The sequence below is a fragment of the Phycicoccus sp. genome, from assembly GCF_035325325.1.
Lineage (GTDB): Bacteria > Actinomycetota > Actinomycetes > Actinomycetales > Dermatophilaceae > Phycicoccus.
This window is the reverse complement of the sequence record NZ_DAOLAC010000016.1, coordinates 18,636-76,306: the sequence shown is the minus strand read 5'-3', so window position 1 is coordinate 76,306 and position 57,671 is coordinate 18,636. Positions and strand designations below refer to the sequence as shown.

Here is a 57,671-nt window from a genome sequence, read left to right as displayed (position 1 = left end):
CCTTCGGGGTCTCGAACCAGTTCGCGAGCGCCGACGCGAGCCCGAGGTCGCCACGCGCCTTGACCTTGCCCATCATGAACATCATCGCCGGGTTGCCGGTGCCCGTGACGAGCTTGAGGAACTCGGCGGGGCCGGACATGAGGGACAGCTGCGGCTCGGCGGTCGGCGCCTTCTCGACCGTGCACGTGCCGCGGTCGACGACGACGGCGTAGGTGTCGCTGGAGTCCGCCGGCCCCCCGGTGACCCGGAAGTCGATGCGGGCGCTGCGGTCGCCGGCCTTGTCGGCGCGGAACTGCTCCGGGAACCGGGCGAAGACCGCGTCGAGCAGGGCGCCGCGGTGCTCGCCCGCGAAGGCGTCGCGGATGTCGGCGTCGGACGCACCCTTGACGGCGGCGACGAACTCGCTGGGCGAGGCGGTGGTCAGGGACTGCGGGTCGAGAGCCATGCCGACGAACCTACTCGCCGGTAACCACCCACGCAACGGCGCCCGCCGCCGGGTCAGGCCTTCTTGGCGGCCTTCTTCGCGGTCGTCTTCTTCGCGGTCGTCCTCTTCGCGGTCGTCTTCTTCGTCGTCCGCTTGCGCGCGGTCTTCTTGGCCGGCCCCTTGGCCCGCTTCTCGGCGAGCAGCTCGTACCCCCGCTCGGGCGAGAGCTGCTCGGGGTCGTCGTCCTTGCGCAGCGTCGCGTTCGTCTCGCCGTCGGTGACGTACGGCCCGAACCGCCCGTCCTTGACGACGACCGGCTTGCCGGAGACCGGGTCCGTGCCGAGCTCGGCGAGCGGCGGCTTGGCGGCGGCCCGGCCGCGCTGCTTCGGCTGCGCGTAGATGGCCAGCGCCTCCTCGAGCGTGATGTCGAAGAGCTGCTGCTCGGAGGTCAGCGAGCGCGAGTCGGACCCCTTCTTGAGGTAGGGCCCGTAGCGACCGTTCTGCGCCGTGATCTCGTCGCCGGACTCGGGGTCGGAGCCGACGACACGCGGCAGCGAGAGCAGCCGCAGCGCCGTGTCGAGCTCGATGGTCCCGAGGTCCATGTCCTTGAAGAGCGAGGCGGTGCGCGGCTTGACCTTGTTCTTGCCCTTGCCCTGCTCCTCCTCGGGGACGACCTCGGTGACGTAGGGCCCGTAGCGCCCGGACTTCGCGACGATGTCGCGGCCGGTGCGGGGGTCCTGACCGAGGACGCGCCCGTCGTCGGCCGCGCGGTCGAGCAGCTCGCGGGCGATGGCGGGGGTCATCTCGTCCGGGGCGATCTCGTCGGTGATGGTGGCCCGGCGCGGCTGGGCCGCGGCGGAGTCCGCGGCGGCGGCGTCGGTGACCTCACCGGTCGAGGCGTCGACGCCGGCCGGCACGACCTCCTCGACGTACGGCCCGTAGCGCCCGACGCGCACGACGATGCCGTCGCCGATGTCGATGGTCGAGATGGCCCGCGCGTCGATGTCGCCGAGGTCCTCGACGAGGTCGCGCAGCCCGTCGGCCGAGCTCGCCTCGTCGCCGAAGTAGAAGCGCCGCAGCCACGCCGCGCGCTGCTCGTCACCGCGCGCGATGGCGTCGAGGTCCTCCTCCATCGAGGCGGTGAAGTCGTAGTCGACGAGCCGGCCGAAGTGCTCCTCCATGAGGCGCGTCACCGCGAAGGCCAGCCACGACGGCACGAGGGCCGAGCCGCGGTTGCTCACGTAGCCGCGGTCCTGGATGGTGCCGATCGTCGAGGCGTAGGTCGAGGGCCGGCCGATGCCGCGCTCCTCCATCGCCTTGACCAGGGTCGCCTCGGTGTAGCGCGCGGGCGGCGAGGTCTCGTGCCCGTTCGCCTCGGACCGGCGCACCTCGAGCCGGCGACCGGCGCCGAGCTTCGGCAGGCGACGCTCGTCGTCGTCGCGGGCGCGGGTGTCGTCGCGGCCCTCCTCGTAGGCGGCGAGGAAGCCGCGGAAGGTGATGACGGTGCCGCTCGCGGAGAGCTCGACCTCGCGGGCCGGCGCACCGTCGCGCAGCGTCGCGGCCAGCCGCACGGACGCGGTCGAGCCGCGGGCATCGGCCATCTGGGAGGCGACGGTGCGCATCCAGATCAGCTCGTAGAGGCGGTACTCGTCGCCGCGCAGCTCACCGGAGACCTGCTTCGGGGTGCGGAAGCGGTCCCCGGCCGGGCGGATCGCCTCGTGCGCCTCCTGGGCGTTCTTCACCTTGCGCTCGTAGCGGCGGGGGGCATCCGGCACCGAGTCGCCGCCGTAGAGCTCACGGGCCTGCTGCCGCGCGGCGGAGGTCGCCGCGTCCGACAGCGTCGTGCTGTCGGTCCGCATGTAGGTGATGTAGCCGTTCTCGTAGAGGCGCTGGGCGACCCGCATCGCGTTGCGGGAGTTGAGCCGCAGCTTGCGCGACGCCTCCTGCTGGAGCGTGCTCGTCGTGAACGGCGCGCTCGGCCGGCGGGTGTACGGCTTCTCGGAGACCTCGGCGACGGTGACCTCGGCGCTGCGCAGCGCCTCGGCGATGCCGGTCGCGCGCTCCTCGTCGAGCTGGACCGCCTTGTCGCCCTTGAGCGTGCCGTCGTCGGCGAAGTCGCGGCCGGTGGCGACGCGCTTGCCGTCGACCCCGGTGAGCCGGGCCGTGAAGAGGTCCTCCTGGGCACCGGGCGTGACGTCGGCGTCGACGTCCCAGTACGAGGCGCGCACGAACGCCATCCGCTCGCGCTCGCGCTCGACGACGAGCCGGGTGGCGACCGACTGCACGCGGCCGGCGGACAGGCCCGCCTTGACCTTGCGCCACAGCACCGGGCTCACCTCGTAGCCGTAGAGGCGGTCGAGGATGCGCCGGGTCTCCTGCGCGTCGACGAGGGAGGTGTTGATGTCGCGGGTCTGGTTGGCCGCGCGCTGGATGGCCTCGCGGGTGATCTCGTGGAAGACCATCCGCTTGACCGGGACCTTCGGCTGGAGGGTCTCGTAGAGGTGCCACGCGATGGCCTCGCCCTCGCGGTCCTCATCAGTGGCGAGGTAGAGCTCGTCGGCGTTCTTCAGGAGGGCCTTGAGCTCGCGGACCTTCTTCTTCTTGTCCGCGTCGACGACGTAGTAGGGGTCGAAGTCGTCGTCGATGTTGACGCCGAACTTGCCGAACGGCCCCTTCTTGACCTCGGCCGGCATCTCGCTCGGCGTCGGGATGTCACGGATGTGCCCGACGGACGCCTCGACGTCCCAGTCGCTCCCGAGGTAGCCCGCGATGGTCTTCGCCTTCGCGGGGGACTCGACGATGACGAGCTTGCGTCCGGATGCCATGCCAACCTGCCTGTTCCGTCCCCCACGTGCAGCGGATTCGTCGCTGCTCGGACGTGGTGACGGGGCCGACGGTAGCGCCCGGAGGCCGTCCGGCGCACACCCGGGTCGCCGGACGACCCCGGGCGCGTCGTGCGGTCAGCGCTCGCCGCGGACCAGCCGGACGATGACGCCGACGGTCCCGAGCGCCGCGAGGACGAAGTACATCGCGAGGTCGCCGCCGTAGCTGCGGAGCACCTCGCCGTCGGTGACGTTCTCCCAGACGAAGGACGAGCGCGAGACGCCGGCGGCGGCCGCCTCGGCGGCGTGCGCGGAGTAGTACTGCGAGGCGTCCCAGCCGACGAGGGCCAGCGCGGTGCCGACGACCCCGAGGACGATGAGCCCGAGGAGGGGCAGCATCCCGCGGCGCGGCGGCGACCCGGCCGCCTTCGCGTAGCCGAGCACGGCGCCCGCCGCCAGCACGACCGAGGTGATCGACGCGACGTAGCCGAGGTTCCACACGACGACCGCGAGGACCCCGGAGCCGAGGACGGCGAGCAGCGCGACGGCCAGCCCGCGACCCACCCGCTCGACCGGCTCGGGTGCGGCCGGCACGGGAGGCGTCAGGGGGAGGGTGGCGTCCGAGAGGCGGCGGGCGGGCTCGGTGGGCGGCCCTGGCGGCGCGGCGGCCGGCGTCGCGGGCTCGGCGACGGCGGCGGTCGGGTCGGAGTACTCGGTCGCTGGCTGGCTCCTCGGTGCAGGTGGGAGCCCCCTCGGCCCCCCCGGCTCGGGCACCCTGGCCGTGAGGAGCGTCCGCCACCGGGCGTTCGGCGAGAACCCGAGGAACATCCGGTCGCCAGATGTGGTTGAATCATCAACTAAGTTCCCGAGGAGTTCCGATGACCAGGACCGCACCCGAGCGGATGCCCGTCCTGTACCTCAGCCACGGCGCCCCGCCGCTGGCCGACGACGCGCGCTGGACCGCCGAGCTCGCCGGATGGTCCGCCGAGCTCCCCCGGCCCACCTCGGTGCTCATGGTGTCGGCGCACTGGGAGCAGGCGCCCGTCGCGGTGTCGGCGACCTCCGGCGACGTGCCGCTGACCTACGACTTCTGGGGCTTCCCGCAGCGCTACTACGACGTGACCTACGACGCGCCCGGGGCACCCGAGCTCGCGCGGTCCGTGGCCGGGCTCCTCGGCGGCGCCGGCGAGCAGCTGCACCAGGACCCGACCCGCGGCCTCGACCACGGCGCCTACGTTCCGCTGGTCGAGATGTTCCCCGAGGCCGACGTCCCGGTGCTCCAGCTCTCGATGCCGACCCTCGACCCGCAGCGGCTCTTCGAGCTCGGCCGCCGGCTGGCCCCGCTGCGTGACGAGGGCGTCCTCGTCGTCGGGTCCGGGTTCACGACCCACAACCTGCGCTGGTTCCAGCCGGCCGACGGCCCGGACGGCACGCCCCCGGCCCCGTCCTCGGAGTTCGACCACTGGGCCGCGGAGGCGGTCGGGCGCGGCGACGTCGACGCCGTGCTCGACTTCCTCGCCAAGGCCCCGGCGGCCCGCGAGGCCCACCCCCGCACCGAGCACTGGGCGCCGCTCTACGTCGCGCTCGGCGCGGCGTCGGTGGGCGGCGACGTCGCCGGCCGCAGCGTCATCGACGGCTTCTGGTACGGCCTGAGCAAGCGCTCCTGGCAGTTCTCCTGACCCCGGCGGGCGGCATGATCGCCCCATGAGCGACGTGCACCTCGACGTGGAGCAGCACCTGGCCGGCCTCGAGGCCGCGGCCGACCGGCTCGCCGGCTGGGCGACCGAGGCGGGACCCGACGCCGCCGTGCCGACCTGCCCCGGCTGGTCGGTCGCCGACCTCGTGGCGCACCAGGGCCGGGTGCACCGCTGGGCCCTCGCCGCGCTGTCCGGCGCCGACCTGCGCACCGTCGGCATCGACGACCAGGAGGGTCCGGACGGCGACGCCGTCGAGTGGCTGCGCGCCGGCGCCACCGAGCTGCTCGACGTCCTACGCACGGCACCCGACGACCTCGTGGCGCCGACGTTCCTCCGGGAGGCACCGCCGGCCCGGCTCTTCTGGGCGCGGCGCCAGCACCACGAGACCGCCGTCCACGCGCTGGACGCCCTCGCCGCCCGGGAGGGACGGATGCCCTCGGCCGCCGACGCCTGGTTCGGCGCCGATGTGGCCCGCGACGGCATCGACGAGCTGCTCGTCGGGTTCTGGCCGCGCCGGGGCCGGGGGCCGCGGTCCGAGGACGGTGCCTACCCGGCCGTCGTCGCCACCGCCGAGGGCGACCGGTGGTGGCTCGAGGTCGGCCCGGACTCCGTGCGCACCCGGCTCCTCGGCCGGCACGAGCCGGACCCCGCGCCGGACGCGGTGCGCCTGTCCGGCCCGGCGCTCGAGGTGCACCTGGCCCTGTGGAACCGCGGCGGCGCCCCGGCCGACCCCGACGGCCTCCTGGACCGCTGGCGCACCGGAGGCGCCGTCGGCTGACCCGCCGCCGAGCGGCCGGTCAGTGGCCGCCGCGCTGCTTCTTGCGGGGCGCCGGCCGGGTGGGGTCGTCCTCGACCGGCGGGACGTCCTCGGGGACGACGACCGGCCGCAGCCGCGACCAGGCGATGAACCCGAGGCCCACGACGAGCAGGACGAGTCCGGCCCACAGGTTGGCGTTGACGCCACCCGTCTTCGCGGTCTCGGCGTCGGCGAAGAACCCCATGAGGGTGAGGATCACACCGTAGATCGTCAGGAGCAGGCCGATGATGTTGCGGATGTCGAACGCGCCCGCGGTGTGCTTCTCTGCCATGACGACTCCCGGTCAGAAGAGGATGTTGAGGACGACGACCATGACGAGCGCGACGCCCGCGAGCGGCACGGTCCGGCGGTACCAGGGGTAGGACGCCTCGTTCGGGTCGGTGCGCGTCTCGATGGGTGTCTCGGAGTACACGAGGCCGACGAGCTCCTCGACGGGTTTGGGCTGGGTGCCCATCGTCACCGCGACCGACACCGCGATGTCGACGACGAAGGCCGTCGAGGCGGCCACGAAGGCCGCCCCCTGGCCGCCGAGGGGGATGACGCCGAGGCTCGCCGAGCCGAAGGCGTCCTCGCTGAGGAACGCGACGAGGACGGCCGACAGGGTGCCCGAGACCAGGCCCGACCACCCGGCGGCAGGGGTCATCCGCTTCCAGAACATCCCGAGGATGAAGGTGGCGAACAGCGGCGCGTTGAAGAACCCGAAGAGGGTCTGCAGGTAGTTCATGATGTTCGAGAACGAGCTCGCGATGATCGCGGTGAAGATCGCGATGACCGTCGCCCCCACGGTCGCCAGCCGGCCGATCCGCAGGTAGTAGTCGTCGGAGCGGTCCTTGCGGATGTAGCGCTCCCACAGGTCGTAGCTGAACACCGTGTTGAAGGCGGAGATGTTGGCCGCCATGCCGGCCATGAACGCGGCGAGCAGGCCGGTGAGCGCCAGCCCGAGCAGGCCGTTGGGCAGCACGTCGCGCATGAGGTAGAGGAGCGAGTCGTTGAACGCGACCCCCTTGCCCGAGGCGCCGCCCGGCGGGCTGCCCCCGTTCTTCAGGTCGACGATCTCGGGGACAAGGACCGCGGCGATCATGCCGGGGACGATCGTGATGAAGGGGACGAACATCTTCGGGAAGGCGCCGATGACCGGCGTCTTGCGGGCGGCGGAGATGGAGTCGGAGGCCATCGCGCGCTGCACCTCGACGAAGTTCGTCGTCCAGTAGCCGAAGGAGAGGACGAAGCCGAGGCCGAAGACGATGCCGACGACCGACCAGAAGCCGCTGTCGAAGCCGGTGAGGGCCTGCCCGGGCCACGAGTTCAGCTGCTGCTCGGCCGGTGGCACCCCGGCCTTGGCCGGTGCCGAGCTCGCCGCCGCGGTGATCTTCTCGGTGAGCCCGCCCCAGCCGCCGACCCGGTTGAGGCCGAGGATGACCAGCGGCAGGAGCGAGGCGACGATGACGAAGAACTGGAGGACCTCGTTGTAGATCGCCGCCGACAGGCCGCCGAGCGTGATGTACGAGAGGACGATGAGGGCGGCGACGATGAGCGCGATCCACAGCGGCCAGCCGAGCAGGGCGTGGACGATCGAGCCGAGCAGGTAGAGGTTGACGCCGGCGATGAGCAGCTGCGCGACGGCGAAGGAGATCGCGTTGACGAGGTGGGCGCGCCGGTCGAAGCGGCGGAGCATGAACTCCGGCACCGAGCGGACCTTGGAACCGTAGTAGAAGGGCATCATGACGATGCCGAGGAAGAGCATCGCCGGGATGGCACCGACCCAGAAGTAGTGGACGGTCGAGATGCCGAACTGGGCCCCGTTGGCACTCATCCCCATGATCTCGACGGCGCCGAGGTTGGCCGAGATGAACGCCAGCCCGGTGACCCAGGCGGGCAGCGAGCGTCCGGAGAGGAAGAAGTCGATGGACTCCGACACCGAGCGCCGGGCCAGCAGGCCGATGCCGAGGACGAAGCCGAAGTAGACGACGAGGATGAGGTAGTCGACCGGGCCCGCGTCGATCAGCGTGTCGGCCGCGGGCACCGCCCCGGCCAGCCCCTGGACCACCGCGTGTGCTCCTGCCGCGACCACGACCACCACCAGCTCCCCGTCGAGACGTCGGCACCGGACCCGGCACCGCTCGCCACGCTAACGCCTCGCGTCGTGCGGGTGCGCTCTCGTGCCGACCGGATTGGGACCCGGTGTCGAGTCCTCGGGGAGAGCCTGCTCAGCGGGGCGGTCCGGCCATCGCCGGGGCCCCGGCCGCGGGCCCGGCGGCCGCCGCCTCCTCGTCCGGGTCGGCGACGGCGCCCTCGAACTGCGCGGCGTGCAGGCGCGCGAACGCGCCTCCGGCAGCGAGCAGCTCGGCGTGCGTGCCACTCTCGACGATGCGCCCGTCCTCCATCACGAGGATGAGGTCCGCGTCCCGGATCGTCGAGAGCCGGTGCGCGATGACGAAGCTCGTCCGGTCGCTGCGCAGGGCGGCCATGGCGTGCTGCACGAGCAGCTCGGTGCGGGTGTCGACCGAGCTCGTGGCCTCGTCGAGGATGAGCAGCGCGGGGTTCGCGAGGAACGCGCGGGCGATCGTGATGAGCTGTCGCTCACCGGCGCTGATGTTGTCCGCCTCCGCGTTGAGCTCGGTGTCGTAGCCGGCCGGCAGCGAGTGGACGAACCGGTCGACGTACGTCGCGCGGGCGGCCTCGAGGATCTCGTCCTCGGTGGCGCCCGGCCTCCCGTACGCGATGTTGTCGCGGATCGTCCCGGCGAACAGCCACGTGTCCTGGAGCACCATGCCCGTGCGCGAGCGCAGGTCGTGCCTCGTCATGTCGCGGATGTCGTTGCCGTCCAGCGTGATCCGTCCACCGTCGAGCTCGTAGAAGCGCATCACGAGGTTGACCAGCGTCGTCTTGCCGGCGCCGGTCGGGCCGACGATGGCCACCGTCTGTCCCGGCTCCACGACGAGGTCGAGGTGCTCGATGAGCGGCTTCTCGCTCGAGTAGGAGAACGAGACGTCCTCGAACGCGACGCGCCCGCGCGTGGCCGCGACCGCCGCCGGCGTGGCCGTGTCGGGCTCCTGCTCGGGGGCGTCGAGGACCTCGAACACCCGCTCGGCGGAGGCGACCCCGCTCTGCATGAGGTTGGCCATCGAGGCCACCTGGGTCAGCGGCTGGGTGAACTGTCGCGAGTACTGGATGAACGCCTGGACGTCGCCGAGGCTCATCGTCCCGGAGGCCACCCGCAGCCCGCCGACGACGGCGACCGCGACGTAGTTGAGGTTCCCGATGAACATGAGCGTCGGCATGATGACGCCGCTGATGAACTGGGCCCGGAAGCTCGCGTGGTGGAGGGCGTCGTTGCTCCGCGCGAACTCGCGGGCGGCCTCCTGGCGGCGGCCGAACACCTTGACCAGCTCGTGGCCGGTGAAGGTCTCCTCGACGACGGCGTTGACCTCGCCGGTGCTCTTCCACTGCTGGACGAAGTGTCCCTGCGAGCGCTTGCCGATGGCCGCGGTGACGACCATCGTCACCGGGATCGTCACGAGGGCGATGACGGCCAGCAGCGGCGAGATGTAGACCATCATGGCGATCATCGCGACGACCGTGAGCAGCGAGGTGACGAGCTGGCTCAGGGTCTGCTGCAGGCTCTGCGCGACGTTGTCGATGTCGTTGGTCACCCGGCTGAGCAGCTCGCCGCGCGGCTGGGCGTCGAAGTACGGCAGCGGGAGCCGGTTGAGCTTCTCCTCGACGTCGCGGCGCAGCCGGTAGACCGTGCGGTTGACGGCGGCGACGAGCAGGCGGCCCTGGACCAGCTGCAGCCCGGCGGCGACGACGTAGATGCCGAGGACGATCATCAGGACCCGCCCGACGGCGGAGAAGTCGATGCCCTGCCCGGGGACGACGTGGTCCATCGCGGCGAGCAGGTCGGCGACCCGGCCCTCGCCGCGGGCGCGCAGGGCGTCGACCGCCTGCTGCTGGGTCACCCCGGCCGGGATCTGCCGGCTGAAGACGCCGGCGAAGATCAGGTCGGTCGCCCGGCCGAGCACCTTGGGGCCGATCGCGTTGAGCACGACCGAGGCGAGCGCCAGGACGAGCGCGCCGACGACGACCGGGCGCTCCGGGCGGAGCAGCCCGAGCACGCGCTTGGCCGACGGGACGAAGTTCTGCGACTTCTCGGTCGGCATGCCCAGCTGCGCGTGCGGCGGACCACCCCGGCGCGCGCCGGCCGGGCCGCGACGGGCCTCGGCTGCCTTCTCCTCGGCGGACCTCAGCTCGCTCATGCGACCTCCTCCATCGCCTGCTGGCTCTCGACGATCTCGACGTACGTGGGGCACGACGAGAGCAGCTCGTCGTGGGTGCCGATGCCGACGACGGCGCCGTCCTCGAGGACGACCACCTGGTCGGCGTGGCGGATGCTGCTGACCCGCTGGGCGACGACGACCACCGTGGCGTCGCGGGTGACCGGGCGCAGGGCCGCCCGCAGCCGGGCGTCGGTCGCGACGTCGAGCGCGGAGAACGCGTCGTCGAAGAGGTAGACGGCCGGCCGGCGCACGAGTGCGCGGGCGATGGCGAGCCGCTGGCGCTGCCCGCCGCTGACGTTCGTGCCGCCCTGCGCGATGGGGGCGTCGAGGCCGCCGGGCATGGCCCGGACGAAGTCCTCGGCCTGGGCGATCCGCAGCGCCTCCCACAGCTCCTCGTCGGTGGCGTCGGCGTCACCGTGGCGCAGGTTGCTCGCGACGGTGCCGCTGAAGAGGTAGGGACGCTGCGGCACGAGGCCGATGTGCGCCCACAGGTCCTCGGCGTCGGCGTCGCGGACGTCGACCCCACCGAGGAGGACCGCTCCTCCGGTGACGTCGTGGAGGCGCGGCACCAGGCCGACGAGGGTCGTCTTGCCGGCGCCGGTGGACCCGACGACCGCGGTCGTCGTGCCGGGCACGGCGGTGAACGAGACCTCGCGCAGCACGGGCTCGTCGGCCCCCGGGTAGGCGAAGGTCGCTCCCCGCAGCTCGACCCCGACCGGGCCCGCCGGGATGGCCACCGGGTGCTCGGGCGGGTGCACCGAGGAGCGGGTGTCGAGGACCTCCTGGATGCGGCCGGCGGACACCGTCGCGCGCGGGACCATCATCGACATGAAGGTCGCCATCATGACGGACATGAGGATCTGGATGAGGTAGCTCATGAAGGCGGTCAGGGCGCCGATCTGCATGTCGCCGGAGTCGATGCGCATCGCGCCGAACCACAGCACCGCGACGGTCGAGGCGTTGAAGATGACCATGACGATCGGGAAGGCGAGAGCCATCAGCCGGCCGACCGCGACGGCGGTCCCGGTGTAGGTGTCGTTGGCCTCGCCGAACCGGGCGCGTTCGACGTCCTCGCGGACGAACGCCCGGACCACCCGGATGCCGGTGATCTGCTCGCGCAGGATCCGGTTGACGGTGTCGACGGCCTTCTGCATCGCCCGGAAGTGCGGGATCATCCGGCTGATGACGAGGCCGACCGACGCGGCGAGGAGCGGCACGGCGACGACGACCAGCCAGGAGAGGCCGACGTCCTCGCGCAGCGCCATGATGACGCCGCCGACCATCATGATCGGGGCCGACACCATGAGCGCGAGCGCCATGTAGACGACCTGCTGGACCTGCGTCACGTCGTTGGTCGAGCGGCTGATCAGCGTCGGCGCGCCGAACCGCGAGACCTCCTGCGCCGAGAAGGAGCCGACCCGGTCGAAGACCGAGGCCCGCACGTCGCGACCGAGGGAGGCGGCGGTCAGCGCGGCGATCCGGGTGGCCGAGACGGTGGCGAGGATCTGGAGCAGCGAGACCCCGAGCATCCACATCCCGGCGGTGAGGATGAACCCGGTGTCGCCCTTGGCCACTCCCTCGTCGATGATCCGGCCGTTGAGGCTCGGCAGGTAGAGCGAGGCGAGGGTGCCGACGAGCTGGAGGGCGAGGAGGAACAGGAGGGGCCCGGAGTACGGGCGCAGGTGGGTGCGGACGAGGCGGACGAGCATCAGCGGATCCCTCGGTCGGTGTGGTGGCGGGTGCCGTCGAGGACGACGGAGACGATCTCGGCCGGGTCGAGGTGGCCGGTGGACATGAGCGGGTGGACGCTCGAGAGCGTGAGCAGCTGGAGGAGGGCGATGACCTCGGGGACCGGCTTGCGCAGCGTGTCGGCGTCCGGGCCGATGAGGTCGGTGAGGGCGGCGTCGACCGCGGGGTCGCTCGAGCCCCGCCGGCGCTTGGCGTCGACCGGGGCGGGCGCCCCGGCGTGGTGGAGCACGGAGATGAGGCCGACGATGCGCTCGACGTGGCGCTGCATCACCGCGACGCCCGCGGTGAGGCGCTCGTCGAGGGTCAGCGAGGTGTCGATCCCCCGGAGCTCGGCGACCGCCGGGGTGGAGTCGAAGACCGCCGAGACGCAGGCCTGGACGAGCTCGTCCTTGGTGCCGAAGGCCTTGAAGAGGGTGCCCTCGGCGATGCCCGAGGCCTCGGCGGCCTGGCGCGTCGTCAGCCCGACGCCGTGCTCCCGCAGCAGCGGGATCGTCGCGTCGACGATCGCCGAACGACGGTCCTCGGGGCTCATGGCGGGGGCACGGGGGGTCACGAGGGACCAGCCTAAGTGAGTGAGCACTCACTCACAACTCATTTCCGGACAAGGGGCGGCCCCGCCCTCCGGTGCAGGGGGTGGAGGGCGGGGCCGACGCTGCAGGGCGGCCGGGACCGAGGCCCGAGCAGGGACTTCCGACCCGCAGGGCAGTCATCCTGTCCCCACCGAGATACCCCGCGGTGCATCTCAAACGGAGATTCGATGTGACGCGCGTCACACTCCGGGGCGCCGGTCGGGCCCGAACACTCACTCGCGGACGAGCAGTCCGTCCTTGACGGCGTCGCGCAGGAGGGCCACGACCTCGGCGCGGACGGCGGCGTCGTCGAGGTCGAGGAGCCCGGCGATGGCGGCCGCCGCGGCCCGGGCGGTCAGCTCGCCGTCGCAGACCGAGACGAGGGCCGCGGTGACGGTGCTGAGCGGGAGGCCGCGGCGCAGCCCGCCGCCCTGGCGCAGGACGATGACCCGGGGGTCGGGCTCGCCGGGGACCCCGAACCGCTCCTCGGTGACGTCGTCGGCGCAGCGCCACGCGACGTCGAGGAGCGCGTCGTCGTCGTGCTCGGCGAGCCAGGCGCGCGCCCGCAGGCCGGCGAGGACCGCGGGGCCCATCGGCTGCTCGACCGGGCCGGGCACGTCGACGAGGTCGAGGAACGGCGGGCGGTCGGTGGCCGGCCGCTGGAGGGTGACCACGCCGAAGCCGATCGCCTCGACGTCGCGCGCCGCGAAGTCGTCGAGCCACGCGGAGTACATCGCGTTGAAGTCGGCCGTCCCCGGGTGGTGTCCGCCGTCGCGCGCCCACGTCTCCGCGTACGCGGCGGGGTCCTGCACCTCGCGCTGGACCACCCAGGCGTCGAGCCCGGTGCCCTCGAGCCACGCCGCGACCCGCTCGGTCCAGGACGCCCCCCGGGGCACCTCCCAGTTGCCGAGCAGCTGGGCGATGCCGCCGGGCTCGAGGTGGGCCCCGACGCGCGCGACGAGGTCGCGGACCACGTCGTCACCGGACGCGCCGCCGTCGCGGTACTCGAAGAGGGGCACCGCCCCGCCGCGCGGGGTGATGACGAACGGCGGGTTGGAGACGACGAGGTCGAACCGCTCCCCCGCCACCGGGTCGAGCATCGAGCCGGCCCGCACGTCCCAGCCGACCCCGTTGAGGGCGGCGTTGAAGCGGGCGTACCCGAGGGCCCGCTCGGACAGGTCGGTGACGACGACCTCCCCGGCGTGCGCGCCGAGGTGGAGGGCCTGGACGCCGCACCCGGTACCGAGGTCGAGGGCGCGGCCGACCGCCGGGCGGGGCGTCCAGGACGCGAGGGTGGTCGAGGCGCCGCCGACGCCGAGCACGTGGTCGGGGCGCAGCGGCCGACCGGTCGCGAGCTCGCCGAGGTCGGAGGCCACCCACCAGTCGGTGCCGTCCGCGGCGTACGGCCGCAGGTCGCAGCGGGCGACGACGGCGTCCCCCTCCGGCGCGACGAGCCCGAGCTCGACCGCCCCGGCGACGCCGAGGCCGGGGAGCGCCGCCTCGACCTCGGTGGCGTCGACCGGGTCGCCGAGCGTGAAGAGCCGGACGAGCGCGGCCCGCGGGTCGGTGGCCCGGGCCGTGACGCGCTGGGCCGGCAGGGCCTGGTCGCGCTCGAGCGCGGCGGACGCCATCGGGCCGAGCAGCGCGGTGACCCCGGCGACGGTGAAGCCGGACGCGACGAGGTCGGCGCGCAGCCGGGCGAGCAGCGCGTCGTCGACGCGGGGCGGGGCGGTGGTCATCGGGGACGAGCCTAGGGCGTGGCGGTCGAGGGAACAGAACACGCCGTGTGCGACGGACGCGACACGGCGTGTTCTGTTCACTCGACGGCCGGAACCGCCGAGGTGGGGCGCTCAGACCTGCGCGGGCTGCGGCTCCTCGGCCGACGCGGCGTCCGGCTCGTCGTCGCCGCCGAAGGCCAGGTCGCGGCTCTTGGAGACCGCGACCGCCGCCACGACGACGACGAACGCGACCGCGGCGATGCCGTAGCGGATCGGCGCCGAGGCGTCGCCACCGATCGACAGGGTGACGATCGCCGGCGCGATGAGCACCGAGACGAGGTTCATCACCTTGATCAGCGGGTTGATCGCCGGGCCGGCGGTGTCCTTGAACGGGTCGCCGACCGTGTCGCCGATGACGGTGGCCGCGTGGGCCTCGGTGCCCTTGCCGCCGTGGTGACCGTCCTCGACGATCTTCTTCGCGTTGTCCCAGGCACCGCCGGAGTTCGCGAGGAAGACCGCCATCAGCGCACCCGCGCCGATGGCCCCGGCGAGGAAGCCGGCGAGCGCCCCGATGCCGAGGCCGAACCCGACCGCCACCGGCATGAGGGCGGCGAGCAGGCCGGGCGTCGCGAGCTCGCGCAGCGAGTCCTTGGTGCAGATGTCGACGACCCGCCCGTACTCCGGCTTCTCGGTGCCGTCCATGATCCCCGGGTGGTCCCGGAACTGCCGGCGCACCTCGAAGACGATGGCTCCCGCGGCCCGGGTCACCGCGTTGATCGCGAGGCCGGAGAAGAGGAAGACGACGGCCGCTCCGAGGATGAGCCCGACGAGGGTGTTCGGCGCGGTGACGAGGCCTGCCGCGTTGTTGAGGAAGTCGGCGCCCTCCTGCTGGGTCAGCCCGGAGACGTCGACCGTGCGGATCGCGTCCTGCCAGGCGTTCGTGTACGAGCCGAACAGGGCGGTCGCCGCGAGCACGGCCGTGGCGATGGCGATGCCCTTGGTGATCGCCTTCGTCGTGTTCCCGACCGCGTCGAGCTCGGTGAGGATCTGCGCGCCCTCGCTCTGGACGTCCCCGGACATCTCGGCGATGCCCTGGGCGTTGTCGGAGACCGGCCCGAAGGTGTCCATGGCGACGATGACGCCGACCGTCGTCAGCAGGCCGCAGCCGGCCAGCGCGATGAGGAAGAGCGACAGGGCCGTCACGCCGCCGCCGAGGAGGAAGGCGAGGTAGACCGCGCCACCGATGATCGCCGCGGTGTACACGGCGGACTCCAGGCCCACGCCGATGCCCGACAGGACGACGGTGGCGGCCCCGGTGAGCGAGGTCCTCGCGACGTCCTTGGTCGGCCGCTTGTCGGTGCCGGTGAAGTGGCCGGTGAGCCAGAGGATGATGCCGGCGAGCACGATGCCGATGACCACCGCGAGCAGTGCGGCGAGGCGCGGGTTGCCGGTGAGGGCGGCGATCTGGGACTCGGTCGTGCCCTCGGCGGCGTTCCCCTCGAACAGCTCGCCGTACGTGCCCGGCAGGTAGGTGAAGGCGGCGACCGCCGAGAGGACCGCGCTGATCGCGGCGGCGATGTAGAAGCCGCGGTTGATCGCGTTGAGCGGGTTCTCGCCCGGGCGCGCCTTGGTGATGTAGACCCCGAGCAGCGCGGTGAGGGCGCCGATCGCCGGGATGATCAGCGGGAAGACGAGGCCGTACGCGCCGAACGCGACCGAGCCGAGGATGAGCGCCGCGACGAGCGTCACCGCGTAGGACTCGAAGAGGTCGGCGGCCATGCCCGCGCAGTCGCCGACGTTGTCGCCGACGTTGTCCGCGATGGTCGCGGCGTTGCGCGGGTCGTCCTCCGGGATGCCGGCCTCGACCTTGCCGACGAGGTCGGCGCCGACGTCGGCGGCCTTGGTGAAGATGCCGCCGCCGACCCGCATGAACATCGCGAGGAGCGCGGCACCGAAGCCGAAGCCCTCGAGCACCTTGGGGGCGTCGCCCTTGTAGGCGAGGACGACGATCGAGGCACCGAGCAGGCCGAGCCCGACCGTGGCCATGCCGACGACGCCGCCGGTGCGGAAGGCGATCCTCATACCGAGGTCGCGGCCGCCCTCGTGGCGGGCGGCCGAGGCGACCCGGACGTTGGCCTTGACCGCGAGGCTCATCCCCAGGTAGCCGATGGCCGCGGAGAAGAGTGCGCCGAGGACGAAGAAGCCGGACCGGCCCCATCGCACGCCGGCCGTGTCGGCGGGCAGGAGCAGCAGGAGGAAGAAGACGAGCACGACGAAGATGCCGAGCGTGCGGAACTGCCGGTTGAGGTAGGCCGAGGCGCCTTCCTCGACCGCCGAGCCGATCTCCTGCATCTTCTCGGTGCCGGGATCGGCCGCGAGCACCTGGCGCCGGAACACGAAGCCCATGACGAGCGCGACGGCGGCGATGACCGCGACGACGACGACGAGCGTCTGGTTCATTCCGGTCAGCTGCAGGGCGCCCGACTCGGCCTGTGCGAGTGCGAGGGGTGCCATTCCATCCTCCTTGACGGCGTGTGTCGTCCCCGGGCGCAGGTCAGCGCCATCGACAGGGACGGTCGGCGGGGACTCTACCGGGGAGGGCGGACGCCCCGCCCACCCGGGCGGGGGTGACGCGGTTCACACTGCCTAACGTGGGACGGAGGTTTGCCGCAGGTCGCTCACCCGGGTCCGGTGTCCCCGTCTCGGGCGGGCCTGCGGAGGGTCAGGCCGCGAGCGCGTCGTCGAGGCTGTCGTGGATGCCGAAGACCTTGTCGAGCCCGGTGATCCGGAAGACCCGGAGGATGCGCTCGCTCGAGCAGACGATGCGCAGCCAGCCGCCGTCGTTGCGGACCAGCTTGAGCCGGCCGACGAGGACGCCGAGGCCGGTGGAGTCGAGGAAGGTGACCTTGTCGAGGTCGACGACGACCTTGGTGCGCCCGTCGGCGATCTCCTGGTCGAGCGTCTGGCGCAGCTGCGCCGCGGTGTAGACGTCGACCTCCCCCTCGGCCGTGACGACGCTGACGTCGTCTTGGTGGGACGTCGTGACGGAGAGCTCCACGCGTCAGGCTCCTCGGGTGGCTCAGGCTCGGGTCGTGCTGGTCACGACCGGGGGTGGTCGGGACCAAGGATTACCGTAACGGCCGTGTCCAGCCCAGCCCAGCACCTCGCCCGACTCGCCCGGGCCGGACCCGAGGGCCGGCTGGTCCACGTCGAGTCGATCCCGGCCCGGTCGGCGCGCCTCGCGCAGTGGCCGGACGACCTCGCGCCGGCCCTCCTCTCGGCCCTGCTCGCCGGGGGGATCTCGCGCCCGTGGAGCCACCAGCGCGAGGCGATCGACCTCGCGACGGCCGGCGAGCACGTCGTGCTGGCCACCGGGACCGCGTCCGGGAAGAGCCTCGGCTACCTCGTGCCGGTGCTCGGGTCGGTGGTCGAGGGCGCCGAGCGGGGTGGGGTGCGCGGCCCGACGGCGCTCTACCTCGCGCCGACCAAGGCGCTGGCCGCCGACCAGCTGGCCCGCGTCGAGGCGCTCGCCGTGCCGGGGGTGCGCGCGGCGACCTACGACGGCGACACCCCGCCGGACGAGCGGCGGTGGGTGCGCGAGCACGCGAACCTCGTCCTCACCAACCCCGACCTCCTCCACCACTCGCTGCTGCCCGGCCACGAGCGGTGGTCACGGTTCCTGCGCGACCTGCGCTACGTCGTCGTCGACGAGTGCCATGTGTACCGGGGGGTCTTCGGCGCGCACGTGGCGGCGGTGCTGCGCCGACTGCGCCGGGTTGCGGGGCGCTACGGCGCGACGCCCACGTTCGTCCTCGCCTCGGCGACGGTCAGCGACCCCGCGGGACACGCGTCCCGCCTCACCGGGCTGCCCGTGCGGGCGGTGACGAGCGACGGCTCGCCCCGGGGGGCCATGACGTTCGCGCTGTGGGAGCCGGTCACCGGAGCGGACGGCGAGCGTCGCTCGGCGACGACCGAGGCCGCGGAGCTGCTCGCCGACCTCGTCGGGCACGGCGTGCAGACCGTGGCCTTCGCCCGCAGCCGGGCGGGCGCGGAGGCCCTGGCGACGGGGGCGCGGCGGCGGCTCGAGGCCCTCGACCCGACCTCGATCGAGGCGGTGGCCGCCTACCGCGGGGGCTACCTCCCGCAGGACCGCCGCACGCTGGAGCGCGGCCTGCGGCAGGGGTCGCTGCGTGGGCTCGCGGCGACCACCGCGCTGGAGCTCGGCATCGACGTCAGCGGCCTCGACGCGGTGCTCGTCGCGGGGTGGCCCGGACGGCGGGCCAGCCTGTGGCAGCAGGCCGGCCGGGCCGGGCGCTCCGGTGGCGAGTCCCTCGCCGTCCTCGTCGCGGCCGACGACCCGCTCGACACCTACCTCGTGCGCCACCCCGAGGCGATCTTCGGCACGCCGGTCGAGACGACGGTCGTCGACCCGGAGAACCCGCACGTCCTCGCACCGCACCTCGCGGCGGCCGCGGCCGAGCTGCCGCTGGGTGAGGCCGACCTCGAGCTGTTCGGGCCGGGAGCGCGCGGGCTGCTCTCGGTGCTCGTCGCGAACGGCATCCTGCGCCGGCGGCCGACCGGGTGGTTCTGGGCCCGCGAGGACCGGCCGGCCGAGCACATCTCGCTCCGCGGGGCGAGCGACGTCGTCGCCGTCGTCGAGACCCGGACCGGGCGGGTCATCGGCACCGTCGACGAGGCCGCGGCCCACGCGCAGGTGCACACCGGAGCCGTGCACCTCCACCAGGGCGAGACGTGGGTCGTCACCGAGCTCGACCTCGAGGCGCGGGCGGCACACGTGGTCCGGGGCGACCCCGGCTGGTCGACCCAGGCGGAGTCGGTGAGCCGCTTCGACATCCTCGGCACCGACCGGGTGGCCGAGCGGGCCCGGGTGCGGGCGTCCTTCGGGTCGGTGCGCGTCACGGGCCGGGTCACCGGCTTCTCCAGGCGGCTGCCGAGCGGCGAGGTGATCGGCAGGCACCCCCTCGACCTGCCGGAGCGGTCGCTGACGACGAAGGCGGTGTGGTGGACCGTGGACCCGGACGTCCTCCACGCGGCGGGGGTCGCGGAGGCGGCGGTGCCGGGGGCCCTCCACGCCGCCGAGCACGCGGCCATCGGGATGCTGCCGCTCGTCGCCACCTCGGACCGGTGGGACGTCGGCGGGGTCTCGACGGCGCTGCACCCCGACACCGGCCTGCCGACGGTCATGGTCTTCGACGGGTACCCCGGCGGCGCGGGCTTCGCCGAGCGGGCGTTCGTCGCGTTCGAGGCGTGGGTGCGGGCCACCCGTGACGCCGTGCTCGGGTGTCCGTGCCCGAGCGGCTGCCCGGCGTGCGTGCAGTCGCCGAAGTGCGGCAACGGCAACGAGCCGCTCGACAAGGCGGGCGCGGTCGTCGTCCTCGAGCTGGCCCTCGCCGCGGCGGGCTGACCACCGCAGCGCTCACCGGACGAGTGGCGCCACGCACGGCACGGACCGGTACCGGCGACCCTCGCCCCGGCCGGTTCGGACGGCCGGACCCGGACGTCCCGAACGCGCTCCGCCGCTGGTCACCGGGGTAGCCTGCGAGCCATGGTCCTCCTCGGTGTCATCCTCGTCGTCGTCGCCCTCGGGGCCGGAGCACTGCTCGTCGTCGGCGCGGTGCGCCTCGAGGACCCCGTGGCGATCAACGTCCTCGGCGGCACCGTCAACCTCCCGCCGGTCGTGTTCCTCGTCTCCGGCATGGTCGTCATCACCCTGTTCTGGCTCGGCTGGGCCGTGCTGCGCGGCGGCCTGCGTCGGGGTCACCGCCGCCGCGTCCAGGCCCGCGAGGCGGACCGTCTCGCCGAGGAGCAGCGCCTCGCCGAGCAGCAGCGGATGAAGGAGGAGGTCGAGGCCCGCGAGCGCCAGCTCGCCGAGGAGCGCGCCCGCCACGAGCAGGAGACCGCGGCACTGCGTCAGCAGGCCGACGAGCGCGTCGCCGAGCAGCACGTCGCGACCGAGACCGCTCGGCGCCGGGCCGAGGTCGCCGAAGGGCGCACCGAGCCCCAGACCCGGGTCGAGCCCGACACCCGGGTCGAGCCGCCGCGCGCCTGAGCGACCCCTGACGCGGCGGGTCACGGCCCCGGGCCCACGGCCTCGAGCCCGGCCCGGGCACGGGAGACCGCGTCGTCGGGGACCCCGGGCCACCTGACCGCTCCCGAGCGGCGCACCACCACCTCGACGACGACGCTCCCGTCGGCCAGGACGGAGCATCGTTCCAACACCGCCCCGTTGGCGCCGGCCACCTCCGCCGCCACGCCGCAGTCGGGAGCGCCGCCGACGACGAGCGGGCGGGCCGCGGCGAGCGCCGCGAGGTCGGCGGCCCCTCGCGCGCGATGGACGTCGCGCACGGCTCCGGCGAGGACCAGCGCCCCGGCGAGGACGGCGACCAGGGCGCCGAGCGCGCCCACGACGAGGACCGAGCCGCTCCCCTCCTCGGGCCTCACGGGTCGGCCTCGGACCGCGCCACCGACCGGGCCGAGGCGGCGAGCCGGCCCCCGAGGGGACCGAGCAGGGCCGGAGCCGGCGCCCGCACCTCGACCGCCACCGACCTGCCGACCGCCGAGACCGCGACGGCGGAGCCGTCGGGGGCCACCCGGGCCGCCGCGGACCGGACGACCTCGAGCGGTTCCCCGCGGGCCCCGAGGCGGGCGGCCGCGTGGGCGGCGTCGACGCAGCGGACGTGGTCGATGCCGAGCTGGACGGCGGCGAGGCACAGCCCGAGGACGAGGAGGAGCCCGGGGAGGGCCACGGCCAGCTCGGCCGTGACCATCCCCTGCTCACCGCCCCGCCGGGTCACGTGCCGAGTGCGCCGACGATGATGCCGGTCAGCGCGCTCTTGACCGGCCCGGACTTGACGACCGCGAGCAGCAGCGCGGCGAAGGCCACGGCGGCGACGGTCCCGACGGCGTACTCGGCCGTGGTCATCCCGGCCTCACCCCGCCGGGACAGCCGGGACAGCCGGCGGGCGCCGGCGCGCAGCCGTGTGATGAGTCGTGTGGTCATGGGTACCTCCCGGAGGTCGTGGGCGCGGCGGTCGCGCCCCTCGGCTCCACCGTCGCCGGGGCGCCCGGGCCGGTCGAGGGGTGACGGCGGATCTGTGGACGGCGGCCTCGGCGCGACCGGGCTGTGGACGGCCTCGGCGCTCATCCCAGCCCGCCGAGGAGGAGGAGCACGACGGGGACCACCGTCGTGGCGACGAACGCCGGCAGGAAGCAGAGCCCCAGCGGGAGGACGAGCAGGACGCCGGCGCGGTGCACGGCCGCCTCGACCCGGCGCGACTCGGCGACCCGCATCCGGTCGGCCGCGGCGGCCACGAGCGAGGCCGGGGGCGCACCGGCCGTGACGGCCGCGTGCCAGGCCGCGGCGGCCGGTGCCCACCCCGGGCCGACCCTCGCCCAGGCCCGGTCGTGCGGCTCGCCCCACCGCTGCGCCGCCGCCACGACGGCGAGCTCGCGCCCGGCGCGCCCGGGGTCGACGGCCGCGACCGCCTCGAGCCCCTCGACCGCACCCCCGCCCCCGCGGAGGACGGCGGCAAGGAGGGTGAGCGCCGCCGCGGCGTCCTCGACCGTCGCCGGGCCCCCGGGCGGCGCGGGCGCCTCCGGGCGCGCCGGCCGGCGGGCTCGCGGCGGCGGCAGGAGGAGGAGCCCGGCCGCGAGCAGGAGCATCGCGACGGTCGTCATGGTCCCCTCCGGCTCGTCATGACGGGCCCCCGCTCGTGCGGGCCGGCCGGGCCGCGCGGCCGACGAGCCGGCGGGCCCACAGCCAGCCGGCGAGGGCGAGCAGGACCCCGACGAGCGCCGAGGCCCTGGCCGCCGCCGAGCCGTAGAGGGAGGTGGGGGACAGTCCGAGGGCGAGCCCGGCGACGGGTCCGGCGAGTGGGAGCGCGGTGAGGACGCGCATCGACGCCCGGGGACCCGCCAGCGCGGCCCGGGCCCGTGCCTGGGCCGCGGTCCGCGCCCGCAACGCGGCCGCAGCGCCCTCGGTGGTGCGCGATGCCGCGGCCCCGACGCCCTCCGACAGGCGCCAGGCCCGGGCCAGCAGGGCCAGGTCGGCGGCCACCGGCCGGAGGACGGGCGGGCCGGCGAGCGCCTCCGCCGTGGAGGAGCAACGGCGGCCCGCGTCGGCGAGCCGGTCGAGGAGCCATGGCGCCGCCTGCGCGACACCGGGACTGCGCGCCGCCACCTCGGCGGCCGAGCGGAGGTCGAGACCGGCCCGCAACCCGACCGCCGCGAGCTCGGCGAGGTCGGCGACCCAGTCGGTGCCGGAGGGCCGGTCCCGACCCGTGATCCGGCCGTACAGACGCCGGCCCCACCGCGCCGCACCGGCCGGGGGGCGGTCGTCCTCCCCGTGCGGCCACACGAGGACGGCCGAGACGGCGAGCAGGACCGCGAGGGCGGTCACGAGGGCACCCTGCCGGCCGGCGGGCCGGCCCCGGGCAGCAGCGTGCCGAGCGCTGCCCACGCCTCACCGGGCACCGTGCCGGCCGGCGCTCCGGCCCCGGGCAGCAGCGTGCCGAGCGCGGCCCACGCCTCGCCGGGCACCGGTCCGTCCGGACGGTCGGTGAGGGCGACGGGTACCTCGACGAGCCCGTCGGGGCCGACGCGGAGCACGCCGACGCGGTCGACGTGGCGGCCCCGCCCGTCCCGGACCACGTGGACCACCGCCTGCAGGGCGCCCTTCAGCTGGGCGTGCACGGCGGCACGTGGCATCCCGACGAGCGAGCCGAGGGCTTCGAGCCGGGCCGGAACCTCACCGGGCCCGTTGGCGTGCAGGGTGCCGGCGCCGCCCTCGTGACCGGTGTTGAGGGCCGCGAGGAGGTCGCGGACCTCGCCGCCACGCACCTCGCCGACGACGAGGCGGTCCGGGCGCATCCGCAGGGCCTGCCGGACCAGGACGGACAGCGGGACCTCCCCGACGCCCTCGACGTTGGCGGCCCTCCCCTGGAGCCGGACGACGTGCGGATGGTCGGGGTCGAGCTCGCGGACGTCCTCGACGACGACGAGCCGCTCCTCCGGCGGGCACTCGGCGAGCAGGGCACCGAGGAGGGTGGTCTTGCCGGCGCCCGTCCCGCCGGTGACGAGGAGGCTCCGCCGGGCGGCCACGAGGCCACGCAGGACGGTTGCCGTCCCCGGGCTGCACATCCCGTGCTCGACGAGGGCGGCACACCCGGCCAGCCGCCGCCGCGGGACCCGGAGGCTGAGGTGCGGGCCGTGCTCGACGAGCGGGGGCAGGACGGCGTGCAGCCGCACCCCACTGGGCAGCAGGCCGTCGACCCAGGGCTGCGCGTCGTCGAGCCGCCGGCCCGCGAGCCCGGCCAGCCGGACGGCCAGCGGGCGCAGCGCAGAGGGATCGAGGGCGGGACCCGCCGGTTCGACTCCTGCGCCGCGCTCGACCCAGACCGACCCGTCGCCGTTGACGAGGACATCGGTGACCTCGGGGTCCTCGACGAGCCCGGCGAGCGGGCCGAGGCCGACGAGGCCGGTGGTCAGGTCGTGCGCGGCCCGGTCGCCCGCGGTGGGGCCGAGGTACAGCGTCGACTCGCGGGCGACCCGGGCGATGCGGGCGGGGCTGGGCCCTTCCCCGGCCCGGATCGCCCGCTCGACGCCCGCCGGGCGTGGCGAGGTCGGGACGCGGCTCACGAGGCTCTCCCGACCGGCCCGGCCCGGGCCCCGGTGAGCGCCGCGGCGACGGTGTCGGCACAGCGCCGGACCGCCGTGCGCGCGGTGCCGGGCCACAGCCCGCGCTCGGCCTCCTTGGCGACGAGGGGGTCGTCGGGCAGGTGCTGGAGGTGCGCGACACCGAGGTGCGCCTCGACGTCGTCGAGGACACCCGCGCTCGGCCGGGCACCGCGGGTGACGAGACGGAGATCGGCTGGCGCCGTGACGGACTCGGTCAGGTCGACCAGGCGGTCGACGAGCGCGTCGGCGTCGGCGAGCTGCCGCGTGCGCAGGCCCGCCACGACGACGACGAGGGGTCCGCCGGCGAGGAGGAGGGAGAGGTGCCCCGAGGTGGCCGGTGCGTCGACGACGAGGGGTGCGGCGTGGCCGACGAGCGCGGCGAGCGTCTCGGCGACAGCCTCGTCGGTGAGCGTGCGCGGTGCCGGCCCGCCGGCCGAGAGGACCCGGCAGCCGTCCTCGGCGGGGAGGGCCGCGAGCAGGCTGTCGACGGCGGGGACGCCACCACCGGCGAGGGCCGACCAGCGCGGCCCGGCGAGGTGCTCGACGCCGGCCGTGACGTCGAGGCCGCCGCCGGTCGTCGCGAGGTCGACGACCGTGGCGGGTGGGCCGACGGCCGCGAGGCGCCGACCGACGGCGAGGGCCAGGGTGCTCGCGCCGAGGCCGCCGGAGGAGCCGACGACGACGCAGGACGGTGGAGAGGTCATGGCCCGACGCTGCCGCCGCGCCGGCCCGCCGCGCGAGGGGGTCACGCCGATCTGTGGACGACGAGCGGCCGTCCCGGACCCTGTGGACGGCGCGACACGGGGCGTCCGCGGTCCGGACATGGGACGGCCCCGGTCGGGGGGACAACCGGGGCCGTCGGCGAGCCGAGCTCCGGGGGGGAGAAGCCGGTTCGCCGGTCGCTCTACCCCAAGGGGGAGCGAGTGAGTACATCGTGTCTCATCGATGGCCCCCCGCGCAAGCCCGATGCCAACACTGCTGAAATCGTCCTGAGAGTCCGCTCAGGAGCACTGGATCCGTAGGTTGGGCCGAAAAGGTTGAATGCTTGACCACCCGGTCCCCGCGCCCCGGGGGCGGCCCCTCACCTGCGGGAACACCGGGCCCCAGCCACCACCGAGGCCACCGACAGGTCCGGGGGCGTGACGGCGCCCCCGTCAGGACCGGCGGGGGCGTCGTCCTGCCGCGGGCTGCGGGCGACCAGGCGTGCTGTCGTGCCGTGGCCGTGGGACGAGCCCACGACGACCGGTCCATCAGTGGACTGCCCGCGCGTGGGTACCCGTCGTCCGCGGTAGGTGTGCGGGGGAGCGGGTGCTCCTCCACCTCCAGTTCTACTCCTCGCGCCCCCCGGCGACAACCGGGGAGGGGCACCTAGTCGAGGCGTCCGGCGAGCACGGCGTCCGCGACCGCCTCACCCTCGCGGGCGGCGGCCTGCACGGCCGAGCAGCAGTGCGAGACCCACAGCCCGACGCCGACGGCGTCCCCGCGCCCGTAGGCGGCGAGCGCCCCGAGGTAGGCCGCCCCACCCTCCGCCGCGTGCCCGGCCTCGGTGACCGCGACCCCCGTCGGGTCGAGGCCGCCGGCGCCGACGAGCACGCGGTCGAGGGCCCGGGCGACGACCGCGTTGCCGCGGAGGAACGGCCGGACGCTCGCGAGCTCCGCGTGGACCACCGCCGCCGCGACGACGACGGGCAGCCGCGGCGTCGCGAGGACCACGTCCGCCAGCCCGCGCAGCCGCACCGCCGCCTCCGCGGCCGACGGCGCCGGGCCGAGGTCGGTCAGCTCGGCGCACTCCTCGTCACCGACCCGAGGCCTCCCGAGCGCGGCGTCGGGGACCAGCCCCGCGGCCGCCACCGTGTGCAGCCGGGCCAGCGCCTGGAGCGGCGCACGCAGCACGAGGCCGGCGACGTGCTCGGTCTCGGCCGTCGCGCCGACGACCCCACGCACGACCCGCTCGACGGGGTCCGGGTCGGACGACCAGGTGGCCGCCCCGCGCACCACGTCACGCACCGCGTCGACGGGCATCGTGGCGCCCTCGAGCTCGGCGCTGGCCACCGCACCGCGCACGCGTGACTCCGCGGCGGCCTCGGCCGTTCGCCGCCGGAGGGCGTTGTGCCAGCGCAGCCGCGTGCACGCCGCACGGGCGGCCTCGACCTGCTCGGGCAGCCCCGGCAGCTCGGAGAGCCGGACCACGGCGTCGACGGCCGGTGACCCACCGGGCGCGGGGGCGGGAGGCATCCGGGCAGCCTAGCCAGCGCGCGGTACGAGTCCCTCCGGTGGCACCCGGATGCCCGCCAGCTGGCGGGCGCGCGCGACGAGCCGGCCGGTGGAGTCCCAGACGTCGGCGTCCTCGACGTAGACCGAGCCGGCGACGGCGTCGGCGTGCAGCGCCACCTGCAGCCAGCCGGGCGCCGGCCGGCCGAGGACCTGCCCGCTCAGCTCGTAGGTGGGCGCCCAGCCGGCGACGCCGAGGTCGAAGGCGACCGGCATGAGGCAGTCGACGACGAACGGGAGCATCGCGACGTCGGGCTCGCGGCCGTCGGCCATCCGCACCCACGCGCGCAGCACACCGCGGCCCGTCGGCCGGCCGACCGCGAAGCCGGCCGTCGCGGGGTCGACGCGCACGTCGAGCCGGTCGAGGAGGCGGATGGCCTCGCCGGGCCCGCCGACCTCGCGGCGCGCCGGCACGCACTCCTCGGGCGGCGGCATCCGCGGCGGCTCGGGCCCGCGGTGGGCGGGCTCGCCGGTCACGGCGAGGTCGCCGAGGGTCGCCGTGACCCGGGCCCGCTCGACCGGACCTCCGCCGGATGCCTGGAGCAGCCGCGCCTGCCCGGTGGAGACCGACCGGCCGACGCGCAGGACCTCGGAGCGGACCTCGACCGGGCCCGGCTGGGCGGCCGAGAGGAAGAAGGTGCTCCACGCGAGGACGTCGGGGTGCCCGGCCCCGACGACGCCGTCGGCGACCGCCCGGACCCCGAGCGCCATGAGCAGCCCCCCGTTGACCGCGGCGCCGACCACCCACCCGTCACCGAGCACCCCCGCGCCGACCGCCTCCGGTCCCGGCGCCGCGGCCGGGCCGTCCGGCCAGTCCAGCCGCAGTGCCTCGTCGAGCTCGCCCATCCGCACGCCTTCCGTCCTCTGCCGCACCGGTCCCCGTGAGCCTAGGGTGTGCCCATGACGGGCAGCATCCACTGGCCGACGGCGGTGCTCGTCGCCGGTACGATGCTGCTCCTCTGGCTCGGGGTCGCCCTGCTGCGGCGCAGCCGCCGCCGAGGGTTCATCTCCGAGACCGACCGGGCCACGTACGCCACCCTGCACACCGCCTCGCTGGCGTCCCGGCACCTCGCGGACGGGCTGACGCCGGAGTCGGCCGAGCGCGCCGGCCGCCACCTGCTCTCCATCCTCGGCGCCCACGCCGTGTCCCTGGCCACCCCCGGCAGCGTCCTGTCGTGGACCGGTACCGGCGAGCACCACCGCGACCTCGCGGTCACCCTCGGCGAGCAGACCCTCGAGACCGGGCGCACGGTGGCCCACGGCCCCGACGACGTCGGCTGCTCCGACCCCGACTGCCCCATCCGGATGGCCGTCACCGCACCACTGGTCTCCGACGACCTCGTCGTCGGCACGCTCACCGCGTGGACCGCCTACTCCTCCCCCGGCCTCACCCGTGCGACCGAGGAGGTCGCGGCCTGGGTCTCCAGCCAGCTCGCGCTCGCCGAGCTCGCCCGCACCCGCGGCCAGGTCGTCGAGGCCGAGCTGCGGGCGCTGCGGGCGCAGATCAGCCCGCACTTCATCTACAACAGCCTCGCGGCGATCGCGTCCTTCGTCCGCACCGACCCGGACCGCGCCCGGGAGCTGCTCCTCGACTTCGCCGACTTCACCCGCTACGCGCTGCGCACCGGCGGCACGTTCACGACCCTCGCCGAGGAGCTGCGCAACGTCGAGCGCTACCTCGTCCTCGAGCAGGCCCGCTTCGGCGACCGGCTGCGGGTCTCGCTGCTCGTCGCCCCCGAGGTGCTGCCGGTGACGCTGCCCTACCTCGCCGTCCAGCCGCTCGTCGAGAACGCGGTCCGGCACGGCCTGGCGACGAAGGAGGGCCCGGGCCACGTCTCGATCACCGCCACCGACCTCGGCGCCGAGGCCGAGATCGCCATCGAGGACGACGGCGTCGGCACCGACCCCGAGCGCGTCCGGACCATCCTCGACGGCGCGCGGGCCACCGACTCGGTCGGCCTCGGGAACGTCGACGCGCGCCTGCGCCAGGTGTACGGCGACGAGTGCGGGCTCGTCGTCGAGACCGCGCCCGGCGCCGGGACGCGAGTCAGCTTCCGTGTGCCGAAGTTCGCACCCGGAGTCCACGCACAGGACTGACCCGGGGTCGTAGGCTGCCGCGCATGTCCTCGGAACAGGGACTGGTGGTGCTCGTCGTCGACGACGAGCTCCCGGCGCTGTCCGAGCTCGGCTACCTCCTCGGTCGCGACGAGCGGGTCGCCGAGGTGATCACCGCGAGCAGCGGCACCGAGGCGCTCCAGGTCCTCGACGCCCGCGACGTCGACGTCGTCTTCAGCGACATCTCGATGCCCGGCCTCGACGGGATGGCCCTCGCCCGGGTCATCTCCCGGTTCACGGTGCGCCCCCAGGTCGTCTTCGTCACCGCCCACGAACGGCACGCCGTCGACGCGTTCGCCCTCGACGTCACCGACTACGTCATGAAGCCGTGCCGCGACGACCGGATCGCCGAGGCCGTGCGCCGGGTCGTCGAGCAGCGCGAGCGGGGCTCGGCCCGGGCAGCCGCCCCCGACGCCTCGTCCGCCCCGGCGCCGGTCGTCGAGGACGAGACCATCCCCGTCGAGCTCGGCGGCGTGACCCGTTTCATCACCCGCAGCCAGATCCGGTACGCGCAGGCCCACGGCGACTACGCCCGCCTGCACACCGACACCGGCAGCCACCTCGTCCGGGTGCCGCTCAGCGTCCTCGAGGAGAAGTGGGGCGACTTCGGGTTCGTCCGCATCCACCGGAGCACCCTCGTCGCGCTCCCCCACGTCAGCGAGGTGCGGATGGACCACGGCCGCTGCTCGGTCCTCGTCGGGCAGGTCGAGCTCCAGGTGAGCCGCCGGCACACCAAGGAGCTGCGCGACACCCTCCTGCGGCGCCCCCTCGCCGAGCGCCGGCCCGGCGGCTGAGCCGGTGAGCACGCCGCCGGAGCGGGTCCGGGTCACCAGCTCGCGCCGCGGCGCCGCCCCACTGCGCGCCCGCCCGGCCGCACGCGACATCGACGAGCAGACCGAGCTCGGCGACGTCTACCTCGACGGCCTGATGCGCGCCCAGCTGCGGCTGTCGGTCGCCATCCTCGCCCTCACCGTGGCCGGGCTCGCGGCCCTGCCGGCCGTCCTCCTGCTCGTGCCGGCGACCCGCGGCGTCACCGTGGCCGGCATCCCGTTCGCCTGGCTCGTCCTCGGCGTCGCCGTCTACCCGGCGGCGTGGGTCCTCGCCCGCTGGTACACCCGGCAGAGCGAGCGGATCGAGGCCGACTTCACCGAGGTCGTCGAGGAGCCGTGAACCACCCGCTCTCGCTCGTCGCGGTCGTGCTCGTCTGCCTGACGACGCTCGCCGTCGGCGGCCTCGGGCTGCGCCTCTCGCGCCGGACGAGCGACTTCTACGTCGCCGGGCGCACGGTCTCCCCGCGCCTCAACGCCTCGGCCATCGGCGGCGAGTACCTCTCCGCGGCGAGCTTCCTCGGCGTCGCGGGGCTCGTCTACGGCGGCGGCGTCGACCTGCTCTGGCTGCCGGTGGGCTACACGCTCGGCTACCTCGTCCTGCTCGTCATGGTCGCCGCCCCGATGCGCCGCTCGGGCGCGTACACGCTGCCCGACTTCGCCGAGGCCCGGCTCGGGTCCAAGGCCATCCGCCGGGTGTCGTCGGTCCTCGTCGTGGCCATCGGCTGGCTGTACCTGCTCCCGCAGTTCCAGGGCGCCAGCCTCACCCTGACCCTCGTCACCGGCGCCGACTCGTGGGTCGGCGGCCTCGTCGTCATGGTCGTCATCGCCGCGGCCGTCGGCGCCGGCGGAATGCGTTCGATCACCTTCGTCCAGGCCGTGCAGTACTGGGTCAAGCTGACCGCCCTCGCGGTGCCCGCGTTCGTCCTGCTCCTCCTGTGGTTCCGCGACGGCCACCCGGCGCCGGTCGTCCCCCCGGAGTGGAGCATCCCGCTCACGCCGACCGGCCCGGACGACCACCCCGTCTACCGCACGGCCTCGACCGTGCTCGCCCTGTGCCTCGGCACGATGGGCCTGCCGCACGTCCTCGTCCGCTACTACACGAACCCGGACGGCACCGGCGCCCGGCGCACCACCGTCACGGTCATCGCCCTCCTCGGGACCTTCTACCTCCTGCCGCCGGTCTACGGCGCCCTCGGCCGGGTCGCCTTCCCCGAGCTGCCGGCCGGGGTGCGCCCGGACTCCGTCGTGCTGCGGCTGCCCGGCGAGCTGGTCGGCGGGCTCGGTGGGGACGTCCTCACCGCGATGCTCGCCGGCGGCGCGTTCGCGGCGTTCCTCTCGACCGCGTCCGGCCTCGCGATGTCGGTGACCGGGGTCCTCGACCAGGAGCTGCTGCGCCCCCGGCTCGCCCGCTTCACCGGCGGGGACGCGCCCGGCGTGCGCGGCTTCCGGTTCGCCGCCGTCGCGGCCGTCGTCATCCCGTACGTGCTGAGCCGCGTCACCCAGCCGCTCGGGGTCGCGACGACGGTCGGGCTCGCGTTCGCGGTCGCCGCCGCCACCTTCGCCCCGCTCATCATGCTCGGGGTGTGGTGGCGGCGGCTCTCGACGACCGGAGCGATGGCCGGCCTCCTCGTCGGCGGCGCCTCGACGCTGTTCGCCCTCGGGACCACCATCTCGAGCCGCACCTACGACGGCTGGCCCGCGGCCCTGCTCGCCAACCCGGCGCTGTGGGCCGTGCCGCTCGCCGGCGCCACCGCGGTGGTCGTCTCGCTGGCGACGCCCGGGCGGGTGCCCGCCTCGACGACGCGCGTCCTCGTCCGGCTGCACACCCCGGAGCGGGTCCGGTTGGCGCGCAGCCGGGTCCGCGACTGACAAGGCCGGCTCCCCGCTGGTGAGCACTGCGAGCCGCTGGGTGGCCCGGGTCATCGCGACGTACCGGTCGACCGCGCCCGCCACCCCCTCGCCGAGGCGCTCCGGGTCGACGAGGACGACGAGGTCGAACTCGAGCCCCTTGGCGGTGAGCGGCGTCAGCGACCGGACCCGCGGCCGGCCTGCGAACGTCGGGTCCCCGATGACGACACCGGTGCCCTCGGGGTGCTGCGCGGCCCACGCGTCGAGGACGTCGTCGAGCTCGGCGACCCCGCCGTGGTGGACGGGGACGCCGGAACGCCGCACGGAGGTCGGCACGTTGGCGTCGGGCAGCGCCGCGAGGATGACCGGCGCGGCCTCCTCCATCACCTCCTCCGGGGTGCGGTAGTTGACCGTGAGGGAGGCGGTCCGGACCTCGCGCAGGCCGACCCGCCGCAGGCGCTCCTCCCACGGCTCGGCGAAGCCGTGCCGCGCCTGAGCCCGGTCGCCGACCACGGTGATGCTCCGGGACGGCGTGCGCTGCAGCAGCATCTGCCACTCGGCGTCGGTCAGCTCCTGGGCCTCGTCGACGACGACGTGGGCGAAGGGGCCGGCCAGCCGGTCCGGGGTCGGGGTGGGCAGGGCGCCGGGGTCGACGAGGGCCGCTCGCAGGTCCTGGCCGCGGAGCATCGACATCACCTTCAGGTCGCTGTCGTCGGTGGCCAGCAGGTCGGCGACGACGTCGGCCATCCGCTCGCGCTCGGCGGCCTCGACGGCCTCCTGGCGGCGGCGGCGTGCCGAGGTCTCCGGGTCGCCGAGCCGGCGCCGCATCGCGTCGAGCAGCGGCAGGTCGGCGTCGGTCCACGCGGTCGGGTCCTCGCGCCGGAGGGCGGTGACCTCGTCCGGTGCGAGCCACGGGGCGCAGCGCCGCAGGTAGGCCGGCACCGTCCACAGGTCGCCGACGAGCTCGGCCGGGTCGAGCACCGGCCACGCCCGCTCGAGCGCCCGGGCCAGGTCGCGGTCCGCGGCGAGCGCCCGGCGGGCCGCCTGTCGCGGGTCCTCGCCGGTGCGCCCGTACGCGTCGAACTCCTCCTCGGCCAAGCCCCATCCGTCGTCGTCCTCGTCCGCCTCGCCGTCGTCGAGCTCGGCCACGACGGCGTCCGTGAGGATGCCGAGCAGCGCCTCGCGCACCTCCTCGCGGGCCTCGTTGTGCGGGGTGCCGGGCTCGACGGCGTCGAACGCCTCGGCCCAGTCGCGGGCGGTGACGCGCACGTCGACCCAGGGGGTCGCGACGACGAGCACCTCCGTCGGTGGCTCCTCGTAGAGCGCGACGGCGGGCTCGACCGCGTCGAGCATCCGGGCGTCGGCCTTGAGCCGGGCGACGAACGGGTCCGGCTCGGGACCTGCGTCCGCCCCCTCGGGCACGAGGTCGCGCAGCGTGCAGGTCGCGACGCCCTCCTCGCCGAGGCTCGGCAGCACGTCGGCGACGTACTCGAGGTAGGGCCGGTGCGGTCCGACGACGAGCACGCCGCCGCGGCCGTCGGCGAGCCGCGGGTCGGCGTGCAGGAGGTAGGCCGCGCGGTGCAGCGCGACGACCGTCTTGCCGGTCCCGGGGCCACCGTCGACGACGAGCGCGCCGTGCGAGCCGGCCCGGACGATCGCGTCCTGGTCGGCCTGGATGGTCGCGAGCACGTCGCGCATCCGGCCGGTGCGGGCCGCGCCGAGGCTCGCGACGAACGCGGACTGGTCGTCGAGCGCCGCGTGGTGCTCCAGCCCCTCGGCGGTGAACACCTCGTCCCAGTAGTCGGTGACCCGCCCGAGCGTCCAGCGGTAGCGGCGCCGGCTGACCAGGCCGCGCGGGTCGCCGTGGGTGGCGGCGAAGAACGGCTCGGCCGCGGGCGCGCGCCAGTCGACGAGCAGCTGCTCGCCGTCGGGGCCGGTCATCCCGGTGCGCCCGATGTACACACGCCGACCGTCGGGCGTCACCATCCGGCCGAGGCACAGGTCGATGCCGAAGCGGCGGATCAGCCGCAGCCGGGAGGCGAGCCGGTGCACCTCGAGGTCGCGCTCGACGGCCGCGCTGCCCTCGCCGGCCGGGGCGCGGCGCGCCTCCTCGAGGCGTCGGGTCAGGTCGGCGACGCGCGCCTCGAGCACGTCGGCGAGGTGGGCGAGGAAGCGCTCGTCGGCGGCGACGAGGGCGGGGTCGGCCTTGGCGGCCAGGTGGTCGGGGAGGTCGAAGGCGGTGGTCGTCTCGGGGGTCACGTGTCGGGGTCTCCGCGTCGTCCGGGCCGGTCGGGTACCGGCGCGAACCGCAGATTCTGGTCGCGGACAGGGGGCTTGCCGCAAGACCCCCCGTGCGCTATACGTTGGAGGTAGAGGGACGAGGGGGTCGTCCGGCGGTGCCCGGCGGTGGCTCAGCCGACCGCGTCGCGCCCGGACACGAACGCCTCGACGCAGCGTCGCACGTCGTCCTCGGAGTGCGCCGCCGACAGCTGCACGCGGATGCGGGCCTTGCCGCGCGGCACGACCGGGAAGCTGAAGGCGATGACGTACACGCCGTGCCCGAGCATGTGGTCGGCGATCTGCGTCGCTTGGCGCGCGCCGTCGTCGCCGGGGAACATCACCGGCACGATCGGGTGGCTGCCGGGCAGCAGGTCGAAACCAGCCTCGTCCATCAGCCGACGGAAGAGGGATGCGTTGCGCCGCAACGTCTCCCGCGCCTCGGCCGAGCCGTCGACGAGGTCGAGGGCGGCGAGCGAGCCGGCGACCACCGCGGGGGCGACCGAGTTGGAGAAGAGGTACGGCCGCGAGCGCTGGCGGAGCAGGTCGACGACCTCGCGGTGGCTGGCGACGTAGCCGCCGGACGCGCCGCCCAGCGCCTTGCCGAGGGTGCCGGTGAGGATGTCGACGCGGTCCATGACGCCGAAGAGCTCGGGGGTGCCGCGGCCGCCCTCGCCGACGAACCCGACGGCGTGGCTGTCGTCGACGAGGACCATCGCCTCGAACTCGTCCGCGAGGTCGCAGATCTCGTCGAGCGGCGCGTAGGAGCCGTCCATCGAGAAGACACCGTCGGTGACGACGACGGTGCGCCGCGCGCCGGCCTCGCGGGCGGCGGTGAGCTGCGCGCGCAGGTCGGCCATGTCGGCGTTCCGGTACCGGTACCGCGCCGCCTTCGACAGGCGGATGCCGTCGATGATCGAGGCGTGGTTCAGCTCGTCGGACACGATGGCGTCCTCGGCCCCGAAGAGCACCTCGAAGACACCGCCGTTCGCGTCGAAGCACGAGGAGTAGAGGATCGCCGCCTCGGTGCCGAGAAACCCGCCGATCCGGCGCTCGAGGGCCGTGTGCTGGGTCTGGGTGCCGCAGATGAAGCGGACCGACGCCATCCCGAAGCCCCACGTGTCGAGGGCTGCCTTCGAGGCCGCGACGACGTCCGGGTGGTCGGCGAGGCCGAGGTAGTTGTTGGCGCAGAAGTTGAGCGACTCACCGCTCGTCGTGCCGACGTGGGCCGACTGCGGCGTCGTGATCTCGCGCTCTCGCTTGTAGAGCCCGGCGTCCTCGATCTCCTGCAGGGTCTGCGCGAGCTGGTCCTTGACTGCGCCGTACACGAAGGGCTCCTCGGGGTCGTCGGGCGGGCGGCGGGTCGGGGTCGCCGACCGAGCCAGCCTAGGCGCTGCCTCGCACCGCGCGGCCCGGCCGCAGCGGTCAGCTCCAGTCGAGGACGACCTTGCCGCCGTGCCCGGAGCGGGTCTCGGCGAAGGCCTGCTCCCACTGCTCGGCCGGGTACCGGCCGGTGATGACCGACGACACCGCCGCCCGCAGGTCCGCGGAGGTCGCGAGCATCGAGCCCATGAGGTACCAGGTCTCGAACATCTCGCGGCCGTAGATGCCGCGCAGCGTGATCATGTGCGTGATGACCCGCCCCCAGTCGATGGCGTAGCGGTCCGTGGGCAGGCCGAGCAGCGCGACCCGCCCGCCGTGGTTCATGTTCGCCAGCAGGTCCTCGACCGCCGCGGGCGACCCGGACATCTCGAGCCCGATGTCGAAGCCCTCGGCCATCCCGAGCGCGGCCTGGGCGTCGCGCAGCGTCTCCCGGCGCGAGACGTCGACGACATGGTCGGCGCCGGCCGCCCGGGCCAGCGCGAGTCGCTCGGGCGACAGGTCGGTCACCGCGATGCGCCGGGCGCCCGCGTGCCGGACGACGGCGGTCGCCATCACCCCGATCGGGCCCGCGCCCGTGACGACGACGTCCTCGCCGACGACCGGCCACTGCAGCGCCGTGTGCACCGCGTTGCCGAGCGGGTCGAACACGGCGCCGAGGTCCGGCTCGAGGTCGGCCGGCTGCACCCACGCGTTGGTCGCCGGGATGACGACGAAGTCGGCGAATGCCCCGTCGCGGTTCACCCCGACACCGACCGTGTTGATGCACAGGTGCCGACGCCCCGCTCGGCAGTTGCGGCACGTGCCGCAGACGATGTGCCCCTCCCCCGAGACCCGGTCGCCGACGGCGACGTGGTCGACGTCGAAGCCCACCTCGACGACCTCGCCGAAGAACTCGTGGCCGATGGTCATCGGCGCCTGCACCGTGGCCGCGGCCCAGTCGTCCCACTGCTCGAGGTGGAGGTCGGTGCCGCAGAGCCCGGCCCGCAGCACCCGCACCTTGACGTCCTTCGGACCGCACTCGGGCTCGGGCACGTCGACCAGCGACAGACCGGGGCCGGCGGAGACCTTCCTCAGCGCACGCACGGCGTCCATCATGCCGGGCGACCGTTCGGCGCACCACGGGGCCCGCTCGGCGCAGTGTGACCCACCGCACACCGTGGCCGCGGCTCCGCCCGTCGCACCGTGCCACCGCCCGCCGAGGCACCCGGCGCGGGGTCTCGCCAGCCGCCGGGCCGCGCGCGCACCCTTGGGACCGATCCGGGCGGAGCCGCCCGGACCCCGACCCTGGAGGTGACCGTGAGCAACGAAGCTCGCACGCAGGCCGAGGACCCGTACCTCGCCCTGCAGTCCACGTCGGAGTTCCAGGAGCTGCGCCGCAAGTTCCGGGGGTACGTCTTCCCGATGACGGCGTTCTTCCTCGCCTGGTACTTCCTCTACGTCCTGCTCTCGATCTTCGCCACCGGCTTCATGGGCACGCGGATCGCCGGCAGCACCATCACCGTCGGCCTGCTGTTCGGGCTCGGCCAGTTCGTCACCACCTTCGCCATCACCTTCATGTACTCGAAGTGGGCGACGCGTGAGTTCGACCCGGCGGCCGACGCGCTCGGCGCCAAGCTCGACGGCGTGAAGGAGCACTGACCATGGCCGTGACCCTCCTCCCCGCCGCCGATGCCGCCACGAGCGTCGGCGAGCCGGCGCTCAACATCGGCATCTTCGCCGCGTTCGTCGTCATCACCCTCGTCATCGTCATCCGGGTGGCGTCGGGCAAGAAGACGGCCGAGCAGTACTACACCGCCGCCGGCGCGTTCAACGGACGCCAGAACGGCATCGCCATCGCCGGCGACTACCTCTCGGCGGCGTCCTTCCTCGGCATCGCCGGCGCCATCGCCCTCCAGGGCTACGACGGGTTCCTCTACTCGATCGGCTTCCTCGTCGCGTGGCTCGTCGCGCTGCTGCTCGTCGCCGAGCTGCTGCGCAACACCGGCCGGTTCACGATGGCCGACGTCCTCTCCTACCGCCTGCGGCAGCGCCCGGTGCGCGTCGCGACGGCCATCTCGGTCATCTGCGTCTCGTTCTTCTACCTGCTCGCCCAGATGGCCGGTGCCGGAGGCCTCGTCTCGCTGCTGCTCGGCGTGAGCGGCGAGGGCGCGCAGAACATCGTCATCGCGATCGTCGGCGTCATCATGATCGCCTACGTCCTCATCGGCGGGATGAAGGGCACCACCTGGGTGCAGATCATCAAGGCGGTCCTGCTCATCGTCGGCACCTTCGTCATGACGGTGTGGGTGCTCGGCAAGTACGGCTTCAACCTCTCCGGCCTCTTCCAGGCGGCCGCGGACAACTCGCCGAAGGCCGGCGAGAAGCTCTTCGAGCCGGGCCTGAAGTACGGCAAGGACCTGACGACGAAGATCGACTTCATCTCGCTGTCGATGGCCCTCGTCCTCGGCACCGCCGGCCTGCCGCACGTGCTGCAGCGCTTCTACACGGTCCCGACGAGCAGGCAGGCCCGCAAGTCGGTCGAGTGGGCGATCTGGCTCATCGGCGGCTTCTACCTCCTCACCCTCGTCGTCGGCTACGGCGCCGCCGCCCTCGTCGGCCCGACCGCCATCGGCGCGGCTCCGGGCAAGGCGAACTCGGCCGCTCCGCTGCTCGCCTACGAGCTCGGCGGCTCGGTGCTCCTCGGCCTCATCTCCGGCGTCGCGTTCGCGACGATCCTCGCGGTCGTCGCCGGCCTGACCATCACGACGTCGGCGACCTTCGCCCACGACCTCTACAAGGAGGTCTTCAAGCGGGGCCGGACCACCCAGGAGCAGGAGGTGCGGGTCGCCCGCACCGCGGCGATCGTCATCGGCGCGGTCGCCATCCTCGGCGGCATCTTCGCGAAGAACCAGAACATCGCGTTCCTCGTCGCCCTCGCCTTCGCCGTCGCGGCGTCGGCGAACCTGCCGACGATCCTCTACTCGCTGTTCTGGAAGGGCTTCAACACCCGGGGCGCACTGTTCTCCATCTACGGCGGCCTCGTCAGCTCGATCGTGCTCATCGCGTTCAGCCCGGTCGTCTCCGGGAAGGCGCCGGTCGCCCCGGCCACCGTCAGCGCGTCGATGATCACCGACCCGAGCATCGACTTCCACTGGTTCCCGCTCGACAACCCGGGGCTGGTCTCCATCCCCCTGGCGTTCTTCCTCGGCTGGCTCGGCTCGGTGACGAGCAAGGAGCACAACGCCGCGAAGTACGCGGAGATGGAGGTCCGGGCCCTCACCGGTCACGGCGTCGCCGAGGCGATCGACCACTGACCACGCGGCCGGCCGGGGTGACCCGGCCGGCCCACCGGGACGGCAGCGGCCGCGGAGCGGATGAGCCCCCTCCGCGGCCGCTGCGTGTCCCGGCTCAGGAGTGCGCGCGGACAGGCGCCAGGGCCAGCACGACGAGGGCCCCGACCGCCACGACGACCGCGCCGATGGTCAGCGCGTGCCCGACGCCGGTGACGAACGCGTCGCGGGCGCCGTCGACGACCTCCTGCGCCCGCGGGCCGAGGGCGGCCAGCCGGGGCGATCGGGTGGCCGCGACGGAGGCCGTGAGCGCCTCCTGCGCCGGCGCCGGGAGCCCCCGGACGACGGTCGCGACGCCGTCGCGGTAGGCAGCGGTCAGGGCCGCCCCGAGGACGGCGATGCCGAGCGCCGACCCGAGCTCGCGGGCGGTGTCGTTCACCGCCGAGGCGACGCCCTGCTTGCTCGCCGGCAGCGCCTCGGTGATGGCCGTCGTCGCCGGCGTCCCGGCGAGCCCGGCACCGGCGGCGAAGACGACGAGCCCGGCGACGAACAGGCCGTACGAGAAGTCCAGGCCCTGGCGGCCCATCGTGAACAGGCCGACGGCCAGCAGGCCCAGACCGACCGCACCCACTCGGCGGAACCCGAGCCGGGCCGCGACGTGGGGTGCCCGCCGGGCGGTGGGGATGAGGACGAACGGCAGCGGGAGGAGGCGCAGCGCGGCCTCGAGGGGCGAGTACCCCGCGACGAACTGGAGGTACTGGAGCATCGCGAAGAAGAACCCGAACATCGCGAAGAACTGGAGCGAGATCGACAGCGACCCGGTCGCGAACCCGCGCTCGCGGAACAACCGCGGGTCGAGGAGCGGGTCGGCGGTGCGCAGCTCCCACGCGACGAAGGCGGCGAGCGCGAGGACGCCGACGACGAGCGCGGTGAGCGTCACCGCGTCGCCCCAGCCGCGGTCCGCGCTCTCGATGATGCCGACGACGAGCCCGGAGACGGCGACGAGCGAGAGCACCCCACCGACGACGTCGAGCCGGCCGGGTGCCGCCTCGCGGGACTCGGGGACGACCGCGACCACCCCGACGAGCGCGACGACGGCGAGGGCCACGTTGAGCGCGAAGAACGAGTTCCACGCGAAGTACTCGAGCAGCAGGCCGGTGCCGAAGAGGCCGAGCACCGCCCCGCCGCCGGCGACTCCGACCCACACCCCGATCGCCCGGGGACGTTCGGCCTCCGGGAACGAGGTCGTGATGACCGACAGCGTCGTCGGCATGATGCCGGCCGCCCCGAGCCCCATGAGGGCCCGCAGGCCGATGAGGACCGTGGGGTCCTCGGTGACGAACGCGCCCGCGGCAGCCACGCCGAAGACGACGAGTCCGGCGACGAGCACCCCGCGCCGGCCGAACCGGTCGCCCAGGGCGCCGGCGAGGAGGAGCAGGCCGGCGAAGACGACGGTGTACGCGTCGACGACCCAGGTCAGCTCGGTCTGGGTGGCTCCGGTCGCGGTGGCCAGCTCGGGGAGCGCGACGTTGAGGCCGCTCACCGCCGAGACGACCGTCATGAGGGACAGCCCGACCGTAGCGAGGACGACCCGGCGGCGGCGCGGGTCGTCGATGACGGCCGCCGCCTCTTTCTCAACACGCGTTGAACTCAACATGAGTTGAGTTATGCCATGCTGGAGCCATGGCTGTCAAGGGCGGGGGGCGCGGGCGGACCGCGGCGGGCGGCTCCGGCCGGCGGCCCGGACGCCGGCCGGGAGACCCCGACACCCGCGGCGCCATCGCCGATGCCGCCCGGAAACACTTCGCCGACAAGGGTTTCGCCGCCGCGACACTTCGGGCCATCGCTGCGGACGCCGGGGTCGACCCGGCACTGATCGTCCACTTCTACGGGTCCAAGCGCGAGCTGTTCCTCGCCGTCCTCGAGCTGCCCGCCCCCGCGGTCTCGCGCGTCGGGCAGGCCCTCGACGGTCCCCTGGAGTCCCTCCCGGACCGCTTCGCGGCAGCCGTCGCCTCCGTCCTCGCCGACCCCGACCTCAGCCGCCGGATGGAGGCCATGCTGCGGACCGCGGCGTCCGAGCCGGACGCCGCGGCCACCATCCGGGCGGCCCTCGGCGAGGCCGTGCTGCGGCCGATGACGGCACGCCTGTCCGAGCTGCCCGGGGTCGACGCCGAGGAGGCGGCGCTGCGCGCGACGATGATCGGCAGCGCCGTCGCCGGCATTCTGTTCGGCCGGCGGGTCATCGGCATCGAGCCGCTCGCGTCCGCCGACCCCGGGCGCGTCACCGCCCTCCTCGCCCGCGCCGTGCGCGCCTACCTGGCACCGGCCGCTCCCTGAGCCGGTCAACCGGTCCCGGCCGGCGCGCGTCCCTGTATCGGGCGCGTCCCCACGCGCCTCCTCACCAGAGCCAGACCGTGAAGGAGGCCCCGATGTCCGTCATCCAGTCCACCCCCCCCCGCCGCCGCCACCGCCTCGCGGCGCTCGGGGCCGCCCTCGCCCTCGCCGCGGTCCCGGCGGTCGCCGGGACGTCGGCCGAGGCGGCGTCCTGCGCCGTGACGTGGGGCTCGCTCGCCAAGACCTCGGCGCCACTGGTCACCGGCCGCGTCGCCGCCGTCCGGGCCGGCCACCACCCCTGCTACGACCGGCTCGTGCTGGACATGACCGGCCGCGCCCCCGGCTACGACGTGCGCTACGTCCGCACCGTGTACACCGAGGGCGGCGGCTTCCCCGTGCCGCTCGCCGGCGGCGCCCGCCTCGCGGTCGTCGTCCGGAAGGGCGCGACGAGGATCCCGACGATGCCGTCGGTCGCGGGCTACCCGACCTTCCGCCAGGTCCGGTGGGCGGGCTCGTTCGAGGGCTACACGACGATCGGCCTCGGCGTGCGCGCCCGGCTGCCGTTCCGGGTGTTCACGCTCGTCGACAGCGTGCACGGCACGAGCCGGCTCGTCGTCGACGTCGCCCACCACTGGTGAGCCCCGCCGGTCGGGCCGCCGCCGGTCAGACCCCGGCGGTGGCCTCGGCGCGCAGCCGGGCGGCGAGGTCGTCGTCGACGGTCTCGAAGAAGTGCCCGACGACGTCCTCGAGGTGGGCGACGCTCTCGGCCCGGAACAGCACTGGCTGGTAGGCGGTGATGTCGTAGTTGAGCGTCCCCATGACGGCGAGGTCGAGCGGGCGGATGTCCATGTGCCCGAACTCGTCCATCTCGCCGTAGCTGCTGAGGATGCCGGCGCCGTACGCCTTGAGCTCGTCGCCGTCGGCCATGACGCCAAACTCCATGGAGAACCAGAACACGTCCGCGACGAACTTGACGGCGTCGTCGGTCTCGAGGCGCAGGCTCGCCTGCCCGGCGGCCTCGGTGACCGCCGCGAAGCGCGGGCTGGCGAGCTGGTTCCCGTGGCCGACGACCTCGTGGATGATGTCCGGCTCGGGCGTGTAGAGCGGCTGGCTGCCGTGCCGCAGGTACTGGGTCGAGTTGAAGACCCGGCGGCCGAGGTCGCCGTAGAAGTCGCGCAGCGGGACCAGCCCCGGCGCACAGGTGTAGGACCAGCCGGTCAGCGGCCGGAGGAGCTCGGTGACCTCGGTGAGCTGCGGCACGTGGTCGGTGGGCAGGCCGAGGGCGGCCTTGCCGGCGAGGAACTCGGGGTGCGCGTACCGCTCGTGCTTCGGGGCGAGCTCGGCGCAGACCGTGCGCCAGATGGCGTGCTCGTCGTCGGTGTAGTCGACGTGGGGCACCGGCTCCCCGGCGCGGTGAGCCAGCGACACGCCCGCGATCTCGCCGCGGCGGGCCAGGTAGGCCTCGTCGTGCAGCCCGGGATGGTTGTCCGACAGGTGCACCCGGACGGTGCCGTCGTCCTCGGTCGTCACGGCCGAGTAGAGCTGTCCCTCCTCGAACACCGCGCTCACCTCCTCGTGAGTGGTCGTGGCCTCGTGGGCCGGACCACCACGGAAGCACGCCGCCGCGCACGATGGAACCGATGGCGTGTCGGATGGTCAACGAGCGCACACTTTCGCCACCCCGAGGCGACGAAAGCAGGACAGGTTGTCCACTCGGAGTCGGCGAGAGAGCATCGGGCGCCGGCACCCCCGCCGCGACCCACGCGTATCGGGTGACCCGATACCGCCTCGCTCCACCCCGGAACCGTTCCCGGGTGAAGAGCACGCTTCCGCGGTGGAGCCGGCTCCGGACGCCCGGGACGACCCCGGGGAGGACGGGCTGGCGCGACCACGCGGCGACCGCTCCCCCGCTCGGCGCAGTTCCCGCCCCGCTGGACCGGTCCCCCCGGTCCGACGGTTGCCTCCCGGCCCGTCGTCGGGTTGGCTTGAGGTCGAGAGTCTCAACGACGAGGAGGACCCTGCCGTGACCGACGACAGCCTGTCGAGCCACCTGCACGAGATGGACCTGAGCCCCGCTGCGGCCTTCACCGCACAGGCCAACGGCACCGCGGAGATGTACGACGAGGCCGCGGCCGACCACGAGGGCTTCTGGGCGAGGCAGGCGCGCGAGCGCATCAGCTGGTCGACCGACTTCGGCCAGACCCTCGACTGGAGCGACGCCCCGTTCGCGAAGTGGTTCGTCGGCGGCGAGCTCAACGTCGCGCACAACTGCGTCGACCGGCACGTCGAGGCCGGCAATGGCGAGCGCGTCGCCATCCACTTCGAGGGCGAGCAGGGCGACACCCGGACCATCACCTACGCCGACCTCCAGAAGGAGGTCAGCAAGGCGGCCAACGCGCTCGAGTCGCTCGGCGTCGGGAAGGGCGACCGGGTCGCGGTCTACATGCCGATGATCCCCGAGACGATCTACACGATGCTCGCCTGCGCGCGCATCGGCGCCCCGCACTCGGTGATCTTCGGCGGCTTCTCGGCCGAGGCCCTGCACACCCGCATCGCCGACGCCGAGGCCAAGGTCGTGGTGACCACCGACGGCCAGTGGCGCCGTGGCAAGCCGGCACCGCTCAAGGCGGCGGTCGACGCGGCCATCCACCACGGTGACGACGAGTCCCCGGTCCAGAAGGTGCTCGTCGTCAAGCGCACCGACACCGACGTCGAGTGGGACGACGAGCGCGACGTGTGGTGGCACGACCTCGTCGAGGGCCAGCCGGACACCCACGAGGCGCAGCCGATGGACAGCGAGCACCCGCTGTTCATCCTCTACACCTCGGGCACGACCGGGAAGCCGAAGGGCATCTTCCACACGACCGGTGGCTACCTCACCCAGGCCGCGTACACGAACGCCGTCGTCCACGACGTCCACCCCGAGACCGACGTCTACTGGTGCACCGCCGACGTCGGCTGGGTCACCGGCCACAGCTACATCGTCTACGGCCCGCTGGCCAACGGTGCGACGCAGGTCCTCTACGAGGGCACCCCCGACACCCCGCACCAGGGTCGCTGGTGGGAGATCGTCCAGAAGTACGGCGTCACCGTCCTCTACACGGCGCCCACGGCCATCCGCACCTTCATGAAGTGGGGCGCGGACATCCCCGCGAAGTTCGACATGTCCTCGATCCGGGTGCTCGGCAGCGTCGGCGAGCCGATCAACCCCGAGGCGTGGCTCTGGTACCGCAAGCACATCGGTGGCGACCGCGCGCCGATCGTCGACACGTGGTGGCAGACCGAGACCGGCGCGATCATGATCAGCCCGCTGCCCGGCGTCACCACCCTCGAGCCGGGCTCGGCGCAGAAGCCCATCCCCGGCATCTCGGCCGAGATCCTCGACGACGACGGCAACCCGTTCACCGAGGCCGAGAAGGTCGGCTACCTCGTCCTCACCAAGCCGTGGCCGTCGATGCTGCGCGGCATCTGGGGCGACCCGGAGCGGTACAAGGAGACGTACTGGAGCCGGTTCGGCCCGAAGTACTACTTCGCCGGCGACGGAGCGAAGTACGACGACAAGGGCAACATCTGGCTGCTCGGCCGGGTCGACGACGTGATGAACGTGTCGGGCCACCGGCTCTCGACCGCGGAGATCGAGTCGGCCCTCGTGTCGCACCCGTCGGTCGCCGAGGCCGCGGTCGTCGGCGCCAGCGACGAGACGACCGGCCAGGCGGTGTGCGCGTTCGTCATCCTCCGTGGCGACGCCGAGGACCACGGCGAGGAGACCGTCCAGGAGCTGCGCAACCACGTGGCGAAGGAGATCGGTCCGATCGCCAAGCCGCGCCAGGTGATGATCGTCCCCGAGCTCCCGAAGACCCGCTCGGGCAAGATCATGCGCCGCCTGCTCAAGGACGTGGCCGAGAACCGGGAAGTCGGGGACGTCACGACCCTCGCCGACTCCTCGGTGATGAACCTCATCAAGGAGGGGATGTCGGGCGGCTCCGCCGACTGAGACCGTCGACCGGCGGGGTCGTCGGGCCGGTCGGGCAGTCCGTAGACTGGGTGGCGGAGCGCCGGGAAGTCTGGTCGGCAGTCGATGTCGCGGACCCCGCCGGGGGTCCGGGACCACGCCCGACCACGGACAGGACCCTCCGATGAGCCACCCGCCCGGACCGCCCTCCCCGGCCGACCTCCGCCGCCGCCTGTTCTCGAGGCCGTCATGGGCCGAGACCCAGCACGTCGCGGATGCCCTGCGCACCGAGACCATCGGCGGTGCGCTGCTGCTCGTGGCCGCCGTCGCGGCGATCGTCTTCGCGAACAGCCCGTGGCGGGAGTCGTACTCCGCCCTGCGCGACACCTACGTCGGCGTCGACTGGGGCCACCTGCGGCTCACTCTCGGGCACTGGGCGGCCGACGGGCTGCTCGCCCTCTTCTTCTTCGTCGCCGGACTCGAGCTGAAGCGGGAGTTCGTCGTCGGCGAGCTGCGCTCCCCCGCCAAGGCCGCCGTGCCGGTCGTCGCCGCGGTCGGTGGCGTGCTCGTCCCGGCGCTCGTCTTCACCGGCACCGTCACCGTCCTCGACGCCGCCGACGGTGCCGCCCGCGGCTGGGCGGTCCCGACCGCCACCGACATCGCCTTCGCCCTCGCGGTGCTCGCGGTCATCGGCTCGCACCTGCCCTCGGCACTGCGTTCCTTCCTCCTGACCCTCGCCGTCGTCGACGACCTCATCGCCATCACGATCATCGCCGTCTTCTACACCTCCGACCTCCAGGTCGCGCCGCTCCTGCTCGCCCTCGTCCCGCTCGCAGGGTTCGCCGCGCTCGTGCAGCGCCGGATGGGGCAGTGGTGGCTGCTCGTCCCGCTCGCGCTGCTCACCTGGGGCCTGGTCCACGCCTCCGGGGTGCACGCCACGGTCGCCGGGGTGCTGCTCGGGCTGGTCGTGCCGGTCCGACCCCGGCGCCGGCGGGTCCCGTCGCGCAGCACGATGCCGTCGGACGCCGACGTCGCGCACCGCTTCGAGCACCGGCTGCGCCCGCTGTCGGCCGGCGTGGCCGTGCCGGTGTTCGCCTTCTTCGCCTCCGGGGTGACGGTCGTCGGCGGCGGCCTGGGCCAGGCGGCCCGCGACCCGGTCGCGCTCGGGGTCGTCCTCGGCCTCGTCGTCGGCAAGCTCGTCGGCGTCCTCGGGGCGACGTGGCTCATGGCGCGGTTCACGCACGCCGAGCTCGACGAGGACCTCGCGTGGTCCGACGTGTGCGGGCTCGCGCTGCTCACCGGGGTCGGGTTCACCGTCTCGCTCCTCGTCGGCGAGCTGGCCTTCGGGCCGGGGTCCGACCGCGACGACCACGTCAAGGTGGCGGTGCTCACCGGGTCGGTCCTCGCGGCGGCGCTGGCCTCGCTCGTCCTGCGCCGCCGGAACGCGGTCTACCGGCGGATCGAGGCGCTCGAGACCCGGGACGAGGACGGCGACGGCGTCCCCGACTGCTTCCGGCAGGAGCAGCCCGACCCGGGCGCCGCGGCCACTCGGTAAGGTCGGGGAGGACCGCCCCCGACGTGGGCCGACGACACGAGGCAGGACGCATGGCACCCGAGAGCACCGAGCGCACCATCGGACAGCTCGTCGCCGACGCGACGCACGACCTCCAGGGCATCGTCCGCGGCGAGATCGCCCTCGCCAAGGCCGAGGTCGCCCAGGGCGCGAAGGTCGTCGGCACCGGCGCCGGGCTGCTCGGCGGCGCCGCCTTCGTCGGCCTGCTCGGGCTGGTGTTCCTCTTCCACACGATCGCCCAGGTGATCGCGATCTGGCTGCCGCTGTGGGCCGGCTACCTCATCGTCACGGTGCTGATGTTCGTCGTCGCCGGCGTCCTGGCACTGCTCGGCAAGAACGCGCTGCAGCGGGCCAAGCCGGCGCCCGAGCGGGCCATCGCCCAGGGCAAGGAGACGATCGCCGCCCTCAAGCGCGAGGGCTGAGCCCGGCGTCAGCCGGTGCGGCACCGGCGTCAGCCGGTCCGGCAGGCCCCGGTCGAGACCTGCGCGTCGCCGACCGACGCGCCCTTGACCACCGGCGCGAGCTCCGCGTAGGTCATCGCGTACCCGGTCTGCGGGTCGTCCAGCGAGGTCGCGAAGACCATCCCGACGACGTGCCCGGCCGGGTCGAGCATCGGTCCGCCGGAGGCGCCCCGGCGCACCTCGGCGCGCAGCGAGTAGATCTGGCGGACGGTGCCGGGACCGCCGTAGATGTCTGCACCCTTCGCCTCGAGCACGCCGCGCACGCGGGCCGCTCCGACCCACAACCCCTGGTCCCCCGGGAAGCCGGCGAGCGCAGCGTCGTCGCCGCGACCCAGGGCGGCGCCGCGGGTGAGCGCCGGCGCACCGAGCCGGGAGGTGACGACGACGGCGACGTCGCGGTCGGGGTCGAAGCGGACCACGCGGCCGGTGACCTCGGGGCCCGTCCCCCGGACGCTGAGCCGCACCGTCCGTGAGCCGGCGACGACGTGCGCGTTGGTCACGACGACGCCCGGCGAGACGACCCAGCCACTGCCCACCTGGGTCTGGCCGCAGCGCGGCGCCTCGGCCCGCACGTGGATGACCGAGCGCAGCGCGCGGGCCACGGCGGGGTCCTCGACGAGGGCGGGGTCGGGCGCCGGGACGGCGACGATCGGCTCGGGGCCCAGGCCCTCGAAGACGCGCGGGAAGCCGCCCTTGTCGAGTGCCTCGGTCAGGTCGTCGACGAGGGTCTGCGCCGAGCGCGGGACGAGGGCGTCGACCGTGCGCACCACCTGCGAGGAGGCGATGGCGCTGCGCAGCGGCGGCGGTCCGCTGACCCGCAGCGCGCCCGCGACGACCCACAGGACGAGCACCGAGGCGACGAGCACGGCGACCGCGCCGAGCAGGTTGTCGACGAGGCGCAGCCCCGCGAGGCTGATGACGCTGCGGATCCGCGAGGCGACGAGCAGCATGAGCCACTGCCCGAGGGTCGCGGTGACGAGGACGACCGCGACGAGGAGCAGCGTGCCGCCGGGGGTGGAGAAGTCGATGCCGCCGTGGCCGTCGAGCAGGCCCGGGGCGACCTTCGCGGCGAGGACGGCGCCGCCGAGCAGGCCGACGAGACCGAGGACGGCCGCGACGAGCCCCTGCCGCCAGCCGCTCCAGGAGTAGGCGAGCAGGACGAGGACGAGGACGATGTCGAGGAGGGTGGACCCGGTCACGGCTCGTCCTCGGTCTCACCCGGGTCGGGTCGGTCCTCGAGCCCCCGCATCCACGGGGAGCGCACGCGGTCGGGGAGGGCCCGCTCGACCCCGTGGTCCCACGGCTCGGTGAGCCCGGCGAGGTCGAGGACGGCGTCGAGCAGCATCGCCGTGAACCCCCAGACGAAGAGGCCGTCGACCTCGAAGCCGGGGCCGCGGTAGGGGCCGAAGACGGCGGTGAACCGGTGCCGGGCCGCGAGGAGGTCGGCGACCGGGACGCGGTCGACCCGCGCGACCTCCGCGGTGTCGACGACGCCGACCGGCACGGGGGCGGGCCACCAGCCGAGGACAGGGGTCACCGCGTTGCCCGTCGGCGCCAGGTGCAGCGTCGGCAGGGTGGCGAGCACCTCGACGCCCGACGGGTCGAGGCCCACCTCCTCCTGTGCCTCGCGCAGGGCCGCACCCACCGGTCCGTCGTCGCCGGGGTCGAGCCGGCCGCCGGGGAAGGAGACCTGGCCGGGGTGCGAGCGCAGCGTGTGCGCGCGCTCGGTGAGGACGACGTCGGTGCCACCGGCCGGGTCGGGACCGAAGAGGACGAGGACCGCCGAGCGCCGCACGCCCTCCGCGGGGGCGGGGTGCGCCGCGAACCACGGGTGGCCGGCGGCGTCCGCCCGAGCGGCGAGACGGGTCAGCCACGCGGGCGCCGGGGTCATGCCGGTCATCGTAGGCACCCGCGCCCGACCCCCGGCTGTGGACCGCCCACCGGGACGGGCCGTCCGCAGCGGCCTCACAGCGGACGTCCAGTGTCGACGGGCACGGTGCTGGGTATCCCGACGACGAGGAGGCGATCGATGAGCCGGCGCAGGACGTGGACGACGACAGGGGTCGGAGCAGGAGTGGGGGTGGCGGCCCTCGCGGCCTGGGACCTCCTGCAGAAGCGGCACACCATCCTGCGGCGCTACCCGGTGATCGGGCACGCCCGGTACCTGCTCGAGGACATCCGCCCGGAGATCCAGCAGTACTTCATCGAGCGCGACTGGGACGGCCGGCCGTTCGACCGCAACACCCGCTCGGTGGTCTACGAGCGGGCCAAGGGCATCCACGGCGAGAAGGCCTACGGCACCGAGCGTGACGTCAACGAGGTCGGCTACGAGTACCTCGTCCACTCGATGACGCCGCTCGACCCGCCGGACGAGCCGCACCGGGTGACCGTCGGCGGCCCGGACTGCTCGCGCCCGTACTCGATGGCGCTGCTCAACGTCTCGGCGATGAGCTTCGGGTCGCTGTCCGCCAACGCGATCCGTGCGCTGAACAAGGGCGCGGCGATGGGGGGCTTCGCCCACGACACCGGTGAGGGCGGCCTGTCCGAGTACCACCTCGAGCACGGCGGCGACATCGTCTGGGAGCTCGGCACCGGCTACTTCGGGGCGCGCACGAAGGACGGCGACTTCGACCCGGACACCTTCCGCGACAAGGCGGCCCACGAGTCCGTCAAGTGCGTGTCGCTCAAGCTGAGCCAGGGCGCGAAGCCCGGCATCGGCGGTGTGCTGCCGGCCGCCAAGGTGACGGCGGAGATCGCCGAGGTGCGCCAGGTGCCGCAGGGCGAGAAGTGCGTCAGCCCGCCCTCGCACCGCGTCTTCTCGACCCCGACCGGGCTGATCGAGTTCGTCGCCCGGATGCGCGAGCTCTCCGGCGGCAAGCCGGCCGGCATCAAGCTGTGCGTCGGCTCGCGGCTCGACGTCCTCGCGCTGTGCAAGGCGATGCTCGAGGTGGGCACGGCGCCGGACTTCGTCATCGTCGACGGCTCCGAGGGCGGCACCGGTGCGGCGCCGCTCGAGTTCGAGGACCACGTGGGGATGCCGCTCACCCACGGCCTGATGACGGTGCACAACGCGCTCGTCGGCGCCGGCCTGCGCGACCGCGTCCGCATCGGCGCGAGCGGCAAGGTCGCCCAGGGCAACGACGTCGTCAAGCGTCTCGTCCAGGGTGCCGACTACACGAACTCGGCCCGGGCGATGATGATGGCCGCCGGCTGCATCCAGGCCCAGCGCTGCCACACCGACACCTGCCCGAGCGGCGTCGCCACCCAGGACCCGTGGCGGGCCAGGGCGCTCGACGTCGGCGACAAGAGCGTGCGCGTGCGGCGCTACCAGGAGGCCACCGTCGACGAGGCGGTGCGCCTCATGGCCGCGATGGGTGTCTCCGCCCCGGACGAGCTGACTCCGGCGCACCTGCGCCGCAACGTGAGCAGCACCGAGACCCGTTCGTACGCAGAGCTGTTCGAGTGGCTCTCCCCGGGCCAGCTGCTCGACGAGCCGCCGCGGTCGTGGGCCGAGGACTGGGCCCTCGCGAGCGCCGACTCGTTCGTCCCGCACGCCGGCGCGCTCCGCCTCTGACCACCGCCGACGTCGCTGCGCTCCGCCCTCAGCCGCTCGCCCGCTCGGCGTGGATCGCGTCGCGCAGCAGCTCGGCGAGGTGGCGCGGCTGCCGCCCGGTGAGGTGCTCGATCTGCTCGCGGCAGCTGAAGCCGTCGGTGACCACCTCGGTGCCCGACGCGGTGGCGCGGATGCGGGGAGCCATCTTCCGCTCCCCCACCCGCACCGAGACGTCGTACTTGTCGGCCGAGAAGCCGAACGACCCGGCGAGGCCGCAGCACCCGGCATCGAGGACGTCGGCCGAGACGCCCATCCGCGAGAGGACCGCCTCCTCGGCGTCGGTACCGAGCGCGGCGACGTGGTGGCAGTGCATCTGCACGACGGCGTCGACCGGCAGCCGCGGTGGCTGGTAGCGCTGGCGCTCGAGGAACTCGGAGAGGATGAAGGTCTGCTCCGAGAGCCGGCGGGCGTCGGCGTCGTCGGGCATCAGCCCGACGAGCTCGTCCCGGAAGGCCGCGACGCAGCTCGGCTCGACGCCGACGACGGGGACGCCGGCGCGGATGTCGTCGCGCAACGTGTCGAGCACCTGCCGCCAGAGGCGCTCGGCCGTCGTGAGCATGCCGGCGTCGTACAGCGGTCGCCCGCAGCACAACGGCCGCGAGGGCACCGACACCTCGTAACCGGCGTGCTCGAGCACCTCGACGGTCGCCTCGAGCACCGAGGACTCGAGGTAGTTGTTGAAGGTGTCCGGCCACAGCACCACGCGGTCGGTCTCGATCGGGGCGTCGGCACCGTGCGGGTGCAGGGTCGGGCGCAGGCCGCCGCGCTGCATGGTCGGGGTCGTGTACGACTCACCACGGAAGCGGGCCGAGTCGCGGTGCCGCAGCGGCGGGCCGTCGCCGTGCACCGGGCGCTCGCCACCGGGCCCTCGCCGTGCCCGGAACCCCCGGGCGAACGGCTGTTCCCGGAACCTCGGGACGGGCCGTGCCTGCGCCACCCCACCGGCCCTCTTGAGCAGCGGTGCCAGCAGCCCGTTCTGCGTCACGGCGTTGACCAACCGGGGCACCCGGCTGGCCACGCGGGCCCACCAGTAGATGAGGGTGATGGCGTAGTCGCTGCGCGGGCGGAGCCGGCCCTTGTAGTAGTGGGAGAGGAACTCGGCCTTGTACGTCGCCATGTCGACGTTGACGGGGCACTCGTGCTTGCACGCCTTGCAGGCCAGGCAGAGCTCGAGGGCGGCGGCCACGTGCGGGTCGCGCCAGCCGCCCTCGGGGCTGTCGCCCCGGAGCATCTCGAAGAGCATCCGGGCCCGACCGCGGGTGGAGTCCTCCTCCTCCCGCGTGGCCATGTAGCTCGGGCACATCCCGCCGGTGTCGACGTTGCGGCACTGCCCGACCCCGACGCATCGTGCCGTGGCCTTGCCGAAGTCGTGGTCGTCGTCCGGGAACGCGAAGTGCGTGCGCACCGGGGTGAGCCGGACCCCGGGCCCCTCCCGGAGGTCGTCGGTCGGGTCGTGCGGGTGGACCACCTTGCCCGGGTTCATCATGCCGTCCGGGTCCCAGACCGCCTTGAACTCCCCGAAGGCCGCGACGAGCTCCGTGCCGTACATCGTCGTGAGCAGGGCCCCGCGGGCCTGCCCGTCGCCGTGCTCACCGGAGAGCGAGCCGCCGTAGGAGGTGACGAGCTCCGCGGCGCGGGTGAGGAACTGCCGCCACTGCCGGACGCCGTGCGCGGTGGAGAGGCGGAAGTCGATGCGGCAGTGGATGCAGCCCTGACCGAAGTGACCGTAGAGGGCGGCGTGGTAGTCGAACTCCTCGAGCAGGTCCCGGAAGTCGCGCAGGTAGTCACCCACCTTCTCGGGGGGCACCGCAGCGTCCTCCCAGCCCGGGTGGGTCGTAGCCATGCCCGGCACGTGGGCGGTGGCGCCGAGCCCGGACTCGCGCACCTCCCACAGCTTCTGGGCCTCCCAGGAGTCGGCGAACACCTTGGTGCTCGGGGGGTGCTCGAGGGCCTCGCAGGCCTCGACGAACCGCCGGGCCTGCGCGTCGGCGTCGTCCTTGTCGTCGGAGCCGAACTCGACGAGCAGGAAGCCCTTCCCCTCGGGCAGCAGGTCGACGTCCTCGGGGTGCAGACCCTTCTTCCGCATGAAGTCGACGAGGAGGTGGTCGATGCCCTCGCACGCGACCGGCCGGTGCCCGCGCACCATCGGTACGTGGTCCCCCGCGCTGGGGGCGTCCGCAAAGCCGGCGACGACGAGGGTCCGCTCCGGCTTGGCGTCGATGAGCCGGACCCGGGCACGCAGCACCACGACGCAGGTCCCCTCGGTGCCGACGAGGGCCTTCGCGACGTCGAACCGGTGCTCGTCGAGCAGCTGGGGCAGGTTGTAGCCCGAGACCCGGCGCGGGATCTGCGGGAACCCGGTGCGGATCGCGGCGAGGTGGCGGTCGCGTACGTCCTGCAGGCCGGCGAGGATGCGACCGCGCTCGCCGCCCTCGGCGACGGCGGCGTCCAGCTCGTCGTGGGTCATCGGTCCGACGGTGAACCGGGCGCCGCGGTAGGTGAGGACCTCGAGCTCGAGCACCTGGTGGGCGGTCAGCGGACCCGGACCGTAGAACTCGGCCATCACCGAGTGGGTGCCGCAGGAGTTGTTGCCGATCATCCCGCCGAGGGTGTTGCGGCTGTGCGTCGCGGGGTCGGGACCGTAGGTGAGGCCGTGCTCGGCGGCGGCGTCGCGCAGCCAGTCGAGGGTGCAGCCGGGCTGGACCCACGCGGAGCGGTCCTCGGGGTCGATCGACTCGACGGCGGTGAGGTACTTGGAGAAGTCGAGGACGACCCCGACGTTGCACGCCTGGCCCGCGAGGCTCGTGCCCCCGCCGCGGCTGGTCAGCGGCACGCCGTGCTCGCGGCAGGCCGCGACCGTCGTCACGACGTCGTCGAGGGTCCTGGGCAGGACGACACCGAGCGGCACCTGGCGGTAGTTCGACGCGTCGGTGGAGTAGGCGGCCCGGCTGCCGTCGTCGAAGCGCACCTCCCCCTCGATCCGGCCCTCGAGCGCCGCCGCGAGCGCCCGGGCGGTGGTCGCGAGGTCGTCGGAGGGTGCGCTCGAGGACACGGTGGGCATCCCGGCCCAGTGCACGGGCAGGTCGGTGGTCGTCATGCTGCTCCTCCCAGGGGCACGCGGTAGGGGGCGAGGTCGGACCAGCGGACGGCCAGCCCGTGGCCCGGGCGGCTGCGGTCCGGTCGCAGTGCGCCGTCGCGGGGCTCCAGCACGCCGTCGAAGGCGAGCGCGTCGAGGCGGACGTGGTCGGCGAAGTACTCGAGGTGGCGGGCGTGCCACACGGCCGTCATCGCGTGCGCCGACAGCTGCGGCGCGCAGTGGGCCGAGACCTCGAGACCGGCGGCGTCGGCGAGGGCGGCGACCCGGAGCAGGCCGGTGATGCCGCCCACGCGGGTGACGTCGGCCTGCAGGCAGTCGACGGCGCCGTGGGCGAGGAGGTCGCGGGCGTGGGTCACGTCCCAGCCGTACTCGCCCGCGGCGACGTCCATCCCGGCCGGCGCGCGGTCGCGCACGAGGCGGAGGCCGTCGAGGTCGTCCGAGGAGACCGGCTCCTCGAACCACCGCACGTCGTGCTCGGCGAAGCGCTCGGCCAGCCGCAGGGCCTGGCTGCGCCCGTAGGCACCGTTCGCGTCGACGAACACCCCGGTCGCGTCACCGACGACCTCGCGGACCAGCCGGACCCGGCGCGGGTCGTCCTCGGGGTCGCTGCCCACCTTGATCTTCACCGCCGGCAGCCCGGCCCGGGCCCAGCCGCCGACCTGCTCCGCGAGGTCGGCGTCCGAGAGGTTGGTGAACCCGCCGCTGCCGTAGGCGGGGACGTGGTCGTGGAACCCACCGAGCAGGTCGACGAGGGAGAGGCCGAGCAGCCGCGCCTTGAGGTCCCACAGCGCGACGTCGACCGCGGAGATCGCGGCACTCACCGGCCCGCGTCGGCCCTCGTTGCGCACGGCTCGAGCCATCGCCCCCCAGGCGGCGCCGACCGCGAACGGGTCACGGCCGGTGACCACCCCCGCGAGGGTGTCCTCGACGACGAGGCCGGCGGCCCGGGGGGCGTACGTGTGGCCGGTCCCGACCTCGTCACCGGCCCGGACCGTCACGACGACGAGCGTCGTCGAGTCCCAGGTCAGGGTGCCGTCGGACTCCGGCGCGTCCAGCGGCACCTCGAAGGCCTCGACCCCGACCGACCTCACCACCGGCGCGCCGGCGTCCGGCCTGGCCCCGAGCGAGGTGTCCGGGTCGGTCACGACCGGCTGCCGCGCACCCTCGAGAACAGCTCGGCGGCCATCGCGCGTGAGCCCTCGACCGCGACCCGGCGCGCCTCGGGGTCACCGGTGACGAGCGCCCGGGCGATCCCCGTGGCCTGCTCGAGCGTGATGTGCGCCGGCAGCGGCGGGACGTTCCGGTCGACGACGGCGTCGATGAGGACGGGGCGGTCGGCGGCGAACGCGCGGTCCCAGGCCGCGTCGATGTCCTCCGGCCGGTCGACCCGGATGCCCTCGAAGCCGAGGCTGCGGGCGTACTCGGCGTAGTCCATCGACTCCACGAGCTGGGCCGTGTCCCACCGCGGATCACCGACCTCACGCATCTCCCAGGACACCTGGTTGAGGTCGTCGTTGTGCATGACGAGCACGATGAACGTCGGGTTCTCCCACTCCTGCCAGTGCCGCTTGACGGTGATGAGCCCGTTCATCCCGAGCATCTGGAAGGCGCCGTCGCCGATGGTGCAGACGACCGGACGGTCGGGGTGGGCGAACTTGCCGGCCATCGCGTACGGCATCGCGGCGAGCATCGTCGCGAGCCGTCCCGAGAGGTTGCCCATCTGCTCACCCCGGAGCCGGATGTGGTGCCCGAACCAGTCGGCCGTCGTCCCGGCGTCGGCGGTGACGATGACCCGCTCGGGCAGACGTTCGTTGAGCGAGTGGAAGAGCCGGCGCGGGTTGACCGGGTCGGCCTCGGCCATCGCGACGCGCGTCGTCTCCTCGTCCCACTCGCGCATCTTCGCGGCGATGCCCTCCTGCCACGAGAGGTCCTCGGCCTGGTGGAGGTGCGGCAGCAGCGCCGCGAGCGTGGCGCCGGTGTCACCCCACAGGTTGACCTCGGTGGGGTAGCGGATGCCCAGGTGGCCGGGGTCGGTGTCGATCTGCACGGCACGGGCCCGGCCGGTCTCGGGCAGGAACTCCGCGTACGGGAAGTTGGTGCCGACGAGCAGGAGGGTGTCGCAGTCCTGCATCATGTCGTAGCTCGGCCGCGACCCGAGGAGTCCCAGCTGCTGGGTGTGGTACGGGACGTCACCGGGGACGACGTCCTTGCCGAGGAGCGCCGTGATGATCCCGGCCCCGAGCCGCTCGGCGACGGCCAGCACCTCGGCGCGGGCGCCCCGGGCCCCCTGCCCGACGATCATCGCGACCCTGCTGCCGGCGTTGAGCACCTCGGCGGCGCGCAGGAGCGAGTCCTCGGTCGGCGCGAAGCGGGGGGAGGCGTACCCGATGCCGCTGCGCGAGACGCCGTGCGCGACCTCCGGTTCCTCCATCTCGAGCTCCTGGACGTCGGTCGGCAGGATGATGACGGCCGGGCCGCGTCGGGCCGCCGCCACCCGGATCGCCTTGTCGACGACGAGGGGCGCGTGCTCGGCGGTGAGGACGGTCTGGACGAAGACCGCGACGTCGGCGAACATCCGCTCGAGGTTGAGCTCCTGCTGGAAGTCGCTGCCGGTCGCCGCCCGGGCCTGCTGGCCGACGACGGCGACGACGGGCTGGTTGTCGCCCCTGGCGTCGTAGAGGCCGTTGACGAGGTGGGCCGCCCCCGGGCCCGACGTGGCCATGCAGACGCCCACCTCGCCGGTGAACTTCGCGTGGGCCGTCGCCATGAGCGCGGCCTCCTCCTCGTGCGTGGGCCGGATGTAGGTGAAGTCCTTGCCGTCGCGTTCCGCCCGCCCGAGTGCGCCGTCGAAGCCGCCGATCCCGTCGCCGGGGAAGCCGTAGAACCGGTGGAGGTCCCACGCGATGAGGCGGTCGATGACGAAGTCGCTCACGGTTGCCATGTGTCTTCTCCTGCGGTCGGGGTCACTGCTGCGCAGACGGTCGCGCGACCTGCTCCCGGCATCCCGGGCACCCGGGGCGGGCGAGGCACGTGGCACGGAGACCGTCCACGTCCGGTGCACTACCCCGTGGACGGCGGTTTGATGACCGCTCGGGGCACGGAACCTTCGGAGGGCCGGTGGCGGTGGCCGGCCCTCAGTCCCCGTCCGGCAGCGGACCCGGCGGCGGATCGGGGAGCACGGCGCCCGGCGCGAGCTCGAACTTCAGGAGCTTCGCGGCCTTCTCGGGGTCGGTCTCGCCCTCGCCGTAGGCCGGGCACCAGCGGGTGACCGGGCAGGCGCCGCACGCCGGCTTGCGGGCGAAGCAGGTGCGCCGGCCGTGGAAGATGACGACGTGGCTGAGCATCGTCCAGTCGCTGCGCGGGATGAGGGCGGCGACGTCGGCCTCGACCTTGACCGGGTCGGTCTCCTGGGTCCATCCCCACCGGCGGACGAGCCGGCCGAAGTGCGTGTCGACGGTCAGCCCGGGAACCCCGAAGGCGTTGCCGAGCACGACGTTGGCGGTCTTGCGCCCGACGCCGGGCAGGGTGACGAGGTCCTCCATCCGTCCGGGCACCTCGCCGCCGTACCGCTCGACGAGCGCCTGGGCGAGGGTGATGACCGAGTTGGTCTTGGCGCGGAAGAAGCCGGTGGGCTTGAGGACCACCTCCATCTCGGCCCGGTCGGCGGCCGCGAGCGCCTCGGCGGTGGGCCAGCGGGAGAAGAGGGTCGGGGTGACCGTGTTGACCATGACGTCGGTGGTCTGGGCGGACAGGACGGTCGCGACGAGCAGCTGGAGCGGGGTCTCGAAGTCGAGCTCGCAGTGGGCGTACGGGTAGCGCTCGTGGAGCGCCCGGGAGATGCGCCGGGCACGGCGGGTGCGGGCGACCGGCGTCTCCTCGCCGGTGGCCGCGCGACGGACGGCGGGCGAGGGTCGGACGGGCACGGAGGCAGCCTACGGGTGGGCGCCGACACCACCGGTGACGTGCGCGGAGTCCACCCGGCCCGGCGCCTCGGTTCTGGCACACTGTCCGACGTGGACCACGACGTCGTGCGAAAAGCGCCGCTCTTCTCCCCCCTCGACGACCACGCCGCCGAGGGTCTCATCGCGACGATGAGCGCGTCACGGCTCGAGCGCGGCGACGTCCTCTTCCACGAGGGCGACCAGGGCGACCGGCTCTACGTCATCGCCGAGGGCAAGATCAAGCTCGGCCGCTCGAGCAGCGACGGCCGCGAGAACCTCCTCGCCATCCTCGGACCGGGCGAGATGTTCGGCGAGCTCTCGCTCTTCGACCCCGGACCCCGCACGGCGACCGCCACGGCGGTCGCCGAGACCCAGCTGGTCTCGATGGGCCACGAGCAGCTCAAGGAGTTCCTCCACGAGCGTCCCGGCGTGGCGCTGACCCTGCTCTCGGCGCTGGCGCGGCGACTGCGCCGCACCAACGACGTGCTCGCCGACCTCGTCTTCACCGACGTGCCCGGCCGGGTCGCCAAGGCGCTGCTCGACCTCGCCAAGCGCTTCGGCCGGCCGGTCGAGGAGGGCGTCATGGTCTCGCACGACCTCACCCAGGAGGAGCTGGCACAGCTCGTCGGGGCCTCGCGCGAGACGGTCAACAAGGCGCTCGCCGACTTCGCCTCGCGGGGCTGGCTGCGGCTCGAGGCCCGGGCCGTCCTCCTCCTCGACGTCGAGCGCCTCCGCCGCCGGGCCCGCTGACCCCCGGGCCCCCGGCAACGTCCGCGCCCTCCTCCGTCCCGCTCCCCTCCTCCCCCGGCGAGCCACACGGTTATCGGGTCACCCGATACGGGCGCGCTTCACCCCGGAACCGTTCCCGGGTAAGGCGCAGGCGTATCGGGTCACCCGATACGGGCGCGCTTCACCCCGGAACCGTTCCCGGGTAAGGC

The 57,671-nt window shown here is 74.1% G+C and carries 47 protein-coding genes and 1 pseudogene (1 of these 48 only partly in view); 17 read left to right on the top strand and 31 right to left on the bottom strand.

Annotation, left to right across the window (positions count from 1 at the left end):
- From PKA89_RS11470 to PKA89_RS11460, 3 genes are all read right to left on the bottom strand, one after another.
- A protein-coding gene (locus PKA89_RS11470; protein WP_324419508.1) for an SCP2 sterol-binding domain-containing protein crosses the window boundary here: on the bottom strand, positions 1–445 show its 5' portion. Its footprint begins 5 nt before the window's first position; the window shows 445 of its 450 coding nt (coding positions 1–445); its start codon is at positions 443–445; the stop codon falls past the left edge of the window.
- 53 nt (positions 446–498) lie between these two features.
- Complete coding sequence (gene topA / locus PKA89_RS11465; protein ID WP_324419506.1) at positions 499–3,249, bottom strand: type I DNA topoisomerase; 2,751 nt, start codon at positions 3,247–3,249, stop codon at positions 499–501.
- Between the two features lie 135 nt (positions 3,250–3,384).
- Positions 3,385–3,840, bottom strand: a complete 456-nt coding sequence (locus tag PKA89_RS11460) for a hypothetical protein (protein WP_324419505.1) — start codon at positions 3,838–3,840, stop codon at positions 3,385–3,387.
- 284 nt (positions 3,841–4,124) lie between these two features.
- Between PKA89_RS11460 and PKA89_RS11455 the strand changes: the two genes are divergently transcribed.
- Together PKA89_RS11455 and PKA89_RS11450 are read left to right on the top strand one after the other, a co-directional pair.
- Complete coding sequence (locus PKA89_RS11455; protein ID WP_324419503.1) at positions 4,125–4,925, top strand: class III extradiol ring-cleavage dioxygenase; 801 nt, start codon at positions 4,125–4,127, stop codon at positions 4,923–4,925.
- Positions 4,926–4,950: 25 nt separating this feature from the next.
- Entirely contained in the window at positions 4,951–5,721 is a 771-nt protein-coding gene (locus PKA89_RS11450; RefSeq protein ID WP_324419501.1) for a maleylpyruvate isomerase N-terminal domain-containing protein, read from the top strand.
- 19 nt (positions 5,722–5,740) lie between these two features.
- On the opposite strand, the gene PKA89_RS11445 is transcribed toward PKA89_RS11450, so the two are convergent.
- From PKA89_RS11445 to PKA89_RS11410, 8 genes are all read right to left on the bottom strand, one after another.
- Complete coding sequence (locus PKA89_RS11445; RefSeq protein ID WP_324419499.1) at positions 5,741–6,031, bottom strand: hypothetical protein; 291 nt, start codon at positions 6,029–6,031, stop codon at positions 5,741–5,743.
- 12 nt (positions 6,032–6,043) lie between these two features.
- Positions 6,044–7,807 (bottom strand): sodium:solute symporter family protein, encoded by a 1,764-nt coding sequence (locus tag PKA89_RS11440; RefSeq protein WP_324419497.1) that lies wholly within the window; start codon positions 7,805–7,807, stop codon positions 6,044–6,046.
- Positions 7,808–7,967: 160 nt separating this feature from the next.
- A complete protein-coding gene (locus PKA89_RS11435; RefSeq protein ID WP_324419495.1) occupies positions 7,968–10,016 on the bottom strand; it encodes an ABC transporter ATP-binding protein in 2,049 nt (682 codons plus the stop codon).
- Positions 10,013–11,746, bottom strand: a complete 1,734-nt coding sequence (locus PKA89_RS11430) for an ABC transporter ATP-binding protein (RefSeq protein ID WP_324419493.1) — start codon at positions 11,744–11,746, stop codon at positions 10,013–10,015. Before PKA89_RS11430 ends, PKA89_RS11435 begins: the two co-directional genes overlap by 4 nt.
- Complete coding sequence (locus PKA89_RS11425; RefSeq protein ID WP_324419491.1) at positions 11,746–12,339, bottom strand: TetR/AcrR family transcriptional regulator; 594 nt, start codon at positions 12,337–12,339, stop codon at positions 11,746–11,748. The genes PKA89_RS11430 and PKA89_RS11425 overlap by 1 nt, the downstream gene beginning before the upstream one ends.
- Positions 12,340–12,588: 249 nt before the next feature.
- Positions 12,589–14,094 (bottom strand): methyltransferase, encoded by a 1,506-nt coding sequence (locus PKA89_RS11420; protein WP_324419489.1) that lies wholly within the window; start codon positions 14,092–14,094, stop codon positions 12,589–12,591.
- Positions 14,095–14,205: 111 nt separating this feature from the next.
- A complete protein-coding gene (locus PKA89_RS11415; protein WP_324419487.1) occupies positions 14,206–16,587 on the bottom strand; it encodes a sodium-translocating pyrophosphatase in 2,382 nt (793 codons plus the stop codon).
- A gap of 208 nt (positions 16,588–16,795) precedes the next feature.
- Complete coding sequence (locus tag PKA89_RS11410; protein ID WP_324419485.1) at positions 16,796–17,131, bottom strand: STAS domain-containing protein; 336 nt, start codon at positions 17,129–17,131, stop codon at positions 16,796–16,798.
- Positions 17,132–17,215: 84 nt separating this feature from the next.
- Between PKA89_RS11410 and PKA89_RS11405 the strand changes: the two genes are divergently transcribed.
- Together PKA89_RS11405 and PKA89_RS11400 are read left to right on the top strand one after the other, a co-directional pair.
- Positions 17,216–19,498: a DEAD/DEAH box helicase gene (locus tag PKA89_RS11405; protein ID WP_324419483.1), complete on the top strand. Its 2,283-nt coding sequence runs from the start codon at positions 17,216–17,218 to the stop codon at positions 19,496–19,498.
- 141 nt (positions 19,499–19,639) lie between these two features.
- Positions 19,640–20,143: a hypothetical protein gene (locus PKA89_RS11400; RefSeq protein WP_324419481.1), complete on the top strand. Its 504-nt coding sequence runs from the start codon at positions 19,640–19,642 to the stop codon at positions 20,141–20,143.
- 20 nt (positions 20,144–20,163) lie between these two features.
- Here PKA89_RS11400 and PKA89_RS11395 read toward each other — a convergent pair whose 3' ends face one another.
- The 9 genes from PKA89_RS11395 to PKA89_RS11355 all read right to left on the bottom strand — a co-directional run bounded on the left by PKA89_RS11395 (position 20,164) and on the right by PKA89_RS11355 (position 26,886).
- Positions 20,164–20,535, bottom strand: a complete 372-nt coding sequence (locus tag PKA89_RS11395) for an Rv3654c family TadE-like protein (RefSeq protein WP_324419479.1) — start codon at positions 20,533–20,535, stop codon at positions 20,164–20,166.
- The gene (locus PKA89_RS11390; protein ID WP_324419478.1) at positions 20,532–20,888 is read right to left on the bottom strand and encodes a TadE family type IV pilus minor pilin; all 357 of its coding nucleotides are present in this window, start codon (positions 20,886–20,888) and stop codon (positions 20,532–20,534) included. The genes PKA89_RS11395 and PKA89_RS11390 overlap by 4 nt, the downstream gene beginning before the upstream one ends.
- Entirely contained in the window at positions 20,885–21,094 is a 210-nt protein-coding gene (locus PKA89_RS11385; RefSeq protein ID WP_324419476.1) for a DUF4244 domain-containing protein, read from the bottom strand. The genes PKA89_RS11390 and PKA89_RS11385 overlap by 4 nt, the downstream gene beginning before the upstream one ends.
- 140 nt (positions 21,095–21,234) lie before the next feature.
- The gene (locus PKA89_RS11380) at positions 21,235–21,771 is read right to left on the bottom strand and encodes a type II secretion system F family protein (protein ID WP_324419474.1); all 537 of its coding nucleotides are present in this window, start codon (positions 21,769–21,771) and stop codon (positions 21,235–21,237) included.
- Positions 21,772–21,787: 16 nt separating this feature from the next.
- A complete protein-coding gene (locus PKA89_RS11375; protein ID WP_324419472.1) occupies positions 21,788–22,492 on the bottom strand; it encodes a hypothetical protein in 705 nt (234 codons plus the stop codon).
- Positions 22,489–23,730, bottom strand: coding sequence for a TadA family conjugal transfer-associated ATPase (locus tag PKA89_RS11370; protein WP_324419470.1), 1,242 nt, complete (start codon positions 23,728–23,730; stop codon positions 22,489–22,491). The genes PKA89_RS11375 and PKA89_RS11370 overlap by 4 nt, the downstream gene beginning before the upstream one ends.
- Positions 23,727–24,473, bottom strand: coding sequence for a hypothetical protein (locus PKA89_RS11365; RefSeq protein WP_324419468.1), 747 nt, complete (start codon positions 24,471–24,473; stop codon positions 23,727–23,729). The genes PKA89_RS11370 and PKA89_RS11365 overlap by 4 nt, the downstream gene beginning before the upstream one ends.
- A gap of 664 nt (positions 24,474–25,137) precedes the next feature.
- Entirely contained in the window at positions 25,138–26,004 is an 867-nt protein-coding gene (locus tag PKA89_RS11360; protein WP_324419466.1) for a hypothetical protein, read from the bottom strand.
- A gap of 9 nt (positions 26,005–26,013) precedes the next feature.
- A complete protein-coding gene (locus tag PKA89_RS11355; RefSeq protein WP_324419465.1) occupies positions 26,014–26,886 on the bottom strand; it encodes a thioesterase family protein in 873 nt (290 codons plus the stop codon).
- A gap of 54 nt (positions 26,887–26,940) precedes the next feature.
- On the opposite strand from PKA89_RS11355, the gene PKA89_RS11350 reads away from it, so the two are divergent.
- Genes PKA89_RS11350 through PKA89_RS11335 form a run of 4 tightly spaced genes read left to right on the top strand, consistent with a single transcriptional unit; the run spans position 26,941 to position 30,854 of the window.
- Positions 26,941–28,137 (top strand): histidine kinase, encoded by a 1,197-nt coding sequence (locus tag PKA89_RS11350; RefSeq protein ID WP_324419464.1) that lies wholly within the window; start codon positions 26,941–26,943, stop codon positions 28,135–28,137.
- Between the two features lie 23 nt (positions 28,138–28,160).
- The gene (locus tag PKA89_RS11345; RefSeq protein WP_324419463.1) at positions 28,161–28,949 is read left to right on the top strand and encodes a LytTR family DNA-binding domain-containing protein; all 789 of its coding nucleotides are present in this window, start codon (positions 28,161–28,163) and stop codon (positions 28,947–28,949) included.
- A gap of 4 nt (positions 28,950–28,953) precedes the next feature.
- Positions 28,954–29,325, top strand: a complete 372-nt coding sequence (locus tag PKA89_RS11340) for a hypothetical protein (protein WP_324419462.1) — start codon at positions 28,954–28,956, stop codon at positions 29,323–29,325.
- Complete coding sequence (locus PKA89_RS11335; RefSeq protein ID WP_324419460.1) at positions 29,322–30,854, top strand: cation acetate symporter; 1,533 nt, start codon at positions 29,322–29,324, stop codon at positions 30,852–30,854. Before PKA89_RS11340 ends, PKA89_RS11335 begins: the two co-directional genes overlap by 4 nt.
- A 33-nt stretch (positions 30,855–30,887) precedes the next feature.
- On the opposite strand, the pseudogene helR reads toward PKA89_RS11335, so the two are convergent.
- From helR to tdh, 3 genes and pseudogenes are all read right to left on the bottom strand, one after another.
- Positions 30,888–33,092 (bottom strand): annotated as a pseudogene (helR, locus tag PKA89_RS11330) (RNA polymerase recycling motor ATPase HelR); the annotation flags it as partial.
- A 152-nt stretch (positions 33,093–33,244) separates the two neighbouring features.
- Positions 33,245–34,438: a glycine C-acetyltransferase gene (locus PKA89_RS11325; protein WP_324419458.1), complete on the bottom strand. Its 1,194-nt coding sequence runs from the start codon at positions 34,436–34,438 to the stop codon at positions 33,245–33,247.
- Positions 34,439–34,535: 97 nt separating this feature from the next.
- Positions 34,536–35,576: an L-threonine 3-dehydrogenase gene (gene tdh, locus PKA89_RS11320; protein WP_324419456.1), complete on the bottom strand. Its 1,041-nt coding sequence runs from the start codon at positions 35,574–35,576 to the stop codon at positions 34,536–34,538.
- Between the two features lie 213 nt (positions 35,577–35,789).
- Here tdh and PKA89_RS11315 point away from each other — a divergent pair, with 213 nt between their 5' ends.
- A complete protein-coding gene (locus PKA89_RS11315) occupies positions 35,790–36,131 on the top strand; it encodes a DUF485 domain-containing protein (protein WP_324419454.1) in 342 nt (113 codons plus the stop codon).
- Between the two features lie 2 nt (positions 36,132–36,133).
- Complete coding sequence (locus PKA89_RS11310) at positions 36,134–37,786, top strand: cation acetate symporter (protein WP_324419452.1); 1,653 nt, start codon at positions 36,134–36,136, stop codon at positions 37,784–37,786.
- Positions 37,787–37,880: 94 nt separating this feature from the next.
- On the opposite strand, the gene PKA89_RS11305 is transcribed toward PKA89_RS11310, so the two are convergent.
- Complete coding sequence (locus PKA89_RS11305) at positions 37,881–39,323, bottom strand: MFS transporter (protein WP_324419450.1); 1,443 nt, start codon at positions 39,321–39,323, stop codon at positions 37,881–37,883.
- A 122-nt stretch (positions 39,324–39,445) separates the two neighbouring features.
- Between PKA89_RS11305 and PKA89_RS11300 the strand changes: the two genes are divergently transcribed.
- Both PKA89_RS11300 and PKA89_RS11295 read left to right on the top strand, forming a co-directional pair.
- Complete coding sequence (locus tag PKA89_RS11300; RefSeq protein ID WP_324419447.1) at positions 39,446–40,099, top strand: TetR family transcriptional regulator; 654 nt, start codon at positions 39,446–39,448, stop codon at positions 40,097–40,099.
- Positions 40,100–40,191: 92 nt separating this feature from the next.
- Positions 40,192–40,734: a hypothetical protein gene (locus tag PKA89_RS11295; protein WP_324419446.1), complete on the top strand. Its 543-nt coding sequence runs from the start codon at positions 40,192–40,194 to the stop codon at positions 40,732–40,734.
- A 25-nt stretch (positions 40,735–40,759) separates the two neighbouring features.
- On the opposite strand, the gene PKA89_RS11290 is transcribed toward PKA89_RS11295, so the two are convergent.
- Complete coding sequence (locus PKA89_RS11290) at positions 40,760–41,665, bottom strand: phenylalanine 4-monooxygenase (protein ID WP_324419444.1); 906 nt, start codon at positions 41,663–41,665, stop codon at positions 40,760–40,762.
- A gap of 490 nt (positions 41,666–42,155) precedes the next feature.
- Here PKA89_RS11290 and acs point away from each other — a divergent pair, with 490 nt between their 5' ends.
- From acs to PKA89_RS11275, 3 genes are all read left to right on the top strand, one after another.
- Entirely contained in the window at positions 42,156–44,090 is a 1,935-nt protein-coding gene (gene acs, locus PKA89_RS11285) for an acetate--CoA ligase (protein ID WP_324419514.1), read from the top strand.
- Positions 44,091–44,232: 142 nt separating this feature from the next.
- Positions 44,233–45,603 carry a Na+/H+ antiporter NhaA gene (gene nhaA / locus PKA89_RS11280; RefSeq protein ID WP_324419442.1) on the top strand — a complete coding sequence of 457 codons (1,371 nt, stop codon included), beginning with the start codon at positions 44,233–44,235 and terminating at the stop codon, positions 45,601–45,603.
- Positions 45,604–45,653: 50 nt separating this feature from the next.
- Positions 45,654–46,043, top strand: coding sequence for a phage holin family protein (locus PKA89_RS11275; protein WP_324419440.1), 390 nt, complete (start codon positions 45,654–45,656; stop codon positions 46,041–46,043).
- Positions 46,044–46,072: 29 nt separating this feature from the next.
- Here the strand turns inward: PKA89_RS11275 and PKA89_RS11270 are convergent, their stop codons facing one another.
- Complete coding sequence (locus PKA89_RS11270) at positions 46,073–47,281, bottom strand: MarP family serine protease (protein WP_324419438.1); 1,209 nt, start codon at positions 47,279–47,281, stop codon at positions 46,073–46,075.
- On the bottom strand, positions 47,278–47,982 hold the full coding sequence (locus PKA89_RS11265; RefSeq protein WP_324419436.1) for a CoA pyrophosphatase: 705 nt from the start codon (positions 47,980–47,982) through the stop codon (positions 47,278–47,280). The genes PKA89_RS11270 and PKA89_RS11265 overlap by 4 nt, the downstream gene beginning before the upstream one ends.
- A gap of 129 nt (positions 47,983–48,111) precedes the next feature.
- On the opposite strand from PKA89_RS11265, the gene PKA89_RS11260 reads away from it, so the two are divergent.
- Entirely contained in the window at positions 48,112–49,656 is a 1,545-nt protein-coding gene (locus tag PKA89_RS11260) for an FMN-binding glutamate synthase family protein (protein WP_324419435.1), read from the top strand.
- 28 nt (positions 49,657–49,684) lie between these two features.
- On the opposite strand, the gene PKA89_RS11255 is transcribed toward PKA89_RS11260, so the two are convergent.
- The 4 genes from PKA89_RS11255 to nth form a co-directional block, all read right to left on the bottom strand.
- On the bottom strand, positions 49,685–52,792 hold the full coding sequence (locus PKA89_RS11255) for an FAD-linked oxidase C-terminal domain-containing protein (RefSeq protein WP_324419433.1): 3,108 nt from the start codon (positions 52,790–52,792) through the stop codon (positions 49,685–49,687).
- Positions 52,789–53,937: an enolase C-terminal domain-like protein gene (locus PKA89_RS11250; protein WP_324419431.1), complete on the bottom strand. Its 1,149-nt coding sequence runs from the start codon at positions 53,935–53,937 to the stop codon at positions 52,789–52,791. Before PKA89_RS11250 ends, PKA89_RS11255 begins: the two co-directional genes overlap by 4 nt.
- Positions 53,934–55,733 (bottom strand): thiamine pyrophosphate-requiring protein, encoded by a 1,800-nt coding sequence (locus PKA89_RS11245; protein ID WP_324419430.1) that lies wholly within the window; start codon positions 55,731–55,733, stop codon positions 53,934–53,936. Before PKA89_RS11245 ends, PKA89_RS11250 begins: the two co-directional genes overlap by 4 nt.
- A 193-nt stretch (positions 55,734–55,926) precedes the next feature.
- A complete protein-coding gene (nth, locus tag PKA89_RS11240; protein WP_324419428.1) occupies positions 55,927–56,715 on the bottom strand; it encodes an endonuclease III in 789 nt (262 codons plus the stop codon).
- A gap of 90 nt (positions 56,716–56,805) precedes the next feature.
- Between nth and PKA89_RS11235 the strand changes: the two genes are divergently transcribed.
- Positions 56,806–57,483, top strand: coding sequence for a Crp/Fnr family transcriptional regulator (locus tag PKA89_RS11235; protein ID WP_324419426.1), 678 nt, complete (start codon positions 56,806–56,808; stop codon positions 57,481–57,483).
- Positions 57,484–57,671: the final 188 nt, after the last annotated feature.

Coding starts and splice junctions, on each gene's coding strand:
- PKA89_RS11260 (WP_324419435.1), top strand. CDS start 48,112: ATGAGCCGGCGCAGGACGTGGACGACGACAGGGGTCGGAGCAGGAGTG.
- PKA89_RS11295 (WP_324419446.1), top strand. CDS start 40,192: ATGTCCGTCATCCAGTCCACCCCCCCCCGCCGCCGCCACCGCCTCGCG.
- PKA89_RS11245 (WP_324419430.1), bottom strand. CDS start 55,733: ATGGCAACCGTGAGCGACTTCGTCATCGACCGCCTCATCGCGTGGGAC.
- PKA89_RS11255 (WP_324419433.1), bottom strand. CDS start 52,792: ATGACGACCACCGACCTGCCCGTGCACTGGGCCGGGATGCCCACCGTG.
- nhaA (WP_324419442.1), top strand. CDS start 44,233: ATGAGCCACCCGCCCGGACCGCCCTCCCCGGCCGACCTCCGCCGCCGC.
- PKA89_RS11360 (WP_324419466.1), bottom strand. CDS start 26,004: ATGCCTCCCGCCCCCGCGCCCGGTGGGTCACCGGCCGTCGACGCCGTG.
- PKA89_RS11385 (WP_324419476.1), bottom strand. CDS start 21,094: ATGACCACACGACTCATCACACGGCTGCGCGCCGGCGCCCGCCGGCTG.
- PKA89_RS11355 (WP_324419465.1), bottom strand. CDS start 26,886: ATGGGCGAGCTCGACGAGGCACTGCGGCTGGACTGGCCGGACGGCCCG.
- PKA89_RS11345 (WP_324419463.1), top strand. CDS start 28,161: ATGTCCTCGGAACAGGGACTGGTGGTGCTCGTCGTCGACGACGAGCTC.
- topA (WP_324419506.1), bottom strand. CDS start 3,249: ATGGCATCCGGACGCAAGCTCGTCATCGTCGAGTCCCCCGCGAAGGCG.
- PKA89_RS11310 (WP_324419452.1), top strand. CDS start 36,134: ATGGCCGTGACCCTCCTCCCCGCCGCCGATGCCGCCACGAGCGTCGGC.
- PKA89_RS11435 (WP_324419495.1), bottom strand. CDS start 10,016: ATGAGCGAGCTGAGGTCCGCCGAGGAGAAGGCAGCCGAGGCCCGTCGC.
- PKA89_RS11445 (WP_324419499.1), bottom strand. CDS start 6,031: ATGGCAGAGAAGCACACCGCGGGCGCGTTCGACATCCGCAACATCATC.
- PKA89_RS11430 (WP_324419493.1), bottom strand. CDS start 11,746: ATGCTCGTCCGCCTCGTCCGCACCCACCTGCGCCCGTACTCCGGGCCC.
- PKA89_RS11265 (WP_324419436.1), bottom strand. CDS start 47,982: ATGACCGGCATGACCCCGGCGCCCGCGTGGCTGACCCGTCTCGCCGCT.
- PKA89_RS11400 (WP_324419481.1), top strand. CDS start 19,640: ATGGTCCTCCTCGGTGTCATCCTCGTCGTCGTCGCCCTCGGGGCCGGA.
- acs (WP_324419514.1), top strand. CDS start 42,156: ATGGACCTGAGCCCCGCTGCGGCCTTCACCGCACAGGCCAACGGCACC.
- PKA89_RS11275 (WP_324419440.1), top strand. CDS start 45,654: ATGGCACCCGAGAGCACCGAGCGCACCATCGGACAGCTCGTCGCCGAC.
- PKA89_RS11300 (WP_324419447.1), top strand. CDS start 39,446: ATGGCTGTCAAGGGCGGGGGGCGCGGGCGGACCGCGGCGGGCGGCTCC.
- PKA89_RS11305 (WP_324419450.1), bottom strand. CDS start 39,323: ATGACGGTCGTCTCGGCGGTGAGCGGCCTCAACGTCGCGCTCCCCGAG.
- PKA89_RS11450 (WP_324419501.1), top strand. CDS start 4,951: ATGAGCGACGTGCACCTCGACGTGGAGCAGCACCTGGCCGGCCTCGAG.
- PKA89_RS11420 (WP_324419489.1), bottom strand. CDS start 14,094: ATGACCACCGCCCCGCCCCGCGTCGACGACGCGCTGCTCGCCCGGCTG.
- PKA89_RS11350 (WP_324419464.1), top strand. CDS start 26,941: ATGACGGGCAGCATCCACTGGCCGACGGCGGTGCTCGTCGCCGGTACG.
- PKA89_RS11455 (WP_324419503.1), top strand. CDS start 4,125: ATGACCAGGACCGCACCCGAGCGGATGCCCGTCCTGTACCTCAGCCAC.
- PKA89_RS11415 (WP_324419487.1), bottom strand. CDS start 16,587: ATGGCACCCCTCGCACTCGCACAGGCCGAGTCGGGCGCCCTGCAGCTG.
- PKA89_RS11365 (WP_324419468.1), bottom strand. CDS start 24,473: ATGACCTCTCCACCGTCCTGCGTCGTCGTCGGCTCCTCCGGCGGCCTC.
- PKA89_RS11380 (WP_324419474.1), bottom strand. CDS start 21,771: ATGACGACCGTCGCGATGCTCCTGCTCGCGGCCGGGCTCCTCCTCCTG.